This is a genomic window from Herpetosiphon llansteffanensis (assembly GCF_003205875.1).
Classification (GTDB): Bacteria; Chloroflexota; Chloroflexia; order Chloroflexales; family Herpetosiphonaceae; genus Herpetosiphon; species Herpetosiphon llansteffanensis.
Genome location: NZ_PUBZ01000065.1, coordinates 1 through 57,671, shown reverse-complemented (window position 1 = coordinate 57,671; position 57,671 = coordinate 1). Strand labels below are relative to the sequence as shown.

Annotated in this window: 49 protein-coding genes; 23 read left to right on the top strand and 26 right to left on the bottom strand. The window is 51.9% G+C overall.

The features are described 5' to 3' along the window. Nucleotides 1–16: 16 nt before the first annotated feature. Complete coding sequence (locus tag C5S61_RS04140; protein ID WP_110513830.1) at nucleotides 17–1,180, top strand: alanyl-tRNA editing protein; 1,164 nt, start codon at nucleotides 17–19, stop codon at nucleotides 1,178–1,180. On the opposite strand, the gene C5S61_RS26760 is transcribed toward C5S61_RS04140, so the two are convergent. Together C5S61_RS26760 and pheT are read right to left on the bottom strand one after the other, a co-directional pair. Continuing rightward, entirely contained in the window at nucleotides 1,172–1,333 is a 162-nt protein-coding gene (locus tag C5S61_RS26760) for a hypothetical protein (RefSeq protein ID WP_164689219.1), read from the bottom strand. The two genes, C5S61_RS04140 and C5S61_RS26760, sit on opposite strands and share 9 nt — an antisense overlap. Before the next feature lie 481 nt (nucleotides 1,334–1,814). Continuing rightward, nucleotides 1,815–4,331: a phenylalanine--tRNA ligase subunit beta gene (gene pheT, locus C5S61_RS04130; protein ID WP_110513828.1), complete on the bottom strand. Its 2,517-nt coding sequence runs from the start codon at nucleotides 4,329–4,331 to the stop codon at nucleotides 1,815–1,817. 650 nt (nucleotides 4,332–4,981) lie between these two features. Between pheT and pdhA the strand changes: the two genes are divergently transcribed. The 3 genes from pdhA to C5S61_RS04115 all read left to right on the top strand — a co-directional run bounded on the left by pdhA (nucleotide 4,982) and on the right by C5S61_RS04115 (nucleotide 8,414). Continuing rightward, complete coding sequence (pdhA, locus tag C5S61_RS04125) at nucleotides 4,982–5,959, top strand: pyruvate dehydrogenase (acetyl-transferring) E1 component subunit alpha (RefSeq protein ID WP_054535722.1); 978 nt, start codon at nucleotides 4,982–4,984, stop codon at nucleotides 5,957–5,959. A gap of 10 nt (nucleotides 5,960–5,969) precedes the next feature. Then, nucleotides 5,970–6,968, top strand: coding sequence for an alpha-ketoacid dehydrogenase subunit beta (locus C5S61_RS04120; protein ID WP_110513827.1), 999 nt, complete (start codon nucleotides 5,970–5,972; stop codon nucleotides 6,966–6,968). Nucleotides 6,969–7,058: 90 nt separating this feature from the next. After that, nucleotides 7,059–8,414 (top strand): dihydrolipoamide acetyltransferase family protein, encoded by a 1,356-nt coding sequence (locus C5S61_RS04115; RefSeq protein ID WP_110513826.1) that lies wholly within the window; start codon nucleotides 7,059–7,061, stop codon nucleotides 8,412–8,414. 378 nt (nucleotides 8,415–8,792) lie between these two features. On the opposite strand, the gene C5S61_RS04110 is transcribed toward C5S61_RS04115, so the two are convergent. The 4 genes from C5S61_RS04110 to infC form a co-directional block, all read right to left on the bottom strand. Then, a complete protein-coding gene (locus tag C5S61_RS04110) occupies nucleotides 8,793–9,587 on the bottom strand; it encodes a TrmH family RNA methyltransferase (protein WP_110513825.1) in 795 nt (264 codons plus the stop codon). Nucleotides 9,588–9,605: 18 nt separating this feature from the next. Beyond that, the gene (rplT, locus tag C5S61_RS04105) at nucleotides 9,606–9,962 is read right to left on the bottom strand and encodes a 50S ribosomal protein L20 (RefSeq protein WP_110513824.1); all 357 of its coding nucleotides are present in this window, start codon (nucleotides 9,960–9,962) and stop codon (nucleotides 9,606–9,608) included. 113 nt (nucleotides 9,963–10,075) lie between these two features. Beyond that, nucleotides 10,076–10,279: a 50S ribosomal protein L35 gene (gene rpmI / locus C5S61_RS04100; RefSeq protein WP_054535718.1), complete on the bottom strand. Its 204-nt coding sequence runs from the start codon at nucleotides 10,277–10,279 to the stop codon at nucleotides 10,076–10,078. Continuing rightward, nucleotides 10,236–10,823: a translation initiation factor IF-3 gene (gene infC, locus C5S61_RS04095; protein WP_439109047.1), complete on the bottom strand. Its 588-nt coding sequence runs from the start codon at nucleotides 10,821–10,823 to the stop codon at nucleotides 10,236–10,238. Before infC ends, rpmI begins: the two co-directional genes overlap by 44 nt. A gap of 257 nt (nucleotides 10,824–11,080) precedes the next feature. Here infC and C5S61_RS04090 point away from each other — a divergent pair, with 257 nt between their 5' ends. Continuing rightward, nucleotides 11,081–11,497 carry a RusA family crossover junction endodeoxyribonuclease gene (locus tag C5S61_RS04090; RefSeq protein WP_054535717.1) on the top strand — a complete coding sequence of 139 codons (417 nt, stop codon included), beginning with the start codon at nucleotides 11,081–11,083 and terminating at the stop codon, nucleotides 11,495–11,497. Between the two features lie 59 nt (nucleotides 11,498–11,556). Here the strand turns inward: C5S61_RS04090 and tasC are convergent, their stop codons facing one another. From tasC to C5S61_RS04045, 10 genes are all read right to left on the bottom strand, one after another. Further along, a complete protein-coding gene (tasC, locus tag C5S61_RS04085; RefSeq protein ID WP_110513823.1) occupies nucleotides 11,557–14,028 on the bottom strand; it encodes a sortase-dependent surface protein TasC in 2,472 nt (823 codons plus the stop codon). A 30-nt stretch (nucleotides 14,029–14,058) separates the two neighbouring features. Continuing rightward, complete coding sequence (srt, locus tag C5S61_RS04080; RefSeq protein ID WP_110513822.1) at nucleotides 14,059–14,940, bottom strand: dedicated sortase; 882 nt, start codon at nucleotides 14,938–14,940, stop codon at nucleotides 14,059–14,061. A 140-nt stretch (nucleotides 14,941–15,080) separates the two neighbouring features. Continuing rightward, entirely contained in the window at nucleotides 15,081–18,134 is a 3,054-nt protein-coding gene (locus tag C5S61_RS04075) for a C25 family cysteine peptidase (RefSeq protein WP_110513821.1), read from the bottom strand. A gap of 2 nt (nucleotides 18,135–18,136) precedes the next feature. Continuing rightward, nucleotides 18,137–18,583, bottom strand: a complete 447-nt coding sequence (locus C5S61_RS04070) for a S24 family peptidase (protein WP_110513820.1) — start codon at nucleotides 18,581–18,583, stop codon at nucleotides 18,137–18,139. After that, nucleotides 18,561–19,391, bottom strand: a complete 831-nt coding sequence (locus tag C5S61_RS04065) for a phosphoenolpyruvate carboxykinase (ATP) (RefSeq protein ID WP_110513819.1) — start codon at nucleotides 19,389–19,391, stop codon at nucleotides 18,561–18,563. The genes C5S61_RS04070 and C5S61_RS04065 overlap by 23 nt, the downstream gene beginning before the upstream one ends. A 15-nt stretch (nucleotides 19,392–19,406) precedes the next feature. Continuing rightward, on the bottom strand, nucleotides 19,407–19,577 hold the full coding sequence (locus tag C5S61_RS26755) for a hypothetical protein (protein WP_160319522.1): 171 nt from the start codon (nucleotides 19,575–19,577) through the stop codon (nucleotides 19,407–19,409). 21 nt (nucleotides 19,578–19,598) lie between these two features. Continuing rightward, nucleotides 19,599–20,714 (bottom strand): radical SAM protein, encoded by a 1,116-nt coding sequence (locus tag C5S61_RS04060; RefSeq protein ID WP_110513818.1) that lies wholly within the window; start codon nucleotides 20,712–20,714, stop codon nucleotides 19,599–19,601. Nucleotides 20,715–20,716: 2 nt separating this feature from the next. Further along, entirely contained in the window at nucleotides 20,717–21,013 is a 297-nt protein-coding gene (locus C5S61_RS04055) for a PqqD family protein (protein ID WP_110513817.1), read from the bottom strand. Between the two features lie 110 nt (nucleotides 21,014–21,123). Then, a complete protein-coding gene (locus tag C5S61_RS04050) occupies nucleotides 21,124–21,783 on the bottom strand; it encodes a response regulator (protein ID WP_054535709.1) in 660 nt (219 codons plus the stop codon). 106 nt (nucleotides 21,784–21,889) lie between these two features. After that, on the bottom strand, nucleotides 21,890–23,491 hold the full coding sequence (locus C5S61_RS04045) for an ATP-binding protein (RefSeq protein WP_110513816.1): 1,602 nt from the start codon (nucleotides 23,489–23,491) through the stop codon (nucleotides 21,890–21,892). A 199-nt stretch (nucleotides 23,492–23,690) separates the two neighbouring features. On the opposite strand from C5S61_RS04045, the gene C5S61_RS04040 reads away from it, so the two are divergent. The 10 genes from C5S61_RS04040 (at nucleotide 23,691) to hemG (ending at nucleotide 39,288) form a co-directional block, all read left to right on the top strand. Next, nucleotides 23,691–24,428 carry an RNA polymerase sigma factor gene (locus C5S61_RS04040; protein ID WP_240614422.1) on the top strand — a complete coding sequence of 246 codons (738 nt, stop codon included), beginning with the start codon at nucleotides 23,691–23,693 and terminating at the stop codon, nucleotides 24,426–24,428. Continuing rightward, nucleotides 24,428–25,216: an anti-sigma factor gene (locus C5S61_RS04035; protein WP_110513815.1), complete on the top strand. Its 789-nt coding sequence runs from the start codon at nucleotides 24,428–24,430 to the stop codon at nucleotides 25,214–25,216. Before C5S61_RS04040 ends, C5S61_RS04035 begins: the two co-directional genes overlap by 1 nt. Before the next feature lie 124 nt (nucleotides 25,217–25,340). Then, nucleotides 25,341–28,301, top strand: coding sequence for a S8 family serine peptidase (locus C5S61_RS04030; protein WP_110513814.1), 2,961 nt, complete (start codon nucleotides 25,341–25,343; stop codon nucleotides 28,299–28,301). Between the two features lie 95 nt (nucleotides 28,302–28,396). Beyond that, nucleotides 28,397–28,807: a phage holin family protein gene (locus C5S61_RS04025; protein ID WP_110513813.1), complete on the top strand. Its 411-nt coding sequence runs from the start codon at nucleotides 28,397–28,399 to the stop codon at nucleotides 28,805–28,807. Between the two features lie 53 nt (nucleotides 28,808–28,860). Beyond that, on the top strand, nucleotides 28,861–29,613 hold the full coding sequence (locus tag C5S61_RS04015) for an RDD family protein (protein ID WP_124033378.1): 753 nt from the start codon (nucleotides 28,861–28,863) through the stop codon (nucleotides 29,611–29,613). Nucleotides 29,614–29,693: 80 nt separating this feature from the next. Continuing rightward, nucleotides 29,694–30,338 (top strand): putative DNA-mimic protein, encoded by a 645-nt coding sequence (locus C5S61_RS04010; protein WP_110513810.1) that lies wholly within the window; start codon nucleotides 29,694–29,696, stop codon nucleotides 30,336–30,338. Nucleotides 30,339–30,484: 146 nt separating this feature from the next. Continuing rightward, on the top strand, nucleotides 30,485–32,518 hold the full coding sequence (locus C5S61_RS04005) for an ATP-binding protein (protein ID WP_110513809.1): 2,034 nt from the start codon (nucleotides 30,485–30,487) through the stop codon (nucleotides 32,516–32,518). 6 nt (nucleotides 32,519–32,524) lie between these two features. Next, nucleotides 32,525–35,206 carry an ATP-binding protein gene (locus tag C5S61_RS04000; RefSeq protein WP_110513808.1) on the top strand — a complete coding sequence of 894 codons (2,682 nt, stop codon included), beginning with the start codon at nucleotides 32,525–32,527 and terminating at the stop codon, nucleotides 35,204–35,206. Next, nucleotides 35,203–37,770 carry a hypothetical protein gene (locus C5S61_RS26750; protein ID WP_164689218.1) on the top strand — a complete coding sequence of 856 codons (2,568 nt, stop codon included), beginning with the start codon at nucleotides 35,203–35,205 and terminating at the stop codon, nucleotides 37,768–37,770. Before C5S61_RS04000 ends, C5S61_RS26750 begins: the two co-directional genes overlap by 4 nt. An 87-nt stretch (nucleotides 37,771–37,857) precedes the next feature. Continuing rightward, nucleotides 37,858–39,288 (top strand): protoporphyrinogen oxidase, encoded by a 1,431-nt coding sequence (gene hemG, locus C5S61_RS03990; RefSeq protein WP_110513807.1) that lies wholly within the window; start codon nucleotides 37,858–37,860, stop codon nucleotides 39,286–39,288. Between the two features lie 45 nt (nucleotides 39,289–39,333). On the opposite strand, the gene C5S61_RS03985 is transcribed toward hemG, so the two are convergent. From C5S61_RS03985 to C5S61_RS27205, 4 genes are all read right to left on the bottom strand, one after another. Then, the gene (locus tag C5S61_RS03985; RefSeq protein WP_110513806.1) at nucleotides 39,334–40,818 is read right to left on the bottom strand and encodes a S10 family peptidase; all 1,485 of its coding nucleotides are present in this window, start codon (nucleotides 40,816–40,818) and stop codon (nucleotides 39,334–39,336) included. Nucleotides 40,819–40,891: 73 nt separating this feature from the next. Further along, nucleotides 40,892–42,256: an MFS transporter gene (locus C5S61_RS03980; protein WP_110513805.1), complete on the bottom strand. Its 1,365-nt coding sequence runs from the start codon at nucleotides 42,254–42,256 to the stop codon at nucleotides 40,892–40,894. Nucleotides 42,257–42,369: 113 nt separating this feature from the next. Continuing rightward, complete coding sequence (locus tag C5S61_RS03975) at nucleotides 42,370–43,377, bottom strand: RNA-guided endonuclease InsQ/TnpB family protein (protein ID WP_240614426.1); 1,008 nt, start codon at nucleotides 43,375–43,377, stop codon at nucleotides 42,370–42,372. Then, nucleotides 43,307–43,540, bottom strand: coding sequence for a helix-turn-helix domain-containing protein (locus C5S61_RS27205; protein ID WP_240614420.1), 234 nt, complete (start codon nucleotides 43,538–43,540; stop codon nucleotides 43,307–43,309). The genes C5S61_RS03975 and C5S61_RS27205 overlap by 71 nt, the downstream gene beginning before the upstream one ends. A 385-nt stretch (nucleotides 43,541–43,925) precedes the next feature. Between C5S61_RS27205 and C5S61_RS27550 the strand changes: the two genes are divergently transcribed. The 4 genes from C5S61_RS27550 (at nucleotide 43,926) to C5S61_RS03955 (ending at nucleotide 47,582) form a co-directional block, all read left to right on the top strand. Continuing rightward, the gene (locus C5S61_RS27550; RefSeq protein ID WP_110513804.1) at nucleotides 43,926–44,150 is read left to right on the top strand and encodes a helix-turn-helix domain-containing protein; all 225 of its coding nucleotides are present in this window, start codon (nucleotides 43,926–43,928) and stop codon (nucleotides 44,148–44,150) included. 400 nt (nucleotides 44,151–44,550) lie between these two features. After that, nucleotides 44,551–45,267, top strand: coding sequence for a DM13 domain-containing protein (locus C5S61_RS03965; RefSeq protein ID WP_110513803.1), 717 nt, complete (start codon nucleotides 44,551–44,553; stop codon nucleotides 45,265–45,267). A gap of 381 nt (nucleotides 45,268–45,648) precedes the next feature. After that, entirely contained in the window at nucleotides 45,649–46,347 is a 699-nt protein-coding gene (locus C5S61_RS03960) for a response regulator transcription factor (RefSeq protein ID WP_110513802.1), read from the top strand. Beyond that, nucleotides 46,344–47,582 carry a sensor histidine kinase gene (locus tag C5S61_RS03955; RefSeq protein ID WP_110513801.1) on the top strand — a complete coding sequence of 413 codons (1,239 nt, stop codon included), beginning with the start codon at nucleotides 46,344–46,346 and terminating at the stop codon, nucleotides 47,580–47,582. Before C5S61_RS03960 ends, C5S61_RS03955 begins: the two co-directional genes overlap by 4 nt. A gap of 295 nt (nucleotides 47,583–47,877) precedes the next feature. Here C5S61_RS03955 and C5S61_RS03950 read toward each other — a convergent pair whose 3' ends face one another. Both C5S61_RS03950 and C5S61_RS03945 read right to left on the bottom strand, forming a co-directional pair. Further along, nucleotides 47,878–48,990: a glycosyltransferase family 4 protein gene (locus C5S61_RS03950; protein WP_110513800.1), complete on the bottom strand. Its 1,113-nt coding sequence runs from the start codon at nucleotides 48,988–48,990 to the stop codon at nucleotides 47,878–47,880. Nucleotides 48,991–49,032: 42 nt separating this feature from the next. After that, entirely contained in the window at nucleotides 49,033–49,503 is a 471-nt protein-coding gene (locus tag C5S61_RS03945) for a hypothetical protein (protein WP_110513799.1), read from the bottom strand. A 190-nt stretch (nucleotides 49,504–49,693) separates the two neighbouring features. On the opposite strand from C5S61_RS03945, the gene hisB reads away from it, so the two are divergent. Further along, nucleotides 49,694–50,284, top strand: a complete 591-nt coding sequence (hisB, locus tag C5S61_RS03940) for an imidazoleglycerol-phosphate dehydratase HisB (protein ID WP_110513891.1) — start codon at nucleotides 49,694–49,696, stop codon at nucleotides 50,282–50,284. 139 nt (nucleotides 50,285–50,423) lie between these two features. Here the strand turns inward: hisB and C5S61_RS03935 are convergent, their stop codons facing one another. Then, nucleotides 50,424–51,224 carry an MBL fold metallo-hydrolase gene (locus C5S61_RS03935; protein ID WP_110513798.1) on the bottom strand — a complete coding sequence of 267 codons (801 nt, stop codon included), beginning with the start codon at nucleotides 51,222–51,224 and terminating at the stop codon, nucleotides 50,424–50,426. A 51-nt stretch (nucleotides 51,225–51,275) separates the two neighbouring features. After that, nucleotides 51,276–51,869 (bottom strand): TetR/AcrR family transcriptional regulator, encoded by a 594-nt coding sequence (locus C5S61_RS03930; RefSeq protein WP_110513797.1) that lies wholly within the window; start codon nucleotides 51,867–51,869, stop codon nucleotides 51,276–51,278. 206 nt (nucleotides 51,870–52,075) lie between these two features. Between C5S61_RS03930 and C5S61_RS03925 the strand changes: the two genes are divergently transcribed. Continuing rightward, nucleotides 52,076–52,513: a PspC domain-containing protein gene (locus C5S61_RS03925; protein WP_110513796.1), complete on the top strand. Its 438-nt coding sequence runs from the start codon at nucleotides 52,076–52,078 to the stop codon at nucleotides 52,511–52,513. A gap of 1 nt (nucleotide 52,514) precedes the next feature. On the opposite strand, the gene C5S61_RS03920 is transcribed toward C5S61_RS03925, so the two are convergent. Together C5S61_RS03920 and rpoD are read right to left on the bottom strand one after the other, a co-directional pair. After that, nucleotides 52,515–52,874 carry an ArsR/SmtB family transcription factor gene (locus C5S61_RS03920; protein WP_110513795.1) on the bottom strand — a complete coding sequence of 120 codons (360 nt, stop codon included), beginning with the start codon at nucleotides 52,872–52,874 and terminating at the stop codon, nucleotides 52,515–52,517. A gap of 102 nt (nucleotides 52,875–52,976) precedes the next feature. Further along, nucleotides 52,977–54,104: an RNA polymerase sigma factor RpoD gene (gene rpoD / locus C5S61_RS03915; RefSeq protein WP_110513794.1), complete on the bottom strand. Its 1,128-nt coding sequence runs from the start codon at nucleotides 54,102–54,104 to the stop codon at nucleotides 52,977–52,979. Nucleotides 54,105–54,334: 230 nt separating this feature from the next. Here rpoD and C5S61_RS03910 point away from each other — a divergent pair, with 230 nt between their 5' ends. Further along, entirely contained in the window at nucleotides 54,335–56,407 is a 2,073-nt protein-coding gene (locus tag C5S61_RS03910) for a molybdopterin-containing oxidoreductase family protein (RefSeq protein ID WP_110513793.1), read from the top strand. Between the two features lie 63 nt (nucleotides 56,408–56,470). Further along, nucleotides 56,471–57,304 carry a formyltetrahydrofolate deformylase gene (gene purU / locus C5S61_RS03905; RefSeq protein ID WP_110513792.1) on the top strand — a complete coding sequence of 278 codons (834 nt, stop codon included), beginning with the start codon at nucleotides 56,471–56,473 and terminating at the stop codon, nucleotides 57,302–57,304. Nucleotides 57,305–57,671 lie beyond the last annotated feature (367 nt).

Genomic DNA, 57,671 nt, shown 5'->3' with positions numbered 1-57,671 from the left:
TTTGCAGGAGCCGTCGATGAGCACTGAACGATTGTATTGGCACGATGCCTATTTGCGCGAATGGTCAGCCCAAATTATTGCCAGCGATCAGCAACGGGTTGCGCTTGATCGCAGCGCGTTTTATCCCGAAGCTGGCGGCCAGCCCGCCGACCATGGCTGGATTAACGGTGTGGCGGTGGTCGATGTTCAAATTGATGAGCAGGATGTGATTTGGCATACGCTGGCTGAACCAATCGAGGCCACCAATGTCGAATGTCGCTTGGATTGGCAGCGCCGCTTTGACCATATGCAACAACACCACGGCCAGCATTTACTTTCGGCGGCATTTGATCAGCTTTTCAATTGGCGTACGGTGGGCTTTCATCTCAGTGCCGAGTATGTGACGATTGATTTGACGACCAGCGCCGCCAGCCCTGAACAACTTGCCGAGGCCGAAGACTTAGCCAACCACATCATCTGGCAAAATCTGCCAATTCTAACGCGAATTGTCAGCGAGGATGAGCTAGCCAGCATCGCCCTACGCAAAGCTCCCACAGTTACAGGCGCAATTCGGGTTGTTTCAGCAGGCGATTTTGATCATTCAGCGTGTGGCGGAACCCACCCCAACGCCACTGGCGCAGTTGGTCAGATTCACATTCGGCGTAGCGAAAAGCGCGGCGATAGCCTACGGATTGAATTTGTCTGTGGTGGGCGCGCGTTGCAGGATTTGCGTTGGAAGAATGCCATGCTTGGGCGGATTGCTGCTGGTTTTAGTGTTGCGCCCAACCAAGCAGAGCAAGCAGTGGAGCGTTTGCGCGAACAAGAACACCAACTGCGCAAACAGTTGCAGCAAGCAGAGCAACAATTGCTCGAATTCGAGGCCAAAGCCTTGGTGGAAGAGGCCCAAACCATTGGCCAGCTCAAGGTCGTGGCCCAAGTGTGGCAGCGCGAACCGCAAAGCGTGCGCCAATTGGCGAATTTGGTCGCGCAAGCTGGCGGCGTAGCCTTGTTTGGCGTGGCAGCAAGCAAACCCCAATTAATCGTTGCTGGTCAGGGCCTCGATTGTGGCGCACTTTTGCGCCAGGTTGTCGCCGAATTTGGCGGCAAAGGTGGCGGCAGCGCCCAACAAGCCCAAGGTGGCATTGCGAATGCTCACGATTTAGCCGCCGCGATTGATTTGGCGCTGAGCAGATTAAGCTGAGGCTTGCTGCATGAGCCACAAATAGGCTTCGTTTAATGTATAGTTGTGGGCTGGTTGCAACGGATAATGGGCCAAGTATGGGCCAATCACCCGATACCAATAGCGCCCAGCCTGATAGCGACTGGCAGCGACAGCAAATTGTGGCTCATGCAATGGTTGCTCGGTTTCAAGCTCCCAAATTTGCTTAGTGCTTGCAAAAAAGCAATTCGCCAGCACAAAAGCAGGATTTGGCGCAAAATTTCCATTTTCCTCCTTTATAAAACGACTCTTTCACTTAGCTCAAGCGTAGCATAATCAATCAATTAGAAATTGTGCGCACAATTCATTAATAAATTATGAATTTATTTTTTAGTTATTTTATTATGTTAAACGCAAATAAGCTTCAATAATTTGAAACTTGATTATATATGAGCTGCTTTATTTGGAGCATTAATCGTGGATTTTTTGTTATTGAATGGTGTTGATTGTGGCAGGAATGTTGTGGCAAGCAGCAGGAAGTAGTTAATCCTCACCCTAGCTTATAGTAACAATTGGCTTGATTATAACGCGAGGATTGCTGGTGTCAAATTAATGTTAGGCAATAGATGATATAAAAAGCCCCACTGCTATTGCTAGCAGCAGGGCTTGCAGTTGTTTAGCTACGGATTTGTACGCCTAATTCACGTTCAAGCTGCTTGAGCAACTTTTCGCGGGTCTTGAGCAAATCTTTGTCGGCCAAGGTGCGGTCGGGCGCGCGGAAGCGCAGGCGGAAGGCCAAACTGCGCTGGCCAGCAGGAATTGGCGCGCCAGTATACACATCGAACAAGCGCACATCTTCCAAGAATTCGCCACCATATTGCTTGATCGTCTTGGCAATCAGGTCGGCTGCTAGCTCGTCGTTGGCAACCAGGGCCAAATCCTGCACTGTGGCAGGGAAGCGCGAGATGCTGGCATATTTGGTTGGCGTGCTGACCTTGAGCAGGTGATCAACGCTTAATTCGGCAACACAAACCCGTTGCACGCTGAAGCCAAAACGATCGCGTACCAATGGGTGTAATTCGCCAAACACGCCAATTTCAAGCTCATCGACGACAATTTTGGCGCTGCGGCCTGGATGCAAACGCTCATCGCTCGCCACTTGGAAACTGGCTCGTTCGCGCAAGCCATGACGACGCAGCACTTCTTCAATTACGCCTTTGAGGTCGAAGAAATCGAAGCCCTCTGGCTCGGGCTGGCTCCAGGTGCTGGTTTGGCGTGTGCCAGCCAAAATCAGTGCTACGTTGCGTGGTTCGTCGGGCAGCAATTGGCCAACAACTGGATCAAAGACAGCGCCAATTTCAAATAAGGCAACCCGCTCGCGTTCGCGCAAATCGCCAACCACAATGCTCAGCAATTCGGGCAACATTGAACGCCGCATCACCGAGCGATCGGGCGTTAATGGGTTTTCCAAGCGCACGAATTGGGCAGCAGTTGCGCCATTTTCGCTCACATAGATTGAGTTTTGCAGCGTTTCGTTGCTCAACGAATAGCTAATCGCTTCATCCAAGCCCGCAGCCACCAACATATCGCGCAAACGTTCAGTGGCTTCGAACAATGGATTTGCGCGCTGGGTTGGCAAGGTATCGGCCATTAGGGCTTCGGGAATCTCATCGTAGCCATACATGCGGGCCACATCTTCGAGCAAATCGGCTTCGATCTCAACATCGGTGCGATGCGCTGGCACCAGCACATGCAAGGCTGGGCCACGGCTCGATTCGACCACGGCGCATTCATAGCCCAAGCGGCTGAGCAAATTGGCCACTTCGGTTAGCGCAAGCTCAATCCCCAAAATGCGCTTAACTTCGCCCAAGGCTAACTCAATTTCGCGGCGGGTGAATGGCTCAGGGCAAACATCAACCAAGCCATTGGCAATCGTGCCGCCAGCAAGTTGCTGAATTAAGTTCAAACCGCGAATCGTTGTGCGTGGTGGGAGCGTTGGGTCAACGCCCTTCTCGAAACGTTTTGAGGCTTCGGAGAAGAGTTTGAAATGCTGAGCGGTGCGCCGAATCGCAATGGGATTCCACAACGCCGCTTCATACAATACATTAACCGTGCTATCGCTAATTTCCGAGGCCGCGCCACCCATCACCCCAGCTAAGCTTGATGGGCCGTTGGGATCGGCCACAACCGTATCGATTAGGCGCAATTCACGCACAATGTGATCGAGGGTTTCGAGCTTTTCGCCAGCAGCAGCAGGACGAATAATCAAGCGGCCTTGGGCAACTTGATCGGCATCGAAGGCATGGCTTGGCTCGCCAAGCTCCAACATCACATAGTTGGTGATGTCGGCAATGTTGTTGATTGGGCGTTGGCCAGCTAAGCGCAAGCGGCGTTGCATCCACCATGGCGAGGGTGCAATTGTCACACCTTCGATCAAGCCAGCAACAAAGCGTGGGCAAATGCTCGAATCGACAATCTCGACCTGAATTTTGTCGGCGATAGCTGGGCCGTTGCTTGGCAAATCGAAGCTGGGCATGCGCAATTCGCCGCCGGTGAAGGCCGCAACTTCGCGGGCCACCCCAAGGATGCTCAAGGTATGGGCATAATTCGGCGTGGTTTCAATTTCCAACACTGCATCGCCCCAATAATCGGCCAAGGGCGTGCCAACCGGCGCATCATCGGGCAAGAAGATAATGCCTTCGTGCTCGTCGGAGAGCGCCAATTCCATCTCCGAGCAGACCATGCCTTCGGAAGGCACGCCGCGCAGTTTGGTTGGCTTGAGCGTCAACCATTGACGGGTTTCGCTATGGCCATCGAGCAAGCGTGCGCCTTTGGTGGCGAGCACCACTTTTTGGCCGCTCATGCCAAATTCAATATTGGGAGCGCCAGTAACCACGGTTAATTCGCGGCCTTCGCCATAGGCAATTTTGGGCAATTTTAGGCGTTCAGCGTTGGGGTGCGGCTGCACATCAACAATCTGGCCCACAACAATCGTCTCGCGATCCCACGGGATATACTCTGGTGGGGTGGCGCTACCCAAATCTGGGGCCCAAGCCGAGCCAGCGGGAGCTTGCAGCCCGACGTAATCAATGCTGGCAACTTCCAAGCCCGCCCGCGTGAGCCGCTCGGCCAATTCTTCAGGACTCATCGTTATATCAACAAATTCGCGTAACCACGAAAGCGGTACTCGCATGCCGTTTTACCTCATCGTATCTAGTAGTTTCAGCCAATCAGCATTATACAAGATAAGCCAACAATATAAAGGATGAGGGATGAAGGATGAAGAACATAGAACATAGAACATAGAACATAGGATAGGGATCAGGGGCTATCAGGGGTCAGCATGTTAACGCAGAGAACCGATGGCTATGGGCTGAAGGCTATTGGCTAACGGGGAATTGGTGAAATTCGTGCAATTCGTGGCTATAAGTCTTTGTGCGCTTCGTGGATCAATCTCGATTGTAGGGACAAGGAATCTCCGAAAGCCAATAGCCAAGTTTGTTATGTTCTATGCTCTTCATGTCCTTCGTGCCCTTCTTGTCCTTCGTGGATCAAACCTAGAGTGATGGTTGGCTTCATCCCTCATACTTCATCCTTCATCCTTTCTAGGGCTTCATCCCTCATAATTCATCCTTCATCCTTTTTCATGACGCAGTGTGTCTAAAAATAAAGCTATCTGACGGCATGCAATGCGATATGCTATAATAGCCAATGGTATAAAAGGCCCTGTCAACGACGACAATACACACCTTAATTCCTTATTTAAAAGACGTTCTATCCGTGTTGATAGAACGGCCATGGTATGGCTTTTCTTCTTCTGCAACCCTCGATAAAGGAGCCTTGATGGAAAAGCAAGATTTACTTGCCGATTACCGCACGATGGTGCTGATTCGCTCATTTGAAGAACATTGCCAGCAGCAGTACACCCGTGCTCGGATCGGTGGCTTCTTGCACTTATATGTTGGGCAAGAAGCAGTCGCGGTTGGTGCGATTGGTGCCTTGAAAGCACAAGACCACTTAGTAACTCACTATCGCGACCATGGTCACGCCCTTGCTCGTGGCCTCGAACCAAAACCTTTGATGGCTGAATTGTTTGGCCGCAGCACTGGCACCGGTAAAGGCAAAGGCGGCTCAATGCACTTTGCTGATAAAAATAAAAATTTCTGGGGCGGTTACGCCATCGTTGGTGCGCATTTGCTGTTGGCCATGGGCATTGCCTACTCGATCAAATACAAACGTGAAGTGCTTGGCGAAGCCGATCAAGATGGCGTTGTCATGTGTTTCTTTGGCGATGGCGCAACCAATGGCGGCGAATTCTACGAAGCCGTCAGCATGGCAGCGCTCTACAAATTGCCAATCGTTTTCCTGTGCGAAAACAACGAATTTGCCATGGGTACGCCGCTGAGCGTGCATACCTCGGTCACGGAAATTCACAAAAAAGCTTCGCCCTTTATGCCAGGTGAGCGCGTGAATGGCAACGATGTTGAAGAAATGCGCGCCCGCGCCCTTCACGCCGTCAACCATGCCCGCACCGAAGGCCCCTATTTCCTTGAAGCGATGACCTACCGTCTGCGTGGTCACTCAGCTGCCGACCCCCAAATGTATCGTACTCGCGACGACATTAACGCTCGGCGCTCAGGCGACCCAATTGCTTTGCTCAAGCAAAAACTAATCGATCAAAACTTGTTAACTGAAAAACAAGCCAAGCAAATCGATAAAGAAGTTGAAAAGGAAATGGATGCAGTGGTGCAATTTGCCGAAGAAAGCCCTGCCCCAGACCTGAGCGAAGCATGGACCGAAATCTACTCGAAGCCGCTCTAAGGAGATATCAATGCCCGTTATAACCTACTCGGAAGCCTTGCGCCAAGCATTGCGCGAAGCAATGACCAACGATCCACGGGTGTTTATCATTGGTGAAGATGTTGTTCACTACGATAGCGCTTACGGTGTGACCAAAGGGTTTTTAAAAGAGTTTGGCCCCGAACGCATCAAAGATATGCCAATTGCTGAAGCTGGCTATGCTGGCTTAGGCATCGGTGCAGCCATGAACGGCTTACGCCCAGTCGTTGAAATGATGACCACCAACTTTGCAATTTTGGCGCTCGATATGATTATCAACCACGCCGCTAAATTGCACTATATGTTCGGTGGCCAGTTTACCTGCCCAATTGTTTTCCGCATGCCCAACGGCTACGGTCAATTGAGCGCCACCCACTCGCAAGCCTTCGATAACTACTACGCCTACATGCCCGGCTTGAAGGTGGTTGTGCCCGGCACGCCATACGATGCCAAAGGCTTGATGAAGGCCGCCATCGAAGATCCCGATCCCGTGATTTTCATCGAACACACTGGGATTTACAACATCAAGGGCGAAGTGCCAGAGGAAAGCTATACGGTTCCGATTGGCAAATCAAACTTGTTGCACGATGGCAAAGATGTGACGATCGTGGGCTATGGCCGCATGATTCCTTACTGCCAACAAGCAGTTGAAACCTTGGCCAGCGAAGGCATCGACGCTGCCTTGGTCGACTTGCGCACCATTCGTCCGCTCGATATGGAGCCAGTCTTGGAAAGTTTCCGCAAAACCAACCGCGCTGTAATTGCCACCGAAGAGTGGACCTCCGTTGGCGTTGGCTCGGAAATTGCCGCTCGCTTGTATACCGAAGGCTTTGATCACTTGGACGCTCCAATTTGGCGCGTAGGCTTTGACGAAGTGCCTATGCCTTATGCCAAAAACTTGGAAGCCCACGTGGTGCCAAATGCCGATTCAGTCATTCAAGCAGTCAAGAATGTGCTGGCAGGCAAGACCCAAAAGATTCGGCAGCAGTAGTTTGAGGTTAGGTGGCTTAGCAGGCAGCTAAAGAAAACGGTTTCACAGATTCCAAAGCTGGCTGCTAAGCCACCAACACACGAGGTCACGATGGCGAAGAAACTAGAAATGCCCAAAATGGGCTACGATATGGTCGAAGGTACTTTGGCCAAATGGTTGAAACAGCCAGGCGATGAAGTTTCGCGTGGTGAGCCAATTGCTGAAGTCGAAACCGATAAGGTCACGATTGAAATCGAGGCTTTTGAGGCGGGCAAAATTATAAAATTCTTGGTCAACGAAGGCGATACCGTGCCAGTCGGCGCGCCGATTGCCGAAATTGACGATGGCTCAGGCGATGAAGAAGCCGAGGAATCGGCAGAAGCCAACGCCAGCGTTACGCCATCAAGCGATGCGCCTGCGGTCGGCGAGGGTGCCGAAGCAGCCCCAACCGCCCCAGCAGTTGCCGCTCAACCAGAAAAAGTTGAAGCAGCACCAGCTGAAAGTGCTCCCGCTGAATCAACAGGCCGCTTGGTGGCAACGCCTGTTGCGCGCGGTTTGGCCGAACAACGCGGCGTAAATTTGGCAGGCCTCAAAGGCTCAGGCCCTGATGGCCGGATTGTCAAAGCCGATGTCTTGGCCGCTGCCAGCGAACCAAAAGCTGCGCCTGCCGCTGCTGCTGCACCTGCTGTCAGCGAACCAAAAGCTGCGCCTGCCGCCGCTGCTGCACCAGTAGCATCGCCAGTGCCAGCACCAGTTGGCTTGGTCTTTGCACCACCAGCACCAAACGCGGTCTACAGCGAAGAGCCACTTTCACGCTTGCGCCAAACCGCTGCCAAGCGCATGGTCGAAAGCCAACAGCAAGTGCCACCATTCTTCGTTACTTCAACGATTGAAATGGATGCAATTCAAGAGCTTTTGCCCAAATTGCGTGAAGCCCACGGCGGCAAGCTTTCAGTCACCGAATTGCTGCTCAAAGCTTGTGCAATTGCGCTGAAGAAATTCCCTTCACTTAATGCAACCTTTGCTGGCGATAAGTTGTTGGTGCACAAAGATGTTCACATCAGCGTGGCCGTAGCAACCGATGCAGGTTTGTTGGCTCCCGTCGTGCGCAACTGCGATAGCCTGAGCCTCGGCGCAATCTCTAGCCAAATGCGCGATGTGATTGGCCGAACCCGCGAAGGCAAGGCTGGCCTCGATGATCTCCAAGGCGGCACGTTCACCGTCAGCAACTTGGGGATGTTCGATGTAACCAACTTCATTGCGATTATCACGCCACCGCAAAGCGCAATCTTGGCTGTTGGCAGCACAATTGCCACCCCAGTTGTCCGCGATGGCGAGATTGTGATTCGTCACTTGATGAATCTCACGGTTTCAGCCGACCACCGCGCAACCGATGGTGCAACCGTTGCTCAGTTCTTGGTCGAACTCAAGAACTTGCTGCAAAACCCATTCAAGCTCTTGCTCTAAATTAATTGCATCAGGCTTGAATTTCGCCTCTTGCTCGCTTCGGCGGGCGAGGGGCCTTTTTTTAGGGATGAGGGATGAAGAGGAACATAGAACAGAGAGCATAGAACATATGGCTGTAGACTATAGGCTATCGGACGTTTCGTGGGTCAAAAGCCAAAAGCCAATAGCCAATAGACTCATCTTCGTGTCCTTCGTGGATCAAATACTTAACGCAGAGGGGCAGAGAAACCGATGGCTATAGGCTGGAGGCTTTGGGCTTTGGGAACGATAATCAAACAAATCTGTGGAATCTGTGGCTAAAAATAATTATTCGTGGAATTCGTGCAATTCGTGGCTAAAAAAAATTAACCCTCGTGGATCAATTTCATCCCTCATCCCTCATCCTTCATCCTTTGCTCGGCGTTGACGGGCGGCCTCGAACAACAGCACACTGCCTGCAACCGCAGCATTCAACGATTCGAGCGCGCCAAGCATGGGGATGGTGATGGTGCTGGCATAGCTGAGGGTTGTAGCTGAAACCCCATTTGCTTCGTTGCCGATAATCAGCACAGTTGGTTGATTGAGATCAGCCTGATCATAGGCCAGCAGCGAAGCTTGCACCGCAGCAAAACGTTGCGGGCAATGCTCAATCAAGGGCAAAGCAGTTTCCCATTGCAGGCCATCGACGATTGGCAAGCGAAAGTGCACGCCCATGCCCGAGCGCACAACCTTGGGACTCCACACATCGGCAGTGCCTTGCAAACACAGCACTTGGCCAACGCCAGCCGCTTCGGCGGAGCGCAACAACGTGCCGACATTACCAGGATCTTGCACCCCATCGAGCATCAAGATTAACGACGCTGGTTGGCTGCTAATTTGCGGCATTGGAAGCGCGGCAATAATCCCTTGCGGCGTTTCAACATCGCTAATTCCAGCCAAAATCGCTGGGGTTGTCGCAAAAGCATTGGGCAATGCAGCCAGTTGATCAAGCAGTTGTTGACCGCGTTCGGTGCTTGCTAATTGCTCAGGCACATACAGTAGGACGCTTGGTTGGCCACCATGCAGCGCTTCGGCGACCAAACGCACCCCTTCAACAACAAACCTGCGCTCATTGTGACGATCCTTGCGGGAACGCAGCAATGAGCGCAGGTATTTAACGTGATGATTGGCAGCGCTGGTAATGAGGTCGCTCACACAGCACCGTGCCTTGAACTAGGCCAAAGCTTGCTTAGCTTGAGCAACAATTGCCGTGAAAGCGGCAGCATCGCGCACAGCCAAGTCGGCCAATTGGCGGCGATCAATTAAGATCCCAGCTTTGTTCAAGCCATTGATCAAATTGCTATAGCTCAAACCGTTCAAGCGCGCAGCAGCGTTGATCCGCACGATCCACAAGCGGCGGAAATCGCGTTTGCGGTTACGGCGGTCACGGTATGCGTAGGCCAATGCCTTCATGACTGCTTCGTGAGCGGTTTTATAGTTGTGTGAACGGCTGCCGCGGAAACCCTTGGCTTGATTCAAAAGCTTCTTGTGACGCTTGTGCGTCATAATGCCACGTTTGATACGTGCCATCGAGATACCTCCAAAAGAGTACAGTCAACATGCTGGCGAGACGGTACAGGAGCATTGCAAAGCTTGTAACCCTGATCCCGCTACGAACCAGCACTCATTTTCCGACGAACGAACTATTTCAGGCCGTAAGGCAATGAGCGTTGCAGACGCTTCACGTCTGATGGGCTCACTGGGAACATCTTATCGAGAGCCTGCTTGACCCGGGTTGATTTGCGGCGGCGGAAGTGGCTTTTGCCACCCTTGGTGCGCATAATTTTACCGGTGCCAGTGATTTTAAAGCGGCGCTTGGCCTGCTTGTTGGTCTTCATCTTCGGCATCGAAATCAATATCTCCTAATGATGATGGTGGAGCCGGTTTATCGCTACGTTTCGCAGGTTGTTGCGTTTTGCTTGGTGATGGGGCCATGATCAACGAATAGGCCCGACCTTCGAGCGTGGGTTTTTGCTCAAGCACCCCATGATCGCGTAAATCCTCGGCAATTTGCTCAAGCATATCGCGGCCAATTTCAGGGTGAGTGATTTCGCGCCCACGGAAACGTACCGAGAACTTCACTTTGTGCCCATCTTCGAGGAAACGGCGAGCATTGTTCACCTTTACCTGCAAGTCATGGGTGTCGGTGCGCGGCTGCATGCGAATCTCTTTCAGTTCGACCTGTTTTTGATTCTTGCGGGCTTCGCGTTCTTTCTTGGTTTGCTCGTAGCGGTACTTGCCGTAATCCATTAGGCGGCAAACCGGCGGGCTAGCATTCGGGGCAACCTCAACTAAGTCGAGATCGCGGTCATGTGCCATGTCGAGCGCATCACGGGTCGTGATGATCCCAACTTGCTCCCCGTTTTCGTCGATCAGACGCACTTCGCGCACGCGAATCCGATTATTGATTCGTAGCTTGTCTCTGATAGGAGGCTCCTTCCAAAAAAGGACATCAAAACACAACAAAGCCCTAAACGCGACCTCATCAGCGTTAGGGTGTTGGCTCGGCCAACTATAGCATAATCTTCGCCATAAGTCAAAGATTTTGTTGCTTAATCTGATTAATCTTAATAAAACAACACAAATGTTTGGAAAGCCTGTGCTATACTAAACCAACGAGCCGCGACTGGCGCTGTCTGGAGGGGCATGTGGTTGTTCAATTTAGTTTGCCATTACCACCATCAATTAACAGCCAATATGTGACAGTTGGCAATCGCCGCGTGTTGAGCCGTGAAGCTCAAACGTTTAAACGCCAAGTCAAACGCCATTTGGCCATGCTCCAGCAACGCGATACTATCTCCGAGCAGTTTTTAGCCTTGGCCCAAAAAGGTTATTTGGCCTTATTCCTCGATTTTTATTTTGAAACGCCGCTGCGCCGCGACCTTGATGGTGGCCTCAAAATCACCCAAGACAGTATCTGCACCAGCCTTGGCATCAACGATAATCGGGTTGTCGATATTCATCTGGTCAAGCGCATCGATCCGCTGCACCCTCGGCTCGAAGTCGAGCTAGAAGCCCTCAGCGATTGGCAATTTGAACACGATCGAGAAGTCCTCATCAAATAATCAAAAATAAAAACCCCGCTCGTTTGAGCGGGGTTTTTGCTAAGTTCAGCTAATGCGGTTTAGATGCGTGTCATTTCGCGACGAACCCGCACAACGTGGACTAACATCGTCAGGGCGAAGAGCACAAAGCCAGTTGCTGGAATACCCATGTTGGTCGCAGGGTTGATTGTGCCAACATCGGTGGTCGTGCCGCCATCGCCATTGCCTTGGCCGCTGCCAACGCCGGTATTTGGCGTAACAGTTGCTGGATTGGCAGTTGCGGCTCCGCCTGTACCAGCGGTCGCGTTTGGTACGGTTGTGGTGCTGCCTGCAGGCGCTGCTCCAACCACCAAGACGCTCGAAATATTCGAGTAGATTGGCTGAGCCAAGCCAGTGAAGTTCAACTGAGCTTGGTTGACAATGCGGGTTTGCGCTGCCACACCATCTTTGATCTTGACTGGAATCATGATCGTTAAGGTTTGGCCAGCTGGCAAGACCCCTACCCGAACCGTAATTTGGTTGCCTTGTTGCTCAACGCGGGCATTTTGGTCGCTGACCTTGATTGGGCCATTGGTTTCCAAATTGCTTGGCAATTGATCAACCACAACCACATCACGCATCGTCCCAGCATTCAACGAATTGGTTGGGCTGATGATCGTAATCGTATAGACCAAGCTTTCGCCTGCGAAGCGGCTGCCCCAATCGCTCTTCTTCTGGAACTGCAAGCCAGTCACAATTGGATCGGTGACGAAACCAGCAGGATTGGTTGGGGTTGCGGTTGCTGGCGCTGGAGCTGGCGCATTGGTTGGTTGGCTCCCAGCAGGTGCATTGGTGGCTGAAGCCACTGGCGCACCAGGTCGTGGTGTTGCGGTTGGGTTGCTACCACCACCAGGCCGTGGCGTTGCCGTAGCCACTGGCGCACCAGGTCGTGGCGTTGCGGTTGGGTTGACTGGTGGGACAACCGTGGCAACTGGCACGTTGGTTGCTGGCACTGAAGTAATATCAGGCCGTGGCGTATTGCTTGGCTGATTTGGCTGTGGTGTATTGGTTGGTTGATTTGGCCGTGGCGTATTGTTTGGCCGAGTCGTAACCGGCACGCTTGTGTTGACAATCGGCGTAACTGGCGTGTTAGCAATTGGCGTAACTGGCGTGTTGACAATCGGCGTAACTGGCGTGCCACCACCACCAGGTGTATTAGTCACAATCGGCGTGACTGGCGTGTTGACAATTGGCGTGACTGGCGTATTGACAATTGGCGTACCTGGCGTGTTGGTCACGATAATTGGCGTATTTGGCGTAGTCGTAATCACAATTGGCGTGAAGCTTGGGCCAGCGGTACCAATGGTGGTCGTTGGCAAGGTGCTAGGTACGATCACCGTATCGCTTGCTTGCAGCGTACGATTGGCTGCTGAAGCACTCACCGTATTGACGATGCTGGTGCCGAGCGCAACGCTAGCATTAACTTGCACTTGGATCGTAACCACAATTGGATTACCAGCGGTCACCGTACCATTACAGTTCACGGTTGGGCCGCCAACACAGGTAGCCGTACCAAGGTGCTGCACGCCAATAAAGGTCACTTGGCTTGGCAATGGGTCGCTAATAGTGACTGAGCGCGAGGTTTGACCATCACCGTTATCTTGGAAACTCACCGTGATGATATAACTAAACGTCTCTCCAGGCTGAACGAGTGCCCGCGAACTACTCTTGGCCACGGCAATCGGTTCCGATGCGGGCAAGGTTGTTTCGGTTGCCGTTGCAATATCGGTTGGAACGGTAGCAACTGGGGTACAACTTGCGATCAAACAAGGATCAATCGTTGGAGTATCTGGAGTAATCGTAACTGGGTTAGTAATTGTACCAGTTGGGGTCAGTTCTGGCGGAATAGTATCAGTCGGAATAATAAGTGACGTTGGCGTTACACATGGATCTGGCGTTTGCCCCAAAGGTCGGTGCAAACGAGCGCTCCCACCCATACCACCGCGAATAGCAGTTGGGCTAACCACATTGGTTGCGGTTGGGCTAACCACCGTCGTGATGGTTGGCGTAACCACGCTGGTTGAGGTTGGCAACTCAGGCGTGTCGGTCACACTTGGCGTATCCGTTGGCAAGCCAGGCGTATCGGTTACGCTTGGGGTATCCGTTGGCGAAATCACGCCAGTCGACGTTGGCGTATCGGTCACACTTGGGGTATCGGTTGGTGTGCCCGGCGTACCTGGCGTTGGATACGATGTTGCGGTCTCGGTTGGCGTGTTGGTTGGTGCTGCGGTTGGACAAGGTGTTACCAACGGTGTTTCAGTTGGCACCGGATAGGTCTGGGTAGCCGTTGCTGGCAGTGGGGTTACTGGTGTAGCCGCCGATGTTGGCCGAGGCGTAGTTTGAGCCTGAGCATTAAATGGAAAAATAGCACTGCTAATCGCGGCTAATAATGGCGTTGCCATCATAATGATGCTAACAACCAGCGCTGTTAACTCCCAGATTGTCCAGCGAACTTTGCCTTTACCTCGTTCGCGGAGGGATGTCGGGCGTTGCCGACGAAAAAAAGATTTCATGCGAAACCCCTCGATCTATTGCCTCCGCAATTAAGAGGAGAGCGCTGCCTGATCAATCAGCCGAGCTTTGACGACCAACCGTTGGGTGTCCCAAGCAGTACACGTAATCATCGTGATTATTGCTTGCTCGGTTGGATACATAACTTCGACTTGGTTTGGCCAAACTTGTTGAATCGTTTGGACTTGATAGTGATAACGAGTATCAGCTGTTTCAACGTAAATATCGTGGCCAAGCTGAAGTTCGTTCAGTCGACCAAAGACACTGCCACGAATGCCTGCATGCCCAGCAAAAACAGTATTGCCCTTGCCCGGTAAGGCTGTGCCATGATGATAGCCTACCGCATAATCGGCAACTTCCCAAATGCCATCGCGCAAAAAGACTTCGTGGATCGGACTATCGAGTTGCATTGTGGGCACGATAATCCGTTTTGGCACAAGACTCATGGGATCAGGCGTTGGGGTTGGCGTTGCAGGTTGTAAAATAAATCCCTGAGCAGGCGCGAGATAATCTGGTGCAGCAGCACTAATCGCTGGTGCAATCACTGGGAGTTGTTGCCCCAAAACCTGATCAAGCTCGGCAGCACTGGCTCCTGGCGCAAGTGCTTCCCAGACTGGGGCCGGAGCAGCCGGATTGCTGCGCGCATACCACCAATCGCGGCCATAGATATTGACTACCCAATACCCAAAGAAAATGATTACCCCAACGATCAACAAACGTTCTGAGCGCACTAAAATAGCATCAAGCACCCCACGGAAACGGTACCCTTGAAGTGCAGTCTTACGCTCTTCTTTGAGCGAACGAAGTTGGGCAGGTCGATGCAATGACGAACGCACTGGTGGTGGTGCTGCCAGCAATTCTTGAAGCAAGCCCAAATCGTCGTGTGTCGAATCGATGGTTGGCGGTTGTACCACTACAAACTCGTACTCTATATGCTTCAATCATCCCTAGAATGGCGCAAATTATATAGCTCTCTTTACAATTGCGCAATAGGACTAAAAGGCTACAAATCGCACTAAAGCGATCGTTTACACGATTATTGTCAAGCAAATTCTTAAGGCGCTGCGACGGTCAATGGTAGATAGAGCTGCGGCGCGATCGCGGTCACGCTTATTGTAACCGTTGTCGTCAAGCTTTGGTTGAGGCTCAAATTGCGCACTTGGTAGCTGAATGAATCAAGCCCATTATAAACAGGATCTGGCGTATACCGAATGATTTGTTGATCTGCATCGAGCCAAGCACGGCCATGCTGTGGCTGCTCAAAGCTGATAATTTGGCTAAACGTGGCTTGATCATTTGCCAAGGGCGTTAGCCGATTGGCCTGCGAATATTGCAATACTTCATAATAATCGGCGTTTGGCTGCCAGCTATTCAGCGCTGGCAATGGCACTCGCAGCGCCGGATCGCCAAAAAAGGTAAAGGTATCCAGCAAATCAGGCGAGATATTGGCCGCTGCCAAATCAAGCTTACCCTGAATAGTCGCAGGCCCAACCAAGCGCCAACCATCGTTGATAATTGCATTCACGAAACCACGATCAAGGTAATCGTGGCCATGAGCGATGCCTAAACCGCTGGCCGCCCACATGCCAACCGCACCCCGCTGCTGCTTCAAAATCTGCATTTCAGCCAACGATTCCAGATCGTTTTGTTGATAATGGCCTGCATAGCAACTCAATGAAAGCACCAATGGCAAGGCTGTGTTATTCAAGCTCGCCACCGATTGAGGATTAAAAATCGCTGGCTCAGCCCAAACATCAATTCCTGCATGGCCAACATAATTGACCAAAAATTGGCCACTATTGATTGCGTTGACAATCTCAGCCCGAAATTGAGTCAGATTGCTATTTGGCGTGTAATACAGTAATTGCTCGTTAATCGTCGGCGGCAAAATCTCCACAACTTCATTCGAAAGCCATGGAAAATCGCCTGATTGATCAGGATCATCGGCGATAAACAGCAGCTTATTCAGCCATGCTGCATCACTTGGCGTAGCTTCATAGCTCAAAATTTTGTTGACCACATTCTCAACGTCGCTCAGCGAACGCGCTGGAATGCGACCCAAAAATAAATCGGGCAAATTGTCGCTGCCTGCCACCGTTACATAGCGATTATCGGCAGCAGTTTCGCGCAACCACGGGTCAACATCAGCCAAATAGGGCGGAATAAAATTGGTAACTGGGTGGCCAATGCTATCGGCGTAATCATGCGGATCGGCAGTGCCATCGCCAACCAACAGCACGAAACTCGGCGCTGGAGCCTGCCAATTGGCATAGCCATACGTGATAAAATCGGCAATCGATTGCTGATCAACTCGCCCATCGCCAAATTGATCGTAAATCTGCTGCACGTCGATCAATAATGGTTTGAGGCCCTGGCTCGCCCGTTGGGCAAGCAACGGTTGCAGGGCGCTGCTCCAACTGCTGGAGTTGGCAGGGTTATAGCTAATCACCAGATAATCTGCTTGTTGGCTGACCGCGCTCAGATCGGGCTGGCTAAACCATGTGCTGCTCAAGGGCGTTTGACGCTGGCTTTGCACCAAATACTGGCGCGCGCCCGATGTTTGCCAGCTTAATTGGCCTTGCTGCAAATTCCAGCCAAGCAAACGCCGCGGCGCAAAGGGCGTTTGCACATCAAACAGCAACGGATTTTCGCTGCTGATATTGCTGATCGTTTGGTTTGGCTGATTACTTGACCACTGCAATTCGCCAGCAACCGCCTGCAATTGGCGCTGATAATCAAGCTCAACCCAATCGAGAAAGCTGGTTTCGCGCTCGTTGCCAATCGGCGCAAGCGTCAGTTGGTTGGTTGGGCTAAGCCAGCCGCTTGGCACGCTCATCGTTGGCTCAAGCAATTGATGGCCCGTTATCGTGATGGTCGTAAGCAAGCGATTGTTGAGCCGAATTTCAGCCTGATGGCGATTGCCCAAATTGCCGCCGTGCAAGCGCAAACGCAAACGGGCTGGCTGATCAAAACGAGTCGCACTATCAAGATTCCAATTGATCTGCAAGGGTTGGGCAGTTTGGCCAGCACCAGGGCTATACCAATATTGCCACCACCAACGGTTTGTGCCGCTCGTTGGAAAAGCACTTAAATAGAGTTTTTGTTCTTCCAAACGCAGGGTTTCGTTGTAGTAATTGAGGCTTGGGTTAGCCGAATTAACTGATTCACTGACCAATACAGTGCCTGTTTGTTGCGAATTCCAGCGTACAATCACGCTGCCTTCGTCGCTTTGATCGCGATTGTAGGGCGGGAGATAAAAAAGCATGCCCGTCGCGGTAAGTAACCGTGGCAGTTGCTTGCGGCCCTGCCAAAGCTGTAAATTGGCCGCTTGGTTGATCCATTGGCTTGGCACACTCGCTGCTTGGAGATCGCTCCAGCGAATTTCGCTAATGCCAGGTTTGGCAAAACGCACCCGCAAGCCAGTGGTCAAGGGCACGCTGCTCGCCATTTGAGATTCTAAGGCAGGCGCTGCAAAATCGCTGGGGTTAAGCACTTGTTGGCGTAGCAAATCATTCCAAACTGGATCAGGCCGCAGCTTGCGTTGCGTGGAATCAGCCACAAATTCGAGGCTAATATCAATCGAATTTGGCAAAAGGAGTTGCTGCTTGGCTGGTTGCCATTGCGCCCCAAAAATCGTCAATGGCACAAGCACTTGCTCGCGCACTTGGACAGACTGACCAAGGCTCGCCCAGGCCGCTGGATACTGAGTTTGTTTGAGCGCAGTGCTTGGGGAGCTGGTTGCGACGGCTTTACTTGGCTGCAATGGGTCAACTTCCCAACCACTGGTCGGGTTGAGTTGTAGTTGCTGATGATAGGCTTGTAGATCGTTGGCGACAACCGATTTGAGCTGTAATCGATAGCCAGTTGGCACAACCAACCAGTGGGCTGAACGCGGCAAGGCTGGTTGATCGGCTGTGGCATCATTCTGCCAGCCAGCCAAGCGAATTGCATTGGCTTGCAGATTTGGTTTTGGCAGCTGAACGCTAATTTGCACACGCTGGCCATGGCGTTGGATCGTCAGCGGAGCGGGAGCAATTTGGGCTACCACCGGCTGCCGAATCAGCACCATCGACATCACCAAACAGCCAATTAACCAACGCTGGAGCATAGTTACCTCAGATAGTTACGTTTGATAAACCAACGTCGCGCATGGCGCAGCCACGCCAAAATCCATTGAGCGCAACGCCGAAGCAGATTGAGCGTCAAGCGCGTATTTGGGGTTTGCCAAGCAACAGCTTGGGCCACAATTGCTGAGCGTTCGATCCAGCCATCGAAATAGGGGCAGGCATCGCCAGCAATCAAATATCGCTGCTGTTTGCGCCAAAGCACCCGATGCATAACCACGCGTTGGCCAACATCAGCCAAAACCACACTGCCCAAGCCAATAGTTGCTGGCAAATCAGCAATTGTCACCAAGGTTTGGTCGGGCAGGATTGGCTGCATACTGCGGCCCGCCACTTGGAGCTGTAGCCTGCCACCTGCCTGCACAACCAGCTGCGCCAAGTCGTAGGCCTCGGCGGCGCTGAGCACCCGTTCAGCCAAGGAGTTGGCGCACATAGCTAATTACCTCAGAATCGGGCACAAACGCCAAGTGCCATTGGTCCACTTTGCTGGTAGCATAATCGGCAAGCTCCAAGGCTTGGTCAAGCGCGATTGGATTCCACAAGGGCAGAAATTGCTCGGGCAACCAATGGCGCAAAGCTTGGGCGCTGCTTAAACGCGTGGCTTGGTTGGTTTGGCCATGGCTGGGGTAGCAAATTGCCCGCACTGGGGCGGCTTGGGCCGCGATCAAGCCAGCGCTGCTATACCATGGCGTGCCATAGGCCCAAAGCTGGTCGGCATGCCAACGCACAATCACCCGATCATCGCTCAGAATGCTGGCTCCCGCGCTATGCCAAAGGCGAGCCGAGGTTGATTTGCCAACGCCTGGCGGGCCAACCAACAGCAAGCCCTGCCCTGCATCAACCACGCCACAGGCATGCAGCAAGCCACCTTGATTGGCGCTCAGCCATTCAATTAAGATCAACTGCAAGCCTGGATAATCGAATAGCACTTCGGCGGCGCTAACACTTGGATCATGGCTGAGCAACCATGTATCGGCGGCGGTTTGTTGCAGCACCCACAATGGCTCGGCATGGGTTGGCGGGTGGCCGACGATACTGCGCACATGCTCGTGCTGCCAGAGCGCCCAAACCTGATCGGCCTGAAAAAGCCGCTGACCAAGCGGGTAGCGGTCAGCGGCAGCACAGGTGTGAATCTGAAGATCGGCGGTTGCAGCATTGATTTGAAATTGCTGGTCGACCATGGCTGGCCACGCTGGCAGATCAAGCGCAATTCGACAACCGCCAATGGAAAGCATCAACATCGCAAAAAAGAACGCTTAGCTAAAGCAAGGCGTGATTTTACAGTTTGCGCCCGAGGTGGCGCTACTGGTGGTGCGGCACACGGCCAACACATCTTCTTTAATCCGCAAGCCAACCGTTTCGATGGTTGGTTTGACATAGGCTTTGCGGGGCTTGCGTTCTGGCTTGGTTGATGATTGTTGTGCCATGAGACATCCTCCGGTACGCGGTTAGCGAACCTCTAGACAAATTGCATTATTGATCCAACGGTCGGCATTTTCAGCAAACGCTGAAACCCGCGCCTTCGTGCTATCACACACCCAATCGATTGGGCGATTTTCCAAGCTGTTACGCTCTAAGGTCGACCAACCTGGACAATTGGTACAAACCAGTGACATTTCGCAGGAGTGGCAAGCAGTGGCTTCGGTGTTGCGAGTTTCGCGCACTTCGGCCAAGTAGCCATCCCACACATCCATAAAATTGGTTGCCCGCCAATCGACAGCGCGCGTGCGGGTAATCATACACGGGCTGACCATCCCATAGGCATCGACATGGCCCGATTTATTGGCAGCGCCACAGGTGAAAGTTTTTTCGCCACCCTTCATTTGGTAGCCCAAAAAGCCGTTGCAATAATCCTGCCATTCCTCAACCCGCTGGGGATCGAGTTTTTCGATTGCAATCAATTCTTCTGGACTCAGCCGCAAGGTGGTGGGGAAGCGATCGCCATTTAGACGTGGGTGAATCATGCCGTCGTAGCGAAAATCCCAGCCATAGTGCTCGGATACAGCTTTCATGGCCAAAAATTCGTGCGAATTAATATTGAGCAGCACGGTTTTGAGCACCACGTCTAGCTCATATTCGGCCAGCAGCGCCAAGCCTTGCATACACTTGGCAAACGAGCCAGGCACGCGCGTCACGGTTTCGTAGGTTTCGGCGGTTGCGCCATAGAGCGTCACTTCGACCAAATGCGGCTTGTAGTTGCTCAAAAATTCGGCCCGTTGGCGGGTAACCATGGTAGCATTCGTGTAAATCGAAATCACAAAGCCAAGGTTGCGGGCATAAAGATATAACTCTTCAAAATCGCGGCGCACCATAATTTCGCCGCCAGTGAGCAATAACCACAGCGTGCCAGCCGCCGCCATCTCGTCGAGCAAGCGTTTGCACTCATCGGTTGAAAGTTCGCGTTGACGAGCAGCTTGATGATTGACTGGCAAGTTGATATAGCAATGTTGGCAATTTAAGTTACAGCGCTCGGTCAACTCAAACGACATCGAAACTGGCACGCGCCCCAAAGCTGATAATCGGACATTGAACGCCGCATCGTTGGTTTCTGCACATAATTCCATGCTTAGGCAACCTCCTGAATAACGGCGGCCTCAAGCATCGATTCCAACAACGGAATCAGATCGTCTTGGGCGGCGCGCGGTTCAACATCGTATTCGGCACACACATGCTCAATCAATTCGGCCAAACTTTGGGGCGTTGCCAAAGCCTGCCAAACCAGCGCGGCGGTTTCGTTAAGCGCAAAAATAGCATTGAGGGCGGCGGTGTTTGGTCGCACAGGAACCAACACCGTTTCACTCCCAATGCTACGGGTAACAATCGCCGGATCACGGACAAATCGTTGTGGAGCGTGCTCATTCATAAGTGTCTACTCAAACCACAAGGGTTAGCAATTGCAATGATTTTCATCTTAGCATGAACTGATCTCCACGTCCAAGCCCTGTTGTATCCCTCGATTGTGGGACTTTTAGTTTAGACTTGCGGTGGCGCGAGCCGAGCTTGCACCGCAAATAAGCGCAATTCAGCTTTATTCCCTAGCCCTAATTTGCTATAAATATTGCGTAAATGGGTTTTAATTGTTTCTTCGCTGAGAATTAATTGTTGGGCAATATCGCTGTTGCGGCGACCTTCGGCGGCCAAGAAAAAGACTTGGCGTTCGCGCTCGGTTAGGGCGTTCAAGGCATCGTTGGTTTTGGTCGAGACAGTTGGCTGTGGGCCTTCCAACAGTTGACGTACCACTTTTTGAGCAATCGGGCCAGCCAAAACAGTTTCGCCTTGAGCAACTGCGCTAATATGGCTAATCAAGCGCGAAGGATCTTCGGTTTTGAGCACATAGCCAGCAGCCCCAGCGGCCAACGATTGGCGAATCACATCATTGGTATCGTTGGCGGTCAGCATCAAAACTCGCGTGCGCGGCGATGCTTCAACAATCGTGCGGCACACTTCATAGCCAGGCATATCAGGCAAGCTCACATCGAGCAGCGCTACATCAACAAATTGATCTTTCGCCACTACCGCAGCGTCGCGTCCATGCCCAAGCACGCCAACAACTTCCATCTCATCGTGGGTTTCGAGTAGGGCACGTACCCCCTCACGAAACACTGGATGATCATCAACAATCAGGATCCGCATGGGGTACTCCTTCTTCAGAACAGATGCGAAAACAGGTAAAAAACAGACAATGCATATCCACTGTAGGGGTGAGAGTTTACGAACAGAATTACGGTTAAGTGAGTAATCATGCGGTATGGCTATGTTGTTCCAAGGGCAACCAACAGGTGAATTGCGAACCTTGACCAACGGTGCTGGCGACCGAAATGGTGCCGCCCATCAGGGCCAGCAACTCGCGAACAATGGCTAAACCTAAGCCGCTCCCACTCTCGGTTGGGTTGCTACCGCGATAAAAACGTTCAAATAAGCGTTGTTGATGTTCGACTGCGATGCCCGGCCCCGTATCAGCGACCGTAATAATCGTGCCCGCGCGCCCAGCTTGAATCTGGCGGTCAACCGAGAGGGTGACCGTGCCACCATCGGGCGTAAACTTGAGGGCATTGCTCAGCAAGTTCACAACCACCCGCATAAATTGATCAGGCGCGAGCCATAGCGCAGGTAAGTTGCTGGTGCATTCTTGAAAAATCAAGCGTTGTTCGCGCGCTTCGGCCAATGGGCGATAGGTTTGGGCCAAATTGCGCAGCAACTCGATAATATCCACCCACTCAGGATTGCTGTGCATCAAACCGCTATCCAAACGGGTCAGCGTCAGCAAATCTTCAACAATCGCCTCCAAGCGCCCAGCTTCGCTTGCAATAGTTTCGAGATATTGGGGCAATTTGGTTTTAGCCTTAACTTGCTGTGCCAAACGGGCATAGAGCTTAATGTTGGCCAACGGCGTGCGCAATTCATGCGAAGCATTGGCGACAAACTGGGTTTTAAGCCGATCATATTCCTTCAGCCGCGTAATATCGTGGAGCACAATCGTCCACCAATCTTCTTGCTCGCTGAAAATCGGAATATAAGCAATATGGATGGCCAGATCGGTGGTCGGATTTTGCTCAAGCACAATCTCGGCTCGTACACTATCGCCAGTTTGTTGGGCTTCTTTGAATAAGGCCAAAACTGGTTGCGAAAGCTCTTTGAGATGCTCGGGCACTGGCGGCGTAACCGCGAAAAAAGCCAAAGCTTGGGGATTAACAAAGTGGATGCGGCCATCACCATCGACCAAAATCAAGCCTTCTTCCATGGCGGTGAAGGCTCCCTCGAATTTGCGCCGCTCATCATTAATATCGGCAATCAACTGGGCATTTTCAATCGCCATGGCTGCATGCTGAGCAATGACATTCAGCAGTGCTTCATCATCCATGGTAAAAAAATCGATGTCGGGATGCACCAAGGTCAAAACCCCACGCACCCGTCGCCCGCGCAACAGCGGCACGCACAGCACCGAACGCACATCCAAAGTATCGCTGGGATAATCGATCCAACGTTCGTCGAGGTTAGTATCGGCAATTAAGGCGCTTTGGCGGTGTTTCAGCACCCAACTAGCTAAGCCTTCGCGCAAAATGCGGTTAGTAAAAGGAGTTAAACGCGCTTGTTGAAAGCGTTCGGAGAGCAAATGCATTTGCACTTCGTCGTGCTCGCCATATAAAAAGATGCTGCCACGTACCGCGTTGGTAAAGCGCGTTGTGGCCGAAAGCACATGTTGCAAAACATTCGGCAAACTTAACATCGTCGCAAACTGTTGAGCGAGGCTATAGAGCAACTGCAACCGTTCATACTCGGTTCGCAAACGCTGATATGAATCTTCGGGGCTTGGCACCGGACTAGGTTCATTCGCGGCCATAGGATACTCCACAGCTATGCGGCTTATGCTAAAAATTATAACACCGAGTTTCAAGCCACAAGGGGAGCCGAAAATCGCCTCATGGACTGATTAATGAGTATGATACAATGATTCACGATGAAACCAAATGTTGCTGAGTACCAATTCCAGATTTTCGTGTTTAATGCTGCGCGTACTCATCACTCAAATTGAGGTACTGATGGTATTTGCACGACCAACTTTTCGTTTAGGCACGGTTAAAGCCAGTCCCAAACCGTCATGGTTCGCCCAAATGGGCAGCCAGATTGGTTTGTGGTGGGCTGCTTCAACCATCCGTTCGGACTCATCGGACGTAGTGCCTATTAACGATAATCAACGCCCAATGCCAGGCGATCCATTGGGCGATAACGTACTGATTCGACGGATTGCCCAAGGCGATGAGCAAGCATTATCGCAGCTTTATGACCGCTACGCTGCTACCGTGATGGGGATTGCCCTCAAAATCGTGCGTCAACGCGAGATCGCCGAAGAAATTACCCAAGAGGCTTTTTGGCGGGTTTGGCAACGAGCGAGCACTTTTGATAATAGCCGTGGCAATTGTGCCCCATGGCTCTTTGGAATCGCCCGCAACCTAAGCATTGACGAACTGCGGCGACGAGCAGCGCGACCTCAAGCTGCCTACGACGATCCAGAGCGACCGTTGCTTGAGTCGATTGCCGACGATGCTGATATTGAAGAGGTGGTTTGGCTTGGCGAACAACGCTCAGTCGTGCGCTCAGCCATGCAGTCGCTTTCTGCCGAACAACGCGAAGCCTTGGAGTTGGCCTATTTCAGTGGGCTGACCCAGCGCGAAATTGCCGATAAATTAGGCAATCCCTTAGGCACGATTAAAACTCGTGTCCGGCTTGGCCTATTGAAACTGCGCGATCTTTTGGGTACACATCAGTGGAACGAATAATGGATACACAATTAGAAGAACTCTTGATTGGGTATGCGCTTGGCATTTTAAGTGCCGACGAGCAACAATCGGTCGAAATTCAAATCGCGAATAATCCACTGCTGCGCACAAAAATTCAGCAGTTGCAACGGACTGTTCATCAACTTGCCTTGGCTGCGCCGAAAGTGCAACCAACACCGCTGGTTAAGCAACAGTTGTTGGCCCGTGCTCGAGCAAGCAAGCAAACTAGCCCAATCACCCGTCCGACTGCCCGACGGCTTTCGCTGGCATGGGCACTCACTTTGGCGCTTTTGGTGGCCTTGGGTGGCTGGAATATTGGCCTGCGTGGCGAAAATAATCAATTACGCTCCGATGTTGCTGGGCTTGAACGCGAAGTTGCAGATGAGCGCATTCGGCGTGTCCAAGCAGATGAACGGATTGCCAAAGCAGAACAAGCGGTTTCGTTTGTGGTTGCCCAAACGACTACTTCGCGCCAATTGGCTGGCACTGAGCAATCGCCCACAGCTGTTGGCACGATGTATATGCAGCCAGGCAATCAAACTGCCGTCTTAGTGGTCGATGGGCTTCAGCCATTGCCTGAAGGTCAGGTTTATCAGTTTTGGTTGGCCCGAGCTGGGCAAGAGCCAATTCCCAGTGATCAATTTTCGGTCAGCACCAATGGCCATGCCCAATTGGTGATCACTGCCGATAGCCAGGTTAATGATTTTCAACAAGTAATGGTTACAATTGAAGTAGCTGGCGGAGCACAAAGCGTTCCAGGAACGACCGTTTTGGCAGGCAACCTCTAAAATCAACCCAGCCACGCTCAATTTGAGGGTGGCTGGCACGCTAAAAATAGGCCTATTGGGAAACTAGCCGCATCACTCAATTCATGGTTTAATCATGGCTATGCTGTAACTGTGAGGTGGTGCTATGTGGCGAGTTTTATCAATTGGCCTGCTCATTTTCAGTCTTTTACCCTCGGTCAGTGCCCAAACAACCCAAACCGTTCAGTTTATTGTGCCGATTGCCAGCGTAACCAACAGCGGGCTAACCTTCGATAATCGTGGTCAGCCGCAACGCACAATTAAGCTCTATGAGGCGTGGCCAGCCAGCCAAACCCAACGCCAGCCAAAGCCTGCGTTGCGAGTGCGTGTACCTAGCTTTGCGCAGAAAATCGACCCCAATTTACTGAGCAACTGGCGCAAAGCCGCCAATCAACCCCAAACAATGCTCGTATTTTTGGCCGATCAAGCAGATCTCAGCCAAGCTAACACCATCAGCGATTGGGCTGAACGTGGCGATTATGTCTACAAAACATTAACTGAGCATGCCCAACAGACCCAAGCACCATTAATTGATCAGCTGCGCAGCCAAGGCGTAACGGTTCAATCGCTGTGGATTGTCAATAGCCTGATTATCGAGGGCGATCAGCAATTGGCCTTGGATTTGGCCCAGCAGCCTGCAGTTGCCAGCATTGCAGCCAATCAAGAATGGAATAATCCTCATTTAACCACAACCCCAGCGACTTCACCGGAGAATTTCGCCTGGGGCGTAACCTCAGTCAATGCGCCGCAAGTATGGGGCGATTGGGGCGTGCGCGGCCAAGGGATTGTGGTTGCCAATATTGATACCGGCGTAACCGTCAGCCATACTGCCTTGCTCAAAAATTATCGCGGCTGGTCGGCCAATGGCTTGAGCAACGATTACAACTGGTTTGATCCGACCTACCAATATCGTTTGCCAACCGATCCCGCTGGCCATGGCACGCATACGATGGGCAGTATGGCTGGGACGAATGATCGCCAAGGTATGGCCTTGGGAGTTGCACCCGCTGCCCGCTGGATTGCCGCCAGAGCATGTGATGTGTGGACGTGCAGCGAAGCAGCGTTAATACGTAGCGCCCAATGGATGCTAGCTCCAACGCGGGTTGGTTGCGAACGCAATCAGCAGATTGCCTGTGATCCGCGCCCAGATTTGCGGCCTCATATCATTAACAATTCGTGGGGCGGCTTCGGCGAAAGCACATGGTATAGCGGCTACATCAGCGCCTGGGATGCAGCAGGAATTATGAGCGTCTTTGCTGCTGGCAATTTGGGCAGTGATGGCTGTCGAACCAGCGCCGCACCAGGCAATAATCCCAATGTATTCAGCGTCGGAGCGGTTGATAGCAATAACCTAATCGCCGATTTTTCTTCACGCGGCCCAACCAGCGATGGCCGCACCAATCCCGATCTGAGCGGCCCTGGCGTGCGCGTGCCGTCAGCCTGGCCCGATGGCTCAACCATGCTCATGAATGGAACATCGATGGCTGCGCCACATGTCAGTGGCATTGCCGCATTAATTTGGTCGGCCAACCCGCAATATATTGGCAATTTAGCGGCAACCCAAGCTTTATTAACTGATACAACAGTGCCCCGCTATTCAGCTCAATGTGGCGATTCGGCCACAGCTCGCCCGAATAATGTCTATGGTTGGGGCAGCGTCGATGCCTATGCCGCAGTGAGCGATGCGCGAGTCGATGTAGCGTGGCTCAATCTCCCAGAGCAATTGGTGGTTCCCGCCAACGCCCAAATAACGATTCCCATTACCTTGGATAGCCGCCAAGTAAGCACCCAAGGCAGCTATCGAGCCAATGTGCTAATTGTCGCAGGCGCAAGCACATCGACCGTTGAGCTAGAGCTATTGGTGCAAGCAGCCCCCAACACCAGCCAATTTACTGGCCAACTGGTCGATTTTTGGCATGGGCGCGGAGTCTATGGGCGGGTCACCATTGGTAATGGCCCTTCAGTGTACACCGATCAATCTGGGCGTTACACCATGACGCTAACCATCGATAGCCATCAGCTAAATGCCCAAGCCAATGGCTACCATCCAAATAGCGCTAGCGTTGATCTGGCGCTGCAAACCACCAAACTTGTGACAATGACCCCTGATATTCCCCATGTGCAAGCTGAAATTCCTATAATTAGTGCAACCCTCAGCTTTGCCGAACAACGCACAATTCCGCTTACCCTTACCAATCTTGGAACGCAACCCTTGACGATTAAGCCTCAGATTCCTAATCAAGATTGGCAGATTACGCCAGCGCCAAACGTTGCGTTATATGCTACAACTGGGTTGGCTGAGCTAAAACTCAAAGACGACCAAGTGTATACCGATGCGTTGGATTTGGGTTTTCATGCGCCTTTATTTGGCCGATTAGCCAACAAAATCTACCTTAGCTCAAATGGCTGGGTTTCGTTGAATCCAACTGGATTTTCAGCCCCCAGTTCCAACTGTTTTCCCGCCAACAATCTGCCGAATGCCACCTTTGCCGCCTTCTGGGCTGATCTTGATCCGTCGCAGGGTGGCATTATTCGGGCTGGCAACCTCGACCCTGAAACGTTTGTAGCTAGTTTCGAAGCCGTGCCACTTTGGCAAGATGAACATATTGTTACGCCAGCTCCAACTTATAGCTTTCAAATCATCATTAAGCGCGATGGTTTGGTCGAGTATCGTTATGCAGCAATGGATGGAGTGCCCAGTCGTTGGGGAATTGGCACGCATAGCACGACGAGTTTGGGCCAGGCCATTGGTTGTCATCAAAGCCATGAATATCTGACAACCCAAAATTGGCACTTACGCAATCAACCAAGTAGTTCGCAATGGCTTGGGGTGCTGCCAAGCAGTTTGACAATTGGCCCCAATCAACAGGCGATTATGCAGGTTCAGCTCAAAGGCTTTGGTGCAATGGCATGGTTGCAGCATCCAGCATTTGGCGTTGTGCAGCTCAACACGAATGATCCACGCCAACCGCAACTGCGGGTTTCAGCAAATGTGGGCTTGCAAATGGCCCCCTATCAAACCTACGCCAATACGATTGTGATTAGTAACCCGTTGGCTGAGCCATAACATCAAACTGGCTTAAATCAAGGGTTGCATTTGCCCAAGCCAGCGTGCGATAATCAAGCCTGCTGGATTTGGTTTGGCATAGGAAGGTTGCTGGAATGAGTTTAATCATTCGTTGGTTGATTAATGCAGTGGCAATTGGCATCACTGTCTATATTGTGCCTGGCATTAGTGGCGGCGTTAGTTCAATCAATCAACCGCTCAGTATTGATATTAAGACCTTATTGGCGGTTAGTTTAATTTTTGGCTTAATTAATGCTTTAGTACGTCCAGTCCTGAAACTTTTATCATGTCCGCTCGTACTTCTGACGCTTGGTTTATTTATCTTTGTGATCAATGCAGGCATGTTGCTTTTGACTTCACGGATAGCGCAAGATTTAGGCTTACAGTTTTACGTAGAAGATTTTGCAACCGCCTTGATTGGCTCGATTGTTATTTCGTTGATCAGTATTGTATTGACCGCTGTTGTTGGCGATGGCGATGAGAAACGCGAACGCAGCCGCCGCTAGAGAAGATAGGTTGAAATTAGGTATTCGTTGATTGTGTTGAAAGGAACGCCCTTATGAGTAATCCATACCAACCACAAGATCCAAATAATCCTTACGGCCAGCAGCCACAGCAACCCTATGGTCAGCAGCCACAGCAACCACAGCAACCACAGCAACCCTATGGCCAGCAACCGCAACAACCATACGGCCAACAGCCCTATGGCCAGCAACCACAGCAGCCCTATGGTCAACAGCCATACGGCCAGCAACCCTTTGTCCAAGGCGGTTATGCAGTACCAAATGCCGCCGGCATGTACGCGGGCTGGGGTGCACGCTTAGGAGCCTATATCCTAGATGTGTTGGTGTTGATCATTCCTTCGGTGATTGTGAGCTTGATTACTGGTGGCGGTTTTGCAGCCAGCTTCAACCTCACTGGAAACCGCACCGCCAGCAGTATTGGGATGTTAATTATTGGCACCTTGCTTAACTTGGTGATCACTTATGGCTATTTCATCTATTTCCATGGCACAACTGGCCAAACGCTTGGCAAGAAAGTATTAAATATTCGGGTGATTCGGCGCAACAACCAAGCAATGGATTTTGTTGCCGCCGCCAAACGCTTGGCAATCACCTTTGCCTCATCGGCTGTAAGCCTCTTGGTTGGGATTATCTCCTTTGGGGATAGTCTTACAGGTATCGGCATCTTCAGCCTGATTAACTTTGCGTTTAGCATTGCTGTGCTGCTAGACTATCTCTGGCCATTGTGGGACCCCCAAAAGCAAGCCTTGCACGATAAAGTTGCCGATACCTTGGTTGTTCGGGCATAAGTAACAACGAGCATGGTATAATGGACACGCTCCTAAGTTCGCCTTAGGGGCGTGTTTGCACATAACAAGGAGTTTCTCTCATGTCCGATGGTACGCCAACTCATGAGCTAGATTTAGTAGTAGGCTCGATGATCACCGTCAGCCCAGAAGATGATCGAGCAATGTTTGAAGAAGAAAAAGCTTGGGTTGAAGATGTTCAAGACCTGTTGCGCGAAGAAGGCGTTGAGGTTGACCTGCTTTCAATGCCAGGAGCAGAAGTGTACAACGGCGGCATTGCGACATTTGCCGATCTCTACAATTTGCGCCGTTTAGCTGCTCACTCAGAAAAAGGCAGCGACTTGGAAAACTTGCCAGCAACCCTCGAAGATGATGAAGTTGACCCGGTGTTGGCCAATATTTGGGAAGGCGAAAGCCAAACCAAGTACCCACACTTGATCAACCATCAAGGCGAAGGTGGCTACTATTTGCCAGTCGATTTTGCTGAGCCAATTTGGTTGAGCTACGAAGGCGAAGAAAGCGACGACGAAGAATGGAGCGAAGAAGGCAGCGAAGATGTTGTCTCATTCGGTTCATCAGTTGCTTTGGCCCGCGAATTGGCCGAACTCGAAGCCCAAGTTCACAATTTGCGCAGTGCTGAAGGCCAAGCTGCTCACCAAGCGTTGCACGAACTGCGCGCTGCTGCCCAGCATAGTATCGAAAACAATTTACCCTTGATTTTGTGGTAATTGTAGCCTAAGTCGCATGGCTCCACGCTGGTTGTACCACTGGCGTGGGGTTTATTTTACTCGTAAATCTCCTTGCGTTTGGGGCATGCTCTACAGTATAATTTCCCTCAGAGAAGCCTGAAATCTACGATTTGAGCACAATACCTATGGCTGACGTTGCAACTACCCAACATCACGCACGTCCAATTGGCGGTTTTCAGTTGTTGGCGATTGCCGAGGCAATCAACAACGCAGCAAATCTTGCGACTTTGCTCGCTACAGTGGCCGAATGGTGTGCTACTGGTTTTGGGGTCGAAGTAGTTAAGCTAGGGCTGCTCGATAACGAACATCATAACGCTTCGCCTGCGCCATATCTGTATGGCAACCCAAGCAAAGCCAGCCAAAAATTGCTCGATCAGGCAATTGCCCAAACGATTGAACATAACACGCCAACCCTGCCAAGCGACGATGAGAGCGCCCAAGCTCAATTGTTGGTTTTGCCATTAACCGCAAGCCAGCAACGCATTGGCTTTTTAGGCTTGTTGTTGCCCAAGAAAGGCCGTTGGTCGAGCGCTGCGATTGAGGCCGCTCAGTTGTTGGCCCAGCATGTGGCCTTGGCAATTTCGGCCTTGCAGCTCAAAGACTATACCGCCAAACGCAACCAAGAAATTAACACCCTCAACGATATTGCTGCTACCATCACCTCATCACTTGATCCACGCCAAGTCTATCGCTTGGTGGTCAAAAAGATCAACGAATATTTTCAGGTTGAAGCTGGGTCGTTGCTGCTGCTCGATCCTGCTACCAACGAGTTGGTTTTTGTGATGACGCTCGAGGCAGGCGAGGAAAAATTAGCTGGCGTGCGCGTGCCACCTGGCCAAGGCTTGGTCGGGGCCGCAATTACCACCCGCCAACCAGTCGTTGTGCTCGATGCGCAAAACGATCCGCGCTTCTATCGGCGGGTCAGCGAAGATGTGGGCTTTGTAACCCGCTCAGCTTTGTGCGTGCCCATGCTGGTGAAAAATCGTGAAATCGGCGTAATTCAATTGCTCAATAAATTGGAAGGCGTGTTTAACGCCGAAGATACCCAACGCCTGCAAGCAATGGCCAACACGGTGGGCGTGGCAATCGATAATGCCAATCTCTTTCACGAAGTTTCGCAAAACCGCAACCGCCTGCAAGCGCTGCTCAACTCAACCACCGACGGCATTTTGATGATCGATCCTGATGATCTGGTGCTGACCGCCAACCCGATGCTCGGCGAATTGTTTGGCTGGGAATGGCGACATATCATCGGCGAGGCTGGCAGCGATATTCTGGCACGCATCAAAGAGCAATCGCGAGTGGTCAACGAATTGCCCAATAGCGAAGCCTACGAAATTGAAGTGCTACGGCCCCGCACCCGCTATGTGCGCCAAGAGCCGTTGCCTGTGCGCAATAATTTTGGCAATGTGATTGGCACGCTGATTGTGTTTCACGATATTAGTGAGGAATATCAACTAGCCCAAATTCGCGAAGATTATATGGGCATGTTGGTGCACGATTTACGCGCCCCGCTGACGGCGATCATCAATGGAATGACCATGGTGCGGCGCGGTTTTGCTGGCCCGATCAACGACCAACAACGCGAATTGCTCGATATTGCCAACAATAGCAGCCAAGAAATGGTCGGCATGATCAACACCTTGCTCGATATTAGCAAGATGGAAGCAGGCGAGTTGGTGCTCAATCGTGCGCCATGCTCGGCCTACGAAATTGCCGATCGCGCCTCTGAGCGCCTAATTAACTCGGCGCGCAGCCTGAATATCAGCGTCAACCTTGATATGGCATTGAACTTGCCAATTATCGATGCTGACCAAGATAAAATTGTGCGGGTGCTGCAAAACTTGCTCGACAACGCGATTAAATTTACGCCAGTTGATGGAAGTGTTACAATCCGCGTGCGCCAACTAGCCGATAATAACCAACAGACAATCTGTTGGAGTGTAATTGATGCGGGGCCAGGGATTCCTGAAAGCTACCGTGCCAAGATTTTCGATAAATTTGTGCAGGTTGCCGGCCAACGCAAAGGCACTGGCTTGGGCTTAGCCTTTGCCAAACTTGCATCAGAAGCCCATGGTGGGCGAATTTGGGTCGAAAGCACTGAAGGTCAAGGCAGTACATTCTCATTTACCATTCCATATGAGCCAGCAGTGAAATAACCTTGTATGTTTGTCAACCTGCGGCGACGGCTTAAAAGTCGCATTCGGTATAAAATCACCCTGCCATATTTGCTCTTGCTAGCATTTTTGTCGGGTTTATTGATTGTGATTATTTTTTGGCTGTATGCCCAAAGCTTGCAGAACCAACTTAATCAATCGCTGCGCACCAGCGCCACCAACACTGGCGTGGGCTTGGAAACGATCGAAGCCCAAATTCTCGATAACTTGCGCCTGCTTGTTACCTCGCCTGCCAACGAAAAAGAAGATTTACTGAGCACTGCCGAGGCATTTAGCAAAAACGACGTTGATCAGGTCGAAAAGATCGTCAACAATGCCTTTAATTATTTCAAGCCCTCACGCTTAATTGCGCTCAATGCTGATGGCCAAGTCTTGGTCGATGCAGCGAGTTCAACCGTGCTAAGCCGTAGTCCATCGCTGGTTGGTAGCACCGAATTGGCCAAAGATAGCTTGATTCAGGCTGTGTTGCGCGGCCAAGTTGATGATTATGGCGATAAATATGCCAGCCTCTTACGCATCGGCACTGATCCGCCGTACACCATGTTTTTTGTGGTTGCTCCGGTCAAATTAACCGTTGGCAGCAGCGAGCAAGTGGTTGGGGCAATTATCTATGCAGAGCCGCTAGAGCGCATTGTCAACGAGGAATTACCACCACGCAACGGCGCAACGATCACCGCAATTCTCAATAGCGATGGCAGCGTTTTGACCAGCAATCCGCCGCAAGAAGCTGATGAATTGGTCATCAATGCCAATCAAATTGAGCAAATTAAGGCCAGCCAAGCCAACCCCGACCCAGAAACCCGTGGCACATTGTTTACCACCATTCAACGGGGCGATACCAGCTATCAAGTGATGTATAGCCCAATGCGGATTCGGCGGGCGCTGAATGGCTATTTTGCGGTTGGTCTGCCGCGCAGCAACATTGATCGGGCCTGGCAACAAGCGCGAGTGCTGATTTTCCTCTTCGGTATTCTTTCGCTAATCTCAATCATTTGGATCAGCGTGCGGGTTACACGCAGCATCACCGTGCCGCTTGGCGAGTTGGTCAGTACCGCCTTGCGGATCAAAAGCGGTGATTTGGAAGGCCGCAGTTTCGTTTCCGAGGAAAACGAGCTTGGCACACTCGCGACAGTTTTGAATGATATGACTGATCGCTTGCTCGATTTGTATCGCACCAGCCGCCAATTAGGCACCGAATTAACGCTTGATGGCGTTTTGACCCAGACTACTGCCGCTGTGCAGCGCTTGATTCCTGAGGCCGAAGTTGATGCCTTGGTGGTTGAGCAAGGTGTTTGGCATTATGTCACCACCGAGACTGTGCGCGAAATTGCGCGGCCCTTTCCTGCAACCAGCCTTGAAACGCTCGCGCCAATGGTGACGATTACCGAAAATCCGGCCTTGGATAGTGCGTTGCGTCCACTTGCGCCAAATGTGCAGTTGGTTTTGCCATTGCGCACCCAGCAACAAGTTATTGGGGCGTTGTTGGTAAAGAACGATCACGCCATGCCAGCAGCCAGCAGCATTCGCGAGCCACTAAGCGCAATTGCCAGCATGACCGCGACGGCCATGCAAAACGCTGTGCTCTACACCACCGTGCAAGATGAAGCCAGCCGCAAGCAAGCAATTTTGCAAAGTATCGCTGATGGTGTGATTGTGCTTGATCCTGATGGCAAGGTTATTTTGGTCAACCACACTGCCACCGCTATGCTTGGCGCGAGCGAAGCCGATTTGCTAGGCAAGAGCTTTGCTGAATTCAGCCTCACGCCATTGTCGGGCGGTGCTGAACTATTTGCCACGCCAACGGCCACAACCTTTTACGAAACCAGCGATCAACGGATTTTGACCGTCAATGCAGCACCGGTTGAACGCGAAGGCTTGCAATCGGGCGAAGTGTTGGTGCTGCACGACGTGACCGAAGAACGGGCAATGGATCGGGCCAAAACTGACTTTATTGCCACAATTTCGCACGAGCTACGCACGCCGTTGACCTCAATTTGCGGCTATGCAGATTTGCTGTTGCGCGGCTTTGTGGGGCCATTGACCGACGAACAAACCCAATTTATGACCACGATTCGCCAGCAAGGCCAAAGCATGGTCGAAGTGCTGCAAAATGTGATTGTGATTGCCAGCATCGAAGCAGGCAACATGGAGCCACAAATTGAGCAACATCTATTAACTGAACTCTTACCACCAATAGCGCAGGCGTTCCAAAAGGGCTTTGAGCAAAAACAACTCAAATTGCTCATTGATATTCCAGAGAACATGCCGTACATTGTAGTAGATCGCGACCACTTCAAGATAATGTTGACCCAGCTTTTGGAGAATGCCCGCCGCTATACCCAAACCGGCACAGTGACGGTGCAAGCCAAAACTGTCGATCAGCGCATTCAAATTGCGGTAATCGATACTGGGCCAGGGATTGCCAGCCAAGATTATGAGCGTTTATTCGAGCGCTTTCAACGTGGCGGCGAGCAAAGTGGCCTGACCTCGAAAGAACGCGGGATTGGGCTTGGTCTAGCGATTACCAAACAATTAGTTGAACGCAACAATGGTAAAATTTGGGTGGATAGCGCTCAAGGCGTTGGTTCAAGCTTCATTATGCAGTTTCCAATGCTGCACCTTGAGCCAAGCAACTACGATTTAATGAAGGCAACGGTAGCAAATTCATGAGCAATAGCGCCTTACCACAACCAAATACCCAAGAACCACGCGACCGATTGTTATTAACGATCGGTTCAATTGTGATTTTAGCGGTGTTGTTGGTCATGGGCTGCTCATCGTTAATGGTTGTGCGCTGGACAACCCCAGTCAATGCGTCTGGGCCTGAGGTCTTGCTGCCACCGTTTGCCAATTATGAAGCTTGGAATGGCACTGCGCCATTTCCGATTGGCCAAGAAGCAATTCGCAGCAAAATCAGCGATCAGCCAGCCAACCCAAATTTGGTTGCTGCTGAAACACCAGTCCCGATTGGGATTGTTGATTTGTTGCCAACCGCTACGCCAACCTGGCAAGCAACGCCAGCAACTGATGCTGCCAAAACAGCGACTAGCACCAACACACCCACGCCAACCAAGGACGAAGGGATTCCAATTGGCAGCGCAACGGCGGCAACAAGCGAGCCAAGCGTAGCATTAACTGCCGAGCCAAGCTCTACGCCACGGGTGAACCCAAGTTCAACCGCGAATACGCGCACACCAACCCTGAATCCGACGATTAATCCAACCAGACCAACCTTCGAACCAGCAGCAAGCAACACGCCAACACGCACGAGCGTGGTGGCAACGACGGTGGTTCCGGCTAGCGCAACCGTAGCAAATACGGCACTGCCAAGCGCAACCGCAACCACATTGCCAAGCGCAACTGCAACCAACACGCGAGTTCCAACGATCACGCCTGTACCAGCAACTGCAACTAGCACGCCAACTGACGTGCCGGTTATTACGCCTGTGCCTGCCACCGCAACCAACACGCCAACTGACGTGCCGGTTATTACGCCTGTGCCTGCAACGGCAACCAACACGCCAATTATTGCCACGGCAACCAACACGCCGTTTGTCCCAAGCAACACGCCAACCGATGTGCCAACCGCAACTAACACGGCGACGGCAACCGCAACGGCAACCAATACGCCAACCGATGTGCCAACTGCAACTAATACAGCGACACCGACCGATACAGCTACGCCAACTGAGATTCCAACCGCAACGCCAACACCTGCGCCAGAGTTATATATTGCTTGGCGCGTCGATGGAATCGTCAATCCAGTTAATCCGTCGCTCGAAAACAATGCGACTAAGCAGGTATTTGTAGTTTATGGTAATGCTGGTGAGGCACGTGCAAACGGAGCACAAGTCAATATCAGCGTAACCGGAAGTTGTATTAGCTCAAGTATTAGCACGGGTGGTGGACCAATTCCACTAGATCCACATCAGGGCTTTACGCTTTCGCCAGTTATTTCAGCGAATAATGTTGGTAATTGTTCGATTACAGCAGAATTAACAGCTCTTGGGCAAACGCCAGTCCAGGCAAGCTTGAATTGGACGATTGTGTGTGATGGCTGTGCGACGGCAACGCCGCAACCAACCAGTACGCCAACGCGCACACCAACCGCAACGCCAACCAGAACTGCAACGCCAACCAACACGGCGACAGCAACCAATACGCCAACGCCAAGCAATACGCTTACGCCAAGCAATACGCCGACGGCGACCAATACCCGCACACCAACGACGATTCCAACCTTGACCTATACACCAACGCCGAGCAACACGCCAACGGCGACCAATACGCGTACGCCAACCTTTACACCAACCAACACACCAACGCCGAGCAACACGCCAACGGTGACGAATACCCGTACGCCAACTTTTACGCCAACAATTACCAACACACCAACGCCAAGCAACACGCCAACGGTGACGAATACGCCGATTCCAACCAATACGCCAACCGATGTCCCAACGCCAACCGAAACGCCGTTGCCAACTGATACACCGTTGCCAAGTGAAACGCCAACGCCAAGTGAAACGCCAACGCCAAGTGAAACGCCAACACCAAGCGAAACGCCAACGCCGAGCGAAACACCAACGTTAACCGCAACCCCAACACCAACGCCTGATCTGTTTGTGTTTCATATCATCAATGGCGAGGTCAATCCATCGGGCAACATCACCTTGGCTGCTGGAGCGCAAGAAAATGTGACGGTTGTGTTTGGCAATAACGCAAGTGGCTCACGAGCAACGGGCTTGAATTTCAATTTCAATGCTGGCTCGTGCATTAGCGCTCAGCCAGGTTCTAGCGATTCTAGCGATTTGAACGGCGGCTCGAATCGTTCGTTGTCAGTCGTGGTTACGGGCAATTCGGTCGGCTCGTGTTCATTCCGCACCCAATTTGGCGCAAGCAACGCCAATACAGTGAGTGCCGATAGCCGTTTTCGCGTCACCAACACGCTGCAGAATGAGCCAGCCCTCGCTGCAACGGCAACTGCTACCTCAACCGCTACCGCGACCTCAACCGCTACCGCAGAACCAAGCGCAACGACTGCGCCAACGGCAGTGCCAACCGAGCAACCAACGCCAAAAGCAACCTTGGAGCCTGCGCTGCCAGTGATTGGTCAAAGCTCCTCATTGCCACCAAGCGCTGGTGGTCAATTGCTCTGGCTGATGGCGGGCGGGCTGTGCGTCCTGATCAGCGGCTTGCGTGGGCGAAGAATCCTACCCCTTAATGTTGCCTAATCTTCACCAGATCCATTCAGCAACTGATTGACAGAAACCCGCAAGCACTGCACACTAGCGGTAGTTTCCACTACAATGAGGTTTGCAATGGATGTTGCTGATCAGCCACGAATTGCCATTATTGGCGGTGGCATCGCTGGGCTTAGTACAGCATGGTATTTACAAAAACAAGGCCTGACCAATATACAGCTTTTTGAGCGCGATCAACGGCTTGGCGGCAAATTGCTCACCAAGCATGTTGCCTTGCCCGATGCTGCTGGCGAATTGCTGGTCGAAGCTGGGCCAGATGCGTTTATTAGCCAAAAACCGTGGGGCTTGCAATTGGCCCGCGAATTGGGCTTGGATGATCAGTTGATTTCGACTGAGCCAGCGCGGCATAAGGTGTTTGTGCTGCATCGCGGCAAGCCTGAGCCATTGCCCGATGGGATTAATTTGGTTGTGCCAACTGAGTTTTGGCCGCTGCTGCGCACGCCAATTCTTTCGTGGCCTGGCAAATTGCGCATGTTGCTTGATTTGGTGTTGCCTGCTCGCCAAAGTAACGCCGATGAATCGTTGGCCGATTTTGTGCGCCGCCGCTTTGGAGCCGAAGCGCTTGATAAATTGGGCGAGCCATTGATGTCGGGCATTCACAATGCAGAATCAGATCGCCAAAGCCTCGAAGCGACGTTTCCGCGTTTTATTGAGGCTGAACGCAGTTATGGCAGCGTGATTCGCGGGATTCGAGCCGCCAAGGCCAAAGCAGGCAAGCCCAAAGGCCAGCAATTAAGCCCATTTATCAGCTTGCGCGGCGGCATCGAGCAACTGATCACGACCTTGGTTGCACAATTAACGGTTGAACTACGCACCAATTGCGGGGTGCAAGCGCTGCGCTACGACCCAACCAACGCTCCAGCCTATCAACTAACCCTCGATGATGGCACGCGAGTTGAGGCCGATGTGGTGGTGCTGGCAGTGCCAAGTTATGCCGCCGCCAAATTGGTGCAGCCTTGGGCCGAAGCACTGGCCGAGCGCTTGCAAGCGATTCGCTATGTCAGCACGGGTACGGTTTCGTTGGCTTTTCGGCGCAGCGAAAGCACCATGGCCTTCGATAGTTATGGCTTGGTGATTCCGCGCAGTGAGCATCGCCTAATCAACGCCGTAACGATCAACTCACGCAAATTTGCCGGACGTGCGCCAGCGGATTATATGTTGCTACGGGCCTTTGTTGGTGGCTCGAAACACCCAGAAGTGTTGCGCTTAGATGATCAGCGCTTAACTGAATTGGTGCGTGATCAGCTTAAAGCAATTTTTGGCCTAACTGCTGAGCCAGTTTGGAGCGGCGTAGCCCGTTGGAATGAGGCAAACCCGCAATACGATGTTGGCCACTTCCAGCGCATGGATCAGCTAGAAGCCTTGTGTCCAGAAGGCTTGTTGTTGTGTGGTAGCGGCTTCCGAGGTGTGGGAATTCCCGATTGTGTACGCCAAGCGCAAACCACTGCCGACGCTATTCTCAGCATAGTCGAGCGAGCCAACGCCTAAAAAAAGCCCACGGTGAAACGAAATCACCGTGGGCTTGGTATTTAACTAGACGTTTTTGGTTTGGCTGACAAACGCGTCGAGGTCGCGTTTCAGCTCTGCCAGCGAAGGCAAATGAGTGTACATCATATGCCCTGCTTCGTAATGTTTGATCACGATGTTGTTGCGCAAGGTTTGCTCAAGCCCAAGGTGATTGAAGGTGTGCAAGGTGGCAAAGTAGGGCGTAGCGAAATCGAAAAAGCCGCTAGCCACAAACACCTTGAGATAGGGATTTTGCGAGATGGCCGAGCGCAAGGCTTCGGTAACGCTCACATATTGGTTTTCGTGCTTGTCGTATTTCCAAGGCCGCACTTTCGAGGTCAGAATTTCGTAGGCATCATCGCTTTCGAATTTCAATTCACGGCGCACATAATCGTTGAAGGTGGCGCTGTATGGCCCATGAATCACTGCATAACTGGGATCATACTCAAACGATTCGCGGGTTGGATCGCGGTCAATGCCCACGAAGCGACTATCCAAGCGGCCTACGGTGCGTTGTTGATCGCGCAATAATTCCTTGGTAAAACGCATCAGATCGATGCGTAGATTGCTTTGATCGATAAAGCGTTCGCTCAGGCCAGTGTAGCGCGCCAATTTGCGCATGACCGAGCGGCGTTTGCCTTCGGCCAAACCATCGCCTTGCAGCAAGGCCGTGGCATACTCGCCAGTTGCAAAAGCCTCGACTTCAGCCAAGGTATCAGCCAAACTCAATTGCAATTTGGCATCGAGCTTGGAGTGATACCAAGCGGTGGCGGCGTAGGTTGGCAAAATCACGATGTAGGCAAGGTCGTTGCCTGGGTCCATCTCGACGGTTTGAAAATCAAGAATCGACGAGATCAGCATAATCCCATTGAGATACATGCCATAGCGATTTTGCAAATAATTGGTAATGGCCGAGCCGCGCGTCGTGCCATAGCTTTCGCCGATGATATATTTGGGCGAGAGCCAACGCTTGGCGCGCGTGGTGTAGAGCCGAATAAAATCGCTGATCGATTCAATATCTTTGGTAAATTGATGAAATTGGTTGGGATTTTCGCCAGTTGCCGCCCGACTGTAGCCAGTGCTAATCGGATCGATAAAGACCAAATCGCTTTGATCGAGCAATGAATATTCGTTTTCGACCAAGCGGAATGGTGGCGCTGGCAAATTGCCAGTTTCATCGGCCATCAAAACCCGTTTTGGCCCCAACAAGCCAAGGTGCATCCACACCGAGGCTGAGCCAGGCCCGCCATTAAACGAAAAGGTAATTGGGCGAGTCGTCTGATCATCAATATCGCTGCGGGTGTAGGCCACATAAAAGACTGTGGCTTTGGCCTTGGGCGCTTGCTTAAACTCTGGATCGTCCTCGTAGAGCACGATCGTGCCAGCAGTGGCGGTGTAAGAAATATCGCTGCCATTGATTTTTACCCGCCCGTGGGTCACGCTCACCACCTCTTGCGGTGGCTTGGGGCTTTCCGAATCGCTGCGTTTTTCAGGGCTACCTGCATCTGCCATAGCGTGCAAATCCTCATACTAGAAGCATTTCAAACTGATTGTAACAAGCTTTGTCTCATCGATTGTCAATCGTTTAGGCTGGTTCTGCTTGCAGTTCGGGGTTGCTGACTGGGCTATCGTGATGGTCGGGAATCAGATCTTCTGCTTGGCGCACGACCCGCACACCATAGGCAAGCACGGCGACGGCAATCCCGAGAATGCCACTCAAAACCATAATCAAGGCGATGCCTGCACCTTTGCCGCTGCCGACCCAGCTACCAAACATTGCGACCCACGCGCCACCCTCGGCCATGCGAGGCTCAAACACTTTGTCGGCCAATGGCCCAACAATCAAAATTGCGACCGGCCCCGAAATTTGGGCGATCATGCGGCGCACGGCAAACACGCGGCCTTGAATATCGGGCGGTACTTTCGCTTGCCAAATCGCTTGGTTCGAGCCATTCAGCACGGGCAATACAAACAGCAAGCCAAAGGCAGCAATCGACCAAACGACCACATTCTGGCCCAAGCCCATGAGAATGCCGCCAAAAAAGCTCGATAGCGCCATGCCACCAAGCACGCCATGGACTTTGCGCTTTGGGCCGCCCCAAAAACTCAGCATCAAACCACCCAACAAGCCACCAAAACCCATAAGCGATTGGACAGTGCCCATAATTGCTGAATTGCTATCGGTACGGGCGAGAATCATGGGATTGGTCATCGTGGCTTGAAATGAACCAACGAAGTTAATCATAAAAAAGGTAAGTTGTAAGCCCAAAAGGCTTGGTCGGGCCAAAATATAGCGAAAGCCAAAGCCAGCCTCGCGCCATAAACTACCTTTGGATTCTGCACCAGCCGCGCTTTGGGTTGGCTGCGGAATATGCACAAATAGCACAACAATCACTGCAAAGCTAAACGTCACAATATCAATAATTAACACCCCGCCAATACCAATGACGCTGAGCAAAAAGCCAGCTAAGGCAGGTGCAACAATCCCCGCCGCCGATTCGGCCATCGACATCATGCCGCTGGCACGGGCATAATGCGCTTTGGGCAGCATCGTCGAAACCGCAGCCGAATAGGCTGGCCATTGAAACGATTGGAAAACGCTAGCAAACGCGCCGGCCACATACAAATGCCAAATTTGCAGCGCATCGTTATGGTAAAGCAGCAAAATCGCAATTGTCGATACGCCAGTGGCTAAATCGCTCAGAATCAGCACAAGTTTACGATTCCAGCGATCAACCAAAGCACCAGCAAACGGGCTAACCAGAATACTCGGCGCAAACGAGAAAAAGCCCACCAATGCCAAAGCCGTGGCTTTTTCGGTAATTTGCCATGCCCAAAACGTCAACGCAAAGCCGCTCATGGCGCTGCCAAGCAATGAAACGACCTGCCCAAACCACATAATGCTAAATGCCAACATGCCACTCGGTTGCTTGCGCATTGATTCAGCCATGATGGCTCCTTCGTGGTGTAATTCAAGATCGGAAAAGTTGCTGAGATTAGTATATTGCTATGCGAGTGAACTACCACGCCCACGAGGGGCGTGGCTTCTGCCTTCAACGATGGTTACCAGCGTTTCGCTGGGTTTACACCATCTCCGGCAGCGTTTTGGCTTTCCGTCGTCCCAACGGCAAGCAGGCGTAGCCCTTCATGCAAAATATTGATCGCGGCGTTGCCATCCCGATCATGGGTCGTGCAACAGGTGGGGCATGTCCACACGCGGTCAGCCAGCGTCAAGGCAGTCTTGGAATGACAGACGTGACACGTTTTCGATGAGGCGTAGAACCGCCCAACCTTCACAACTCGTCGTCCGTGCCATTCGGCTTTTTCCTGCAATCGTTGCATGAAGGTACTGAGGGCGGCATCATTGAACGATTTGGCCAGCTTGGTTTTCACAAGGCCTTTAATAGTCAGGTCTTCGATGCACACCATGTCGAATCGTCGAACAATCCCCAACGCATGCTTATGCAGCCAATCGACGCGTTGGTTGCTGATTTTTTTATGAAGTCGGGCAACGCGCTTCTTTGCTTTCAGGCGGTTGTTACTACCCTTTTGAGCGCGTGAGAGTTTGCGCTGAGCGCGGGCAAGTTTCTTCTGGCTGTGGCGGTAGAACTTCGGTGGTGCGGTCTTCTCACCTGTTGACAGCGTGGTGAAAGATTCAAGTCCTACGTCAATCCCCACAGGACGATCAGCTGTCATCGGTACATCAGGGCGGTCGATATGACAGACAAACACCACCCACCACGCGCCCGTGGCATCTTGTTTGATCGTTGCGCCCTTTGCTATCCCCATGAGTGGGCGATGAATGATCGCCTGCATCAGTCCGATTTTTGGCACGCTGATCGTGCGTTCATCAACCACCACCACACCTTGCGGGAAGCGGAGGCTATGCTGGGTGATTTTGCGTGCTTTGAAGCGTGGGTATTTGGCGCGTTTGGCGAAAAAGTTGCTGAAAGCGGTTTCTAAATCCATCAGGGTTTGTTGTAAGGGTTGCGAATGGCAATCACGCAAAAAAGCCGTTTCGGGTTGACGTTTCAGATCGACCAGCATCGCCGCAAGCCGTTGATAACTCAGCCGCTGACCTGTTGCTTGGTAGTGGGTTTGCTTGCAGTGCAGCGCCCAATTCGGGAACCCTCTGGGTGACAAAGCGTCGGCAACCCGCCCACTGGACCAAGGTTGCGACGTGGGTTGGGGTGGGTTGCAGACGGTATGTGTAACAACGGGTCAGCGTTCGCATAATCAGGCTTCCTTTTGGTTAGCACGCTCCATCACGCCAGCGACAAACACACTGGCGTGACGAAAACAATCAACCGATAATCAATTAGGAATTGAATGCGGTAAGGGTGGATTGGATACTGGCGGGTGCAGAAGCGCATCCTGCTTCATAGCCAGTTTGACGGGCTGCATAGTGCAGGCTGATGACGGCTTTGGATTCCATCGCTCGCATCAATTGCTTGATCGCTTGTTCCCGTAACACATCGTGATCAAAGTCGTCAGTCGTGATTTTTTCGCTTATTCACTAATATAGTACCACTAAGTTGTACAATAGTCAATATATAGATTATTAAAAACAATAATGTAGTATTTTTGCACAAAAAATCATACTATATTAAGCTGTTGCCATGAAAGTTAAAAGCTACCTCCGTGTCCTTGTGGCACAAAAAGAAGTCAAAGAAGATCGCAAGTTGGGGATACGAGTTATCACGGCAGAATCTGGTGCAAGCCGGAGTGCTGTTGAACGACTCCTGAACAACACTATTAAGAATGTGCCGCTTGATGACTTGGGGAGACTTTGTACATGGCTCCCATGTACCGTCGGAGAATTATTAGTCCTCGAGGATGAATAGCATGTCCTCGCACTGCTACGAACAGTCGCGGGCATGGCTCCACCGAACCAAGGACGGCAGAGCGACTGCTCGGATGCCCGATACTAGCCGGTTGTTTTGACTGCCTAGAAGAGCGTCTGGTGTCCGCAGTCAAAACAACCGAACCACGGTTGCTTGCTATGCACGAGGGAGCCTGCCATTGCGCTCTTTAATTGCTCTTCGTCAGAACTGGCACGGATGCATCCCGCGCGGGGAACCCACAGCATGGGTCTTGGGTCGGGGTGTTCTGCGGCAACGCTATAAATGCATATCAGTCTTTAGTTCTAGTGTGGGTTTGTTTAGGGTTTTGTAAGCTTTGCGCAAGCAGTGGTTAAGTGCTAGCCGCTATAACTAAAGCATAGAAGTTTTATGGAGGTTAGCGATGAAATTACGCTCTTTTGCAATGTTGCTGCTACTTGGTGGTTTAGCCGCTTGTGGCACCTCTCCAACCACCGTCAATGAGCCATTCCCAACGACCAGCAGCGCGCCAATGGCCACAATCCAACCAACCGTCGATTCGATGATGCAGACTGATCCAATGTCGATGACCGACGATATGATGCAAACCGACCCAATGTCGATGACCGACGATATGATGCAGACTGATCCGATGTCGATGACTGATGACATGATGCAGCCATCTGATCCGATGACCGATGATATGATTGAGCCAACCATGATGCCAACCGCTGAATCGCGGGTTGAACCAACAATCATGCCAACCGCTGAATCGCGGGTTGAGCCAAGCGCCGTGCCAGCCGAGCCAGTGATGCTAAGTTCTGGTGCGTTTCGCGGCATCGACCATGAAAGCAGAGGCATGGCCAAGCTCTACAAACAACCAGATGGCAGCATGATCTTGCGGCTCAACGATTTCTACGTCGAGCCAGGCCCAGATATGTATATTTTTGTGGCCAAAGCTCCCGACATCCATCAACCAAGCGATTTGCAAGCAGGCTACCTTGAATTGAGCAAACTCAAAGGCTCCGAGGGCAACCAAAATTATACCTTGCCCAACGATTTCGACCCAGCGCTCTACAACAATGTCGTAATTTGGTGCGAAGAATATCAAGTCTTGATGGCAGTTGCACCAATCCAGTAAAATGAAAGTACGAAGGATGAAAAGAACATAGAGCATAGAACATAGAGCATAGGGATCAGGGAGGCTTGGTGTACTGGTTCATTGGATTGGCAATCGTATTCCCTCACCCCCAGCCCCCTCTCCCACTGGACGCGGGCGAGGGAGAGCACTACGCATTGCGAAAGAACCACACGATTAAAGCCCCTCTCCCGCGCCACGGGAGAGGGGTTGGGGTGAGGGGATCAGGCGGCGGTTAATGTGATGAACCAGTACAATCAGAGAGGTTTGGCTGATGGCTATGGGCTAGCGGAAATTGATTGGAACCAAAATAATTAAACCCAACAGCCCATAGCCCATAGCCCATAGCCTTTCTATCCTTCGTGGATCAATTAAGGATGCTATATGGCCAATATTTTGGTGGTTGATGACGAACCGAATATTCGCGAAGTGGTCGGCCTCTATTTGCGCCGCGAAGGCCATAACGTGACTGAGGCCAGCGATGGCGAGGAAGCGTTGCGCTTGGCCCGTCAACAACCGCCAGATTTGGTCGTGCTTGATCTGATGTTGCCCAAAGTGACTGGCTTAGAAGTGTGTCGTCGCTTGCAGAGCGATCAACGCACCCCCGTGATAATGCTCACCGCCAAGAGCGAAGAAAATGATCGGATCATTGGCCTTGGCGTGGGCGCTGATGATTATGTGGTCAAGCCATTTAGCCCGCGTGAACTGGTGGCGCGAGTCGAAGCAGTCTTGCGGCGAGTTCAGCCTCAACCCGATTCCCCGCCCCCCGATGAACGCCCAATTGAGCTTGGTGCATTGCGCGTCGATCCACGCACCCGCGATGTGCAAGTGGCGGGCAAATCGATTAGCCTGACCGCGCGCGAATTTGATTTGCTCTACTTCTTGGCGCGCCATCGTGAGCGCGTGTTTACCCGCGACCAACTGATGGAACTCGTGTGGGGCTATACCTTTTCCGCCGATACCAGCACTGTTACGGTGCATATTCGGCGATTGCGCGAAAAAATCGAAGATGACCCAACCGCGCCGCGCTATTTGCAAACAGTCTGGGGCGTAGGCTATAAACTCAGCGCTGGTGAGCAATGAGACGCTTTTTACAGCAATGCAGCCTTTTGTTGCTAACCTTGGCGATTGCCTTGGCCTTGGTTGGGTTGGTTGGCCATTTTGGCCTTATGCTGCCAATGAGCGAACTCGAAGGCATCGTCAAGCTGTTTGGTTCGCTAGGGTTTGGGGCTGGCGTGGTGGCAATTATCGCCTTGCAAAGCCGCATGCTCTCACTGTTGCGCAGTTTGCGGGCGCAAATTATTGCAGCGATTGGCTTAGGTGGCATTTTGGTTGCGGCCTTGTTGCAGGGCGTGGCCCGCGCCATGTTTATCAGCACCGATCACGACCTACCGTTGTTGCTGTTGGTGCTGATTTTTATGTTGGTACTGGCCTTGGGCTTTAGCATCGCTGTGGGCAATGTGTTGGTGGCGCGCTTGGCCGAGGTTCGAGCCGGAGCGACGGCGCTGGCCAAAGGCGATTTGACCTTGCGCATTCCTGAGCATGGCAGCGATGAAGTAAGTTTGCTGGCCGCCGATTTTAACCAGATGGCCGATGAACTAGCCCAAAGTGCCCAGCGCCAACACGAGCTTGAGCAATCGCGCCGCGATTTGATTGCGGCCATCTCCCACGATTTGCGCACGCCATTAACTGCGGTGCGGGCGATGATCGAGGCCTTGGCTGATGGCGTGGTGACTGAGCCAGCAACCCAACAACGCTACCTTAATTCAGCCAATGCCCAATTAACCAACCTCAGCACCTTGGTCGATGATTTATTCGAGATGGCCCAGCTTGATGCTGGCGTGTTGCGCTTGGAATTAGAACGCGCCTCGCTTGGCGATTTAATCTCCGATACGCTGAGCAATTTGCAACCGCATGCTGCGGCTCACGGCGTGCAACTGCTCGGCAAAGTCGATCCCGCCGCCGATTTGGTGTTGATGAATGCGCCAAAATTGCAACGAGTCTTGTACAACCTGATCAGCAATGCGCTGCGCCACACACCAAGCGATGGCACAATCGCCATTCAAGCCCAAACAATCAACCAAACAGTGCATGTCGAAGTGCGCGATACTGGCGAGGGTATTCAGCCCGACGATCTGCCACATATTTTCGAGCGCACCTATCGCGGCGAGAAGTCGCGTTCCCGCGATTATGGCGGGGCTGGCTTGGGCTTAGCAATCGTACGGGCAATTGTCGAGGCTCATGGCGGCAATGTTTGGGTCGAAAGCCAACCCCACCATGGCGCACGTTTTATTTTTACCCTGCAAACGCCTAACTGAACGAACAAGGCATCAGGGTTCAGGGTTCAGGGTCTAGGTGTACAGGTACATTGGATTGACAACCGCGTTCCCTCACCCCCCAACCCCCGCTCCCACTGGACGCGGGCAAGGGGGAGCACCGTTTTAACCGACGCATTGTGGCAGAACCACAGCGTTAAAGCCTCTCGCCCAGCGGATGGGAGAGGGGTTGGGGTGAGGGAACGCGGTTGTTAATCCAATGAGCCAGTACAGCTAGGCTCCAGGAATTCTGCAAAAAACCAGATCACGGTTCTCATAGGAGCATATTGTGATGCTGCTAGCGCTGTTGCTCAAGCACGCGCCGATAAACCGCCAAGGTTTGCTCAGCAGTGCGTTGCCACGAAAATTTGGCTGCCTGAGCGGGTGCTTGGTCGCGCAACACTTGGCGCTGATCAGCATCGGCCCAAAGGCGTTCAATCGCATCGGCCCAAGCCAGCGGATCATCAACTGGCAACTTAAGGCCAGCATCGCCCACTACTTCGGGCAAACTTGAGGCATCGGCAACCAACACTGCCGCGCCACAAGCTAACGCCTCAAGCGCAGGCAAACCAAATCCTTCATACTTCGAAGGATTGAGATACAAGCGGCAGGCACTCAAGAGCCAGCGAATCTCCTCGTCGCTTGGGCTATCGAGCCAAGTTACAGCTTCTTCCAAATGCAATTCAGCCAAGGTTTGCCAAATTTCTGCATCAAGCCAACCACGCCGCCCAGCCAAGGCCAAGCGATAGCCAGCTTGCGGCTTGCGATCGAGCGCAATGCGCAAGGCTCGCAGCAACATCGGAATATTTTTGCGTGGCTCCAAGGTCGAAACAAATACCATAAATTGATCAGCTTGCCACGTTTGGCCGCCAATCTGGCGTTGTGAATCAGCAGCAATTGGTATTGGCTGCATATCGGTCGCCAGCTGAATCACATCAATTCGCGCAGGGTCAACATTTAACAAATTTGTGAGATCGTTGGCGGTGCTCTGCGAATCGGCAATAATTGCATTGGCCGAAGCCAGCGCGCGCTCAATTTGGCCATAATAACGGCTGGCATTGGCATCCAAAATCTCAGGAAATAATTTAAATGCCACATCATGCACAGTAATGACGGCAGGAAATGTGCGTTTTAACGGCGGAATAAAATCGGGCGAGTGCAGCAGTTTTGGGCGGCGCAGGCCAATTTCCAAAGGCAAAAGCAGTTGTTCGAGGCGATGATGCGGTGGAGTAAAGAGCCGTGCCCGCTGAATATTCGGGCCAATAGCCAATGGTTTTGGGCTTTTGCGATGCTCAAGCAGCAACCATTGTTGCTCGGGGGCAATTGTTGGCAGATAGGTTAATAATTTGTGGGTGTAATGGGCGATGCCACCATGGCGGTAGGCATTCAAACGCGCATCAATCGCAATCATCGGCAGCCTCGTAGCTAAACATGGCTGCTATGCTACCACAGCCTATGAGCGCTGGGTAATCAATTGCTCAACTGGCGGCGGCGTGACCTGTGGTTTATCAACAATGCCGCTGATTTCCTCAAGAATTGCTTGAGCGCGATAGCTGGCAACCAAGGCTTGGCGCAAATTGCGCTGCTGTTGAATGCCCTCTTCGTTGATCGAATTGCCAATTGCTTGTTGCAGCTCTTGAATTTCGCTTTGCAAACTTTGCGCAGCTTGCGTCAATTGAGCAAATACCGCTGGCGGCAAATTAATCGTCGTGGAATCGACCATGGGAATTGCGCGCTGATACTGACGTTCAAGCAGCACAAATATCGACCAACCTGCCATCCCAGCCACACCCCAATCAATCATATAGCACAGCCAAGCTGGCGAGCGTGGCGTGAGAATTTGATGATCGACGAGATCCCACGCGATGTAGGCAGCAAAAGCTCCCAACAGCGGGAACCAACGACGATTGAGGCTAAGCTTCATAATTGCACCTGTTTCACAACATTTCAGCCCAAAATTGATTCAGGCCAATCTAGTATGCGATGCCAATCTGAAATTATGATGAAAATTTGATGAGATGGCGATGAGCTATACGCGTGAAATCGTTATCACGGCTGTTTGGCAAAACTCGCCAAAACAGGTACGATCGGGCAGCTTTAGCGAAAGGATGATCATGGCTCGGATTGCAACCATCGAACGCAACACCCGCGAAACCCAAATCAAGCTCACGCTTAATCTCGATGGCTCAGGCCAGGTTGCCATCAATACTGGGATTGGCATGTACAACCATATGCTCGAAAGTTTTGCCCGCCATGGCCAATTTGATTTAGAGGTAAGCTGCAACGGCGATTTGCATATCGATGACCACCACTCGGTCGAGGATGTGGCGATTTGCTTGGGCATGGCGATTGATCAGGCACTTGGCGACAAAGCAGGCATCACCCGCACCGCTCATGCCTATGTGCCCATGGATGAGGCGCTGGCCTTTGTGGCGCTTGATCTCAGTGGCCGAGCGTTTCATGTGCTCAACTTTAGCTGGACCAACCCCAGCATCGGCGGTTTGACCTGCGATTTGGTAGAGCATGTTTTTGAAAGCATCGCGATTCATGGCCGCATGAACTTGCACGCCAAGCTCGAATATGGCCGCAACGACCATCACAAAGCCGAAGCCTTATTCAAAGCCTTGGCCCGCGCCCTCGATAGCGCCACTAAACACGATCCACGCTTGGGCGATGCGATTCCCAGCACTAAAGGCGTAATTTAAGCCTTCCCATAAGCCCTCGCTCACATTGCACGGGCGAGGGGCTTGAACACCGTGGTTCTTGCGCAATTCGTTGGTAAACAATCGTCGGCTCCCCCTCGCCCGCGTCCAGTGGGCGAGGGGGCTGGGGGGTGAGGGGATCTCAGACTTTTAACGCAGTAACAATACCTAGCTCGAGCCAATGTGGCTGAATCGGCGCATCAATAAAGGCTTGTTCAATTTCTGCTTGGCCTTGGCTAAAATGCTGCCAACCATCAAAATGAATTGGAATCAGCGTGCGCGGCTTGAGCAATTGAGCTGCTTGCAGCGCTTGATCCGCATCAAATGTAAAGAGTGTTGGCCCCGTTGGTGCAAATTGGGCCGCCCCGACATGCACAAAGGCTGTGCCAATGGCGTAGCGTTCAGCAATCGTATTAATGCCAGCAAACAAAACCGTATCGCCTGAAATATACAGCGGGCCATGCGCAAAATTGGGATATTCCACAACAAAACCAATCACCTCGCCAATGATCGGCAGCAATTCAACGGGGCCGTGTTGGGCTGGCACAGCGGTCATCGTCAATGGCAAGCCTTGCGCTGTGTTCAGCGTAATTGATTGCCATGGAGCCAAGCCTTGCACATTGGTTGCTCCCTGCTTTTGCAAGCGCCCGCTGCCTGTTTCGGTAGTCAGCACATGCTTGGCATGTGGCAACAATGCCCGCCCAGCAGCATCCAAATTATCATAATGATCATCGTGCGAGAGCAATACCAGATCAATTGGCCCAAGCTCTGCTGGTTGCAATGCCGCTGCTTGCTCCTTGTACAGCCCAAATTCCACGTTTGGCCGCACCTGATACAGCTGCGAACTGCCAGCGGGATCGAATACTGGATCGGTCAAAATGCGCAGGCCATCAATTTCCAACAAAACGGTTGCCGTGCCAACATAGGTCACCTGAATCTGCATATTCATTCCTTTACAATACGGACGTTCGTGTTTTATTTGAGCTAAAAAATTTTAGCTGCGATAATTTTCGATTAAATTGCCAATGGCAGCGCGAGCGGTAGCAAATTGGGCTTCGTGGCTGCGCACTGCGCGCCAAACCAGGGCCGCAATTTCGATGCCATGAAATTGGAGCGCCAGCTCGGCAATTGGTGTATCGGGCCGAAATTGGCCAAGCTCAACGGTTTCGGCAATGCACTGCTCGATAAAATTAAGATAATTCTGATAATAGCGCAGCACGGCAGCCCGCACCTCAGAATCAGCCAAATCATCAAGCTCAAGCACAGCATTGGTAAAAAAGCAGCCGCCCAGAAAAATGCCCTGCTGCAAATAACGAAACCACGAATCGCACAGCTTATAAAGCCGATCAATCCCCGCTGGTTCGGCCAGCACCTGACCAACCACTGCTGATTGAAACAACTCAGCCGCCCGTTCAACTGCGGCAACTTGCAGCTCGGTCTTCGATTTGAAGTGCGCGCTGATCCCGCCCTTGGACATAGCGACAGCCTCAGCCAAGCTCCCAATCGTGAGGCCATTCAGGCCAGCAACCGAAGCCATCTGCACTGCTTGATTCAAAATAAGTTCTTTGGCACTATCTTTACGACTCATAGTATTAAAATACCATACGTTCGTATTTTACGCAAGTACATATCTTGCTTAAGCCAATGCTGGCAAAAGCATAAAGAACCCAAAGCAGAGCTATTTACGCTATTGTTTGACAATTCGCAAAACGTGCTGCAACAATTTTTTAGTGGCCTGCGTCCTAGTTAGCAGATAGGCAACGATGAGTTGCACCCAAATAAGGAGCTACTACAATGCAAAATTCAAATCGCTTAGTGCGTGTTCAACAAGATCAAATGATTGCTGGTGTGTGTACGGGTTTGGCTCAATATTTCGCTTTTGATGTAACCTTGGTCCGCTTGGCCTTTGTGCTGGTGACCTTGGCTGGTGGTTCGGGCATCCTGTTGTACATCATTCTCTGGGCAGTTTTGCCAGTGGTGACGGCTCCAGGCTTGCCAAGCCCAGGCATTAACAGCGGGCTTGATGAAATGCGCAACCAAGCAGCCAACGTGTTCAACAAGGTCAAAACTGCGGTCAACAATGCCCAAGCAAGCAACGCTAGCACGGCTGTGCCTCAAAGCGATTGGAAATTCGACCCACAAACCGGTCAACCAATCAACCCAACGCCAGCCCCAGCTCAACCAGAAAAACCACGTTTTGACCCATACACTGGTCAACCATTAAACGACTAATCTAACGATTGAGTTGATACCAAAACGGTCGTTGAGCAGCCCGCTCAGCGACCGTTTTTTGTTGGGCAGAATCACAAAGTTGCTCAACTTCTTGCTCGAGCAGGCGCAACGTTTGCGGAGCCAGCCAATAGACTGTGGCTTGGCCTTCGTGCTCGCTTTCGACTACGCCCGCCTGTACCAAAACCCGCAAATGTTCAGAGATTGTCGATTGAGCACGATTCGTTCGCTGCACAATATCATTGCAAATACAGCGCGGATGGTGGGCGATGTAGCGCACAATTCCCAAGCGCAACGGATGGCCAAGGGCATGGCAAAGGCTGGCCAATTGGGTTAATGCAGCATCAGCGTGAATCGTTTCCATCGGACACCTCCAAAATGGGTTGATTAAAAACAAACACACGCGAATCACGGCAGGATGCCCGCGCTTCGCGTGTGTTGCTTTGCCGTTAAATCTGCAACTTAGTTATTCAAGATAGGCTCGCAATTTGCGCCCACCAAAGGCTGGGTGGCGCAGTTTACGCAGCACCTTGGCCTCGATTTGGCGAATGCGTTCGCGGGTAATGCCAAACTCGCGGCCAACTTCTTCCAGCGTACGATATTTGCCATCGACTAAACCATAGCGCAGCTCAATAATTCGCCGTTCGCGCTCATCGAGCTTGCACAGCACTTCGTCAAGTTGCTCGCGCAATAAATGCTCGGTTGCGTGATCAAGCGGCTCTGCTGAACGATCATCTTCAATAAAATCGCCCAAGACGCTATCGCCCTCGTTGCCAACTGGCGTTTCGAGCGACACTGGTTGGCGGGCAACTTCGAGCACCCGCCGCACTTTATCGGCAGGCAAGCCCAAGGCTTCGCCAATTTCTTCGGCAGTTGGCTCGCGTTCCAAGGCTTGCTGCAACTTGTGGGCCGTGCGCTTAACCCGATTGATCGTCTCGCCAACGTGCACAGGCAGGCGAATTGTGCGACTATGATCGGAAATTGAGCGCGTAATTGCTTGGCGAATCCACCAGGTTGCATAGGTTGAGAATTTAAAGCCCTTGTGATAATCGAACTTCTCAGTTGCCCGCATCAGGCCAATATTGCCCTCTTGGATTAAATCTAAAAACGACATACCACGGCCAACATATTTTTTGGCAATCGACACCACGAGGCGCAAATTGGCTTGGATGAGATGTTGGCGGGCGGCTTCGCTTTCGAGGACTTGCTGTTGCAGGCGAGCTTTTTCTTCGAGGAGATATTCGTGGCGGGCAAGGCGAATCATGGCCCGTTCGCCACGTTCCAATTGTTTGGCCAGCATCGTTTCTTCGTGGGCGGTTAAGAGATGCACTTGGCCAATTTCGCGCAAATACATGCGCACCGGATCATCAAGGCTTAGCCCTTCGCGAATCAGCGACCGTTCGAGATCGTCCTCGGCGACATCACGGGAACGGAGATGCACGGCAGCGGTTGGCGGTTCTTCTAAAATTGGAATATCTTCTGCTTGGCAGCGGACACACAATTCGTCGAACAGCGCTGTGTTTTTGTCGGAGGGAGGAAGATGAAGCAGCACTTGGTCGTGCGTGAGATAACGATGCTGACGGGCGGCCCCCATCAGAACTTCGAGTACGTTTTTCAAGGAAGCACCGACTTTCTACTGCTATAGAAAAGCCTAATGATAGACCACTATATCACGGATAGATCTGCGATTCAAGACCCTATTCAAGCACATTAGGGGTGAAGTTTCCATAACATACAGCTGATAATTCGTTGAAAAAAGCGAAACGCTGTATAGTATTTGGCAACAACTGCGAAGGAGGCGGGTACTTCAGCCCGATTGATGCCATGACAACGATTGCTCTTGATCAGCAAATTATTCACGCGGTGTGCCCTCACGATTGCCCCGATACGTGCTCCATGCTCGTCACAGTGCAGGATGGCAAGGCGATCAAAGTTCAAGGTAACCCTGAACACCCAATTACCAACGGCTTTTTGTGCACCAAAGTTTCGCGTTATGTCGAGCGAACGTATCACCAAGGCCGTTTGTTGTATCCAGCCAAACGGGTTGGCCCCAAAGGCGCTGGCCAATTCGAGCGCATTTCGTGGGAAGAAGCATTAACCACGATTGCTGAACGGTTGCAAGCCATTAGCACCAGCCACGGGCCGCAGGCGATTTTGCCCTATTCGTATGCTGGCACGATGGGTTTGTTGCATTATGGCTCGATGGATCGACGCTTTTTCCATCGCTTGGGTGCTTCGCTGCTCGACCGTACAATTTGCGCCAGTGCCGGCGCAACTGGCTATCGCTATACTGTGGGCGCGAGCGTTGGCACCGATCCTGAAGCCTATGTCGATGCCAAATTGATTATTTTGTGGGGAACCAACACGCTTACCTCGAATGTGCACTTGTGGACATTTATCAAAGCGGCGCGCAAAGCTGGCGCACGGATCATTGCAATTGATCCTTGGCGTTCTCGCACTGCCGCCCAATGCGATTGGCATATTGCGCCGTTGCCTGGCACCGACGCAGCCCTTGCCCTCGGCATGATGCATATTATTTTTCGCGATGGCTTGCACGATCAAGCCTATCTTGATGCCTATTGTGTTGGCGGCGAGCAACTGCGCGAGCGCGTGCAGGAATATCCGCCAGCGCGCGTCGCCGAATTAACTGGCTTGGATGTGGCAACAATCGAGCAATTGGCCCATGAATATGCGACTACCGCGCCTGCTGCGATTCGGATTAATTATGGTTTGCAACGCCACGCTGGCGGCGGCATGGCCGTGCGCACCTTGGCATGTTTACCAGCAGTGATTGGCTCGTGGCGCGAGCGTGCAGGCGGCATTTTGCTTTCCACCAGCGGCACATTTCCAATTAATAATGCTGCCTTGGAGCGCCCCGATTTGATTCCTGCTAGCACGCGCATGATCAATATGAATCAGCTTGGGCAGGCTTTGACCGAAGTGAATGATCCGCCGGTGCAGGCCTTGTTCGTCTACAATTCTAATCCGGCGAGCGTGGCTCCCGATTTGGAAGCGGTGAAACGTGGCTTGGAGCGCGACGATTTGTTTACCGTGGTGCACGAGCAGTTTTACACCGATACCACCCGCTACGCCGATATTATTCTGCCTGCAACAACCCAACTTGAGCATGTCGATTTGCATAAAGCCTATGGCCATTGGTATTTGGCTTGGAGCAACCAAGCGATTGAGCCACTGGGCGAGGCGATTCCTAACACCGAATTGTTTCGCCGTTTGGCAGCCAAAATGGGCTTTGATGAGCCATGTTTTAGTGATGATGATGTGACGATTGCCCGCCAAGCCTTGGATACTGACCACCCTGCGTTGGCTGGAATTACACTCGAACGCTTGCAAGCAGAAGGTTGGCTGCGCTTGAACGTGCCAGCCAATTGGGCACCGTTTGCCGAGGGCAATTTCCTCACCCCGTCAGGCAAGTGCGAGCTGTATTCTGAACGCATGCAAGCAGATGGCTTTGACCCATTGCCGACCTACACAGCGCCCTACGAAAGCCCAACGACCAACCCGCGCTTGGCTGAGCGCTATCCATTAACCTTAATCTCGCCGCCAGCCCACCACTTTTTGAACAGTACCTTTGGCAATATTTTGCAGCGCTACGAGAGCGGCCCAAGCCTCGAAATTAGCCCGCTTGATGCGATCGAACGCAACATCGACGATGGCGATCAATTATTGATTCGCAATGATCGCGGTGGCTTTCAGGCCAAGGCCGTGGTGACCGATCGCGTGCGCCAAGGAGTGGTAGTTGCGCCATCAATTTGGTGGTCGGAGCTAACGGCTGATGGCCGTAACGTAAACCATACCACGCCCCAAGCACTTTCGGATATGGGTGGCGGCGCGACTTTCTACGATAATTTGGTTGAAGTTGAACGGATTGTCGGTTAAGCTAGCCAATAATTTTCCCGCTTGAGCTGAGCAATCGGCTCAAGCGGTGGGTTGGAGCACGCTATGCCCCAAACGTTATTGATTGAATGCAACGATCAGATTGGCTTAGTTCATCAGATTACTGGCGTGCTTTATCGCCATGGCGTAAATATTATTAGCAACCAAGAGTTTGTTGATCATCAGCGGCAACGCTTTTTTATGCGAACTGAATATCAAGGTACGCTTGATCAAAACACAGCATTAGCAGAACTACAAACATTTTTGCCAATTAATGCACATATTCGCTTTGCACGAGCGTATAAGCCAAGAATTATTATTCTAGCCACCAAAGAACATCATTGTTTAGGCGATTTACTGATTCGGCATGCCTTTGCTGAACTCAAAGCAGAAATTCTGGGCGTAATTGCCAATCATGCGCAACTTGGCCAATTAGTGCAGCGTTTCGATCTACCATTTCATTATGTGTCACATCGAGACGCTACTCGTGAAGCACATGAACAGGCGTTGCTCGAAGTTATTCAGGCAGCGCAACCAGATTATTTGGTGCTGGCAAAATATATGCGGGTGCTTTCGCCGCAGTTTGTAGCCCAATTTCCGCAGCGCATTATCAATATTCATCATTCATTTTTGCCAGCGTTCATCGGCGCAAATCCCTATCGCCAAGCATTTGAGCGCGGCGTGAAAATTATTGGCGCAACCGCGCATTTTGTCACCGATGATCTCGATAAAGGGCCAATTATCGCGCAGCAAGTTATGCCAATTGATCATAGCCATAGTGTTGATGAAATAGTTCAAGCTGGGCGTGAGATTGAAAAACATGTGTTGGCAAAAGCCTTAGATTTGGTTTTGAGTGAGCGAGTTTTTTTAAGCGGCAATCGCACGGTCATTTTTGATTAACTATCCCTAGCGAGCACGAAGGGCACGATAGTGAGACTATAGGCTATGGGCTATGGGCTTTTGACACACCAAACGTCCGCTAGCCCATAGCTGTACTGGTACATTGCGTTACCAATCGCCTGATCCCCTCACCCCAACCCCGCTCCCGTGCGCGGGCGAGGGGCTTTAACACGCTGGTTCGTCATTCGTCGGTGAAAACGGTGCTCCCCCTCGCCCGCGTTCAGTGGGAGAGGGGGCTGGCTTTCAAGGGTAGGTAGTTCGGGGAGGAAACGACAAACGGCAGAGAATTCGCGTATACTGGACGTGTCAGCACCCATGTCTACGAGGAATTCTATGCCGTTCCATGCTAGTTTAGCCGATTGGGAAG

Excerpts from the sequence above, each read along its gene's own strand:
- C5S61_RS04040 (WP_240614422.1), top strand. The coding sequence starts at position 23,691 with ATGGTATTTGCACGACCAACTTTTCGTTTAGGCACGGTTAAAGCCAGT.
- C5S61_RS26755 (WP_160319522.1), bottom strand. The coding sequence starts at position 19,577 with ATGGCACAACAATCATCAACCAAGCCAGAACGCAAGCCCCGCAAAGCC.
- pheT (WP_110513828.1), bottom strand. The coding sequence starts at position 4,331 with ATGCGAGTACCGCTTTCGTGGTTACGCGAATTTGTTGATATAACGATG.
- hemG (WP_110513807.1), top strand. The coding sequence starts at position 37,858 with ATGGATGTTGCTGATCAGCCACGAATTGCCATTATTGGCGGTGGCATC.
- C5S61_RS04060 (WP_110513818.1), bottom strand. The coding sequence starts at position 20,714 with ATGGAATTATGTGCAGAAACCAACGATGCGGCGTTCAATGTCCGATTA.
- pdhA (WP_054535722.1), top strand. The coding sequence starts at position 4,982 with ATGGAAAAGCAAGATTTACTTGCCGATTACCGCACGATGGTGCTGATT.
- C5S61_RS04055 (WP_110513817.1), bottom strand. The coding sequence starts at position 21,013 with ATGAATGAGCACGCTCCACAACGATTTGTCCGTGATCCGGCGATTGTT.
- C5S61_RS04030 (WP_110513814.1), top strand. The coding sequence starts at position 25,341 with ATGTGGCGAGTTTTATCAATTGGCCTGCTCATTTTCAGTCTTTTACCC.
- C5S61_RS03965 (WP_110513803.1), top strand. The coding sequence starts at position 44,551 with ATGAAATTACGCTCTTTTGCAATGTTGCTGCTACTTGGTGGTTTAGCC.
- tasC (WP_110513823.1), bottom strand. The coding sequence starts at position 14,028 with ATGAAATCTTTTTTTCGTCGGCAACGCCCGACATCCCTCCGCGAACGA.
- C5S61_RS04120 (WP_110513827.1), top strand. The coding sequence starts at position 5,970 with ATGCCCGTTATAACCTACTCGGAAGCCTTGCGCCAAGCATTGCGCGAA.
- C5S61_RS04005 (WP_110513809.1), top strand. The coding sequence starts at position 30,485 with ATGGCTGACGTTGCAACTACCCAACATCACGCACGTCCAATTGGCGGT.
- rpoD (WP_110513794.1), bottom strand. The coding sequence starts at position 54,104 with ATGGGGGCCGCCCGTCAGCATCGTTATCTCACGCACGACCAAGTGCTG.
- C5S61_RS04010 (WP_110513810.1), top strand. The coding sequence starts at position 29,694 with ATGTCCGATGGTACGCCAACTCATGAGCTAGATTTAGTAGTAGGCTCG.
- C5S61_RS03910 (WP_110513793.1), top strand. The coding sequence starts at position 54,335 with ATGACAACGATTGCTCTTGATCAGCAAATTATTCACGCGGTGTGCCCT.
- C5S61_RS04035 (WP_110513815.1), top strand. The coding sequence starts at position 24,428 with ATGGATACACAATTAGAAGAACTCTTGATTGGGTATGCGCTTGGCATT.
- C5S61_RS04045 (WP_110513816.1), bottom strand. The coding sequence starts at position 23,491 with ATGGCCGCGAATGAACCTAGTCCGGTGCCAAGCCCCGAAGATTCATAT.
- C5S61_RS26750 (WP_164689218.1), top strand. The coding sequence starts at position 35,203 with ATGAGCAATAGCGCCTTACCACAACCAAATACCCAAGAACCACGCGAC.
- rpmI (WP_054535718.1), bottom strand. The coding sequence starts at position 10,279 with ATGCCGAAGATGAAGACCAACAAGCAGGCCAAGCGCCGCTTTAAAATC.
- C5S61_RS03920 (WP_110513795.1), bottom strand. The coding sequence starts at position 52,874 with ATGGAAACGATTCACGCTGATGCTGCATTAACCCAATTGGCCAGCCTT.
- C5S61_RS04065 (WP_110513819.1), bottom strand. The coding sequence starts at position 19,391 with ATGTTGATGCTTTCCATTGGCGGTTGTCGAATTGCGCTTGATCTGCCA.
- C5S61_RS04015 (WP_124033378.1), top strand. The coding sequence starts at position 28,861 with ATGAGTAATCCATACCAACCACAAGATCCAAATAATCCTTACGGCCAG.
- C5S61_RS04115 (WP_110513826.1), top strand. The coding sequence starts at position 7,059 with ATGGCGAAGAAACTAGAAATGCCCAAAATGGGCTACGATATGGTCGAA.
- rplT (WP_110513824.1), bottom strand. The coding sequence starts at position 9,962 with ATGGCACGTATCAAACGTGGCATTATGACGCACAAGCGTCACAAGAAG.
- C5S61_RS03980 (WP_110513805.1), bottom strand. The coding sequence starts at position 42,256 with ATGGCTGAATCAATGCGCAAGCAACCGAGTGGCATGTTGGCATTTAGC.
- C5S61_RS03935 (WP_110513798.1), bottom strand. The coding sequence starts at position 51,224 with ATGCAGATTCAGGTGACCTATGTTGGCACGGCAACCGTTTTGTTGGAA.
- C5S61_RS04140 (WP_110513830.1), top strand. The coding sequence starts at position 17 with ATGAGCACTGAACGATTGTATTGGCACGATGCCTATTTGCGCGAATGG.
- C5S61_RS03955 (WP_110513801.1), top strand. The coding sequence starts at position 46,344 with ATGAGACGCTTTTTACAGCAATGCAGCCTTTTGTTGCTAACCTTGGCG.
- C5S61_RS03950 (WP_110513800.1), bottom strand. The coding sequence starts at position 48,990 with ATGATTGCGATTGATGCGCGTTTGAATGCCTACCGCCATGGTGGCATC.
- C5S61_RS27550 (WP_110513804.1), top strand. The coding sequence starts at position 43,926 with ATGAAAGTTAAAAGCTACCTCCGTGTCCTTGTGGCACAAAAAGAAGTC.
- hisB (WP_110513891.1), top strand. The coding sequence starts at position 49,694 with ATGGCTCGGATTGCAACCATCGAACGCAACACCCGCGAAACCCAAATC.
- C5S61_RS04050 (WP_054535709.1), bottom strand. The coding sequence starts at position 21,783 with ATGCGGATCCTGATTGTTGATGATCATCCAGTGTTTCGTGAGGGGGTA.
- C5S61_RS27205 (WP_240614420.1), bottom strand. The coding sequence starts at position 43,540 with ATGCGAACGCTGACCCGTTGTTACACATACCGTCTGCAACCCACCCCA.
- C5S61_RS04000 (WP_110513808.1), top strand. The coding sequence starts at position 32,525 with ATGTTTGTCAACCTGCGGCGACGGCTTAAAAGTCGCATTCGGTATAAA.
- C5S61_RS04075 (WP_110513821.1), bottom strand. The coding sequence starts at position 18,134 with ATGCTCCAGCGTTGGTTAATTGGCTGTTTGGTGATGTCGATGGTGCTG.
- C5S61_RS03960 (WP_110513802.1), top strand. The coding sequence starts at position 45,649 with ATGGCCAATATTTTGGTGGTTGATGACGAACCGAATATTCGCGAAGTG.
- purU (WP_110513792.1), top strand. The coding sequence starts at position 56,471 with ATGCCCCAAACGTTATTGATTGAATGCAACGATCAGATTGGCTTAGTT.
- C5S61_RS03945 (WP_110513799.1), bottom strand. The coding sequence starts at position 49,503 with ATGAAGCTTAGCCTCAATCGTCGTTGGTTCCCGCTGTTGGGAGCTTTT.
- C5S61_RS03985 (WP_110513806.1), bottom strand. The coding sequence starts at position 40,818 with ATGGCAGATGCAGGTAGCCCTGAAAAACGCAGCGATTCGGAAAGCCCC.
- C5S61_RS03930 (WP_110513797.1), bottom strand. The coding sequence starts at position 51,869 with ATGAGTCGTAAAGATAGTGCCAAAGAACTTATTTTGAATCAAGCAGTG.
- C5S61_RS04070 (WP_110513820.1), bottom strand. The coding sequence starts at position 18,583 with ATGTGCGCCAACTCCTTGGCTGAACGGGTGCTCAGCGCCGCCGAGGCC.
- C5S61_RS03925 (WP_110513796.1), top strand. The coding sequence starts at position 52,076 with ATGCAAAATTCAAATCGCTTAGTGCGTGTTCAACAAGATCAAATGATT.
- C5S61_RS04025 (WP_110513813.1), top strand. The coding sequence starts at position 28,397 with ATGAGTTTAATCATTCGTTGGTTGATTAATGCAGTGGCAATTGGCATC.